This is a genomic window from Arthrobacter sp. SIMBA_036 (assembly GCF_046535135.1).
Taxonomy (GTDB): Bacteria; Actinomycetota; Actinomycetes; order Actinomycetales; family Micrococcaceae; genus Arthrobacter.
On the sequence record NZ_JAWRXG010000002.1, the window covers coordinates 346,028 to 403,698 of the forward strand.

At 62.8% G+C, this 57,671-nt stretch carries 49 protein-coding genes, 1 tRNA gene and 2 riboswitches (2 of these 52 running past the window's edge); of the genes, 17 read left to right on the forward strand and 33 right to left on the reverse strand.

Annotated elements, in window-relative coordinates; all coding sequences use genetic code 11:
• The 11 genes from SB659_RS04300 to speB form a co-directional block, all read right to left on the reverse strand.
• Positions 1 to 542: the 5' portion of a 5-methylcytosine restriction system specificity protein McrC gene (locus SB659_RS04300; RefSeq protein ID WP_410549679.1), read on the reverse strand. 670 nt of this gene lie to the left of the window's left edge; only the first 542 of its 1,212 coding nucleotides appear in the window; it begins with the start codon at positions 540 to 542; the stop codon falls past the left edge of the window.
• Between the two features lie 37 nt (positions 543 to 579).
• On the reverse strand, positions 580 to 2,811 hold the full coding sequence (locus SB659_RS04305) for an McrB family protein (RefSeq protein ID WP_410549608.1): 2,232 nt from the start codon (positions 2,809 to 2,811) through the stop codon (positions 580 to 582).
• A 107-nt stretch (positions 2,812 to 2,918) separates the two neighbouring features.
• The gene (locus SB659_RS04310) at positions 2,919 to 4,916 is read right to left on the reverse strand and encodes a DUF5107 domain-containing protein (RefSeq protein ID WP_410549609.1); all 1,998 of its coding nucleotides are present in this window, start codon (positions 4,914 to 4,916) and stop codon (positions 2,919 to 2,921) included.
• Positions 4,916 to 5,707, reverse strand: coding sequence for a copper homeostasis protein CutC (locus SB659_RS04315; protein ID WP_410549610.1), 792 nt, complete (start codon positions 5,705 to 5,707; stop codon positions 4,916 to 4,918). The genes SB659_RS04310 and SB659_RS04315 overlap by 1 nt, the downstream gene beginning before the upstream one ends.
• A 63-nt stretch (positions 5,708 to 5,770) precedes the next feature.
• Complete coding sequence (locus SB659_RS04320) at positions 5,771 to 6,187, reverse strand: acyl-CoA thioesterase (RefSeq protein WP_284977542.1); 417 nt, start codon at positions 6,185 to 6,187, stop codon at positions 5,771 to 5,773.
• 59 nt (positions 6,188 to 6,246) lie between these two features.
• A complete protein-coding gene (locus SB659_RS04325) occupies positions 6,247 to 8,325 on the reverse strand; it encodes an ABC transporter ATP-binding protein (protein WP_410549611.1) in 2,079 nt (692 codons plus the stop codon).
• A complete protein-coding gene (locus tag SB659_RS04330; protein WP_284977540.1) occupies positions 8,322 to 10,055 on the reverse strand; it encodes an ABC transporter ATP-binding protein in 1,734 nt (577 codons plus the stop codon). The genes SB659_RS04325 and SB659_RS04330 overlap by 4 nt, the downstream gene beginning before the upstream one ends.
• A gap of 207 nt (positions 10,056 to 10,262) precedes the next feature.
• A complete protein-coding gene (locus SB659_RS04335) occupies positions 10,263 to 12,329 on the reverse strand; it encodes an MFS transporter (RefSeq protein ID WP_410549612.1) in 2,067 nt (688 codons plus the stop codon).
• A 9-nt stretch (positions 12,330 to 12,338) separates the two neighbouring features.
• A complete protein-coding gene (locus tag SB659_RS04340; protein ID WP_284977538.1) occupies positions 12,339 to 12,821 on the reverse strand; it encodes a MarR family winged helix-turn-helix transcriptional regulator in 483 nt (160 codons plus the stop codon).
• Between the two features lie 135 nt (positions 12,822 to 12,956).
• Positions 12,957 to 14,669 carry a thiamine pyrophosphate-binding protein gene (locus tag SB659_RS04345; protein ID WP_410549613.1) on the reverse strand — a complete coding sequence of 571 codons (1,713 nt, stop codon included), beginning with the start codon at positions 14,667 to 14,669 and terminating at the stop codon, positions 12,957 to 12,959.
• Complete coding sequence (speB, locus tag SB659_RS04350) at positions 14,666 to 15,781, reverse strand: agmatinase (protein ID WP_410549614.1); 1,116 nt, start codon at positions 15,779 to 15,781, stop codon at positions 14,666 to 14,668. Before speB ends, SB659_RS04345 begins: the two co-directional genes overlap by 4 nt.
• A gap of 239 nt (positions 15,782 to 16,020) precedes the next feature.
• Between speB and SB659_RS04355 the strand changes: the two genes are divergently transcribed.
• Complete coding sequence (locus SB659_RS04355; protein ID WP_410549615.1) at positions 16,021 to 17,994, forward strand: APC family permease; 1,974 nt, start codon at positions 16,021 to 16,023, stop codon at positions 17,992 to 17,994.
• Positions 17,995 to 18,002: 8 nt separating this feature from the next.
• Here SB659_RS04355 and SB659_RS04360 read toward each other — a convergent pair whose 3' ends face one another.
• Positions 18,003 to 18,578, reverse strand: a complete 576-nt coding sequence (locus SB659_RS04360) for a helix-turn-helix domain-containing protein (protein WP_284974203.1) — start codon at positions 18,576 to 18,578, stop codon at positions 18,003 to 18,005.
• A gap of 256 nt (positions 18,579 to 18,834) precedes the next feature.
• Between SB659_RS04360 and SB659_RS04365 the strand changes: the two genes are divergently transcribed.
• Positions 18,835 to 20,367 (forward strand): sodium:solute symporter, encoded by a 1,533-nt coding sequence (locus SB659_RS04365; protein WP_410549616.1) that lies wholly within the window; start codon positions 18,835 to 18,837, stop codon positions 20,365 to 20,367.
• 37 nt (positions 20,368 to 20,404) lie between these two features.
• On the opposite strand, the gene SB659_RS04370 is transcribed toward SB659_RS04365, so the two are convergent.
• The gene (locus SB659_RS04370; RefSeq protein ID WP_284974201.1) at positions 20,405 to 20,596 is read right to left on the reverse strand and encodes a hypothetical protein; all 192 of its coding nucleotides are present in this window, start codon (positions 20,594 to 20,596) and stop codon (positions 20,405 to 20,407) included.
• Between the two features lie 233 nt (positions 20,597 to 20,829).
• Here SB659_RS04370 and SB659_RS04375 point away from each other — a divergent pair, with 233 nt between their 5' ends.
• A complete protein-coding gene (locus SB659_RS04375; protein ID WP_284977534.1) occupies positions 20,830 to 21,966 on the forward strand; it encodes a VIT1/CCC1 transporter family protein in 1,137 nt (378 codons plus the stop codon).
• Between the two features lie 2 nt (positions 21,967 to 21,968).
• A complete protein-coding gene (locus SB659_RS04380) occupies positions 21,969 to 22,829 on the forward strand; it encodes a matrixin family metalloprotease (protein ID WP_410549617.1) in 861 nt (286 codons plus the stop codon).
• Positions 22,830 to 22,833: 4 nt separating this feature from the next.
• Here SB659_RS04380 and SB659_RS04385 read toward each other — a convergent pair whose 3' ends face one another.
• Positions 22,834 to 23,967: an LOG family protein gene (locus SB659_RS04385; protein WP_410549618.1), complete on the reverse strand. Its 1,134-nt coding sequence runs from the start codon at positions 23,965 to 23,967 to the stop codon at positions 22,834 to 22,836.
• Between the two features lie 208 nt (positions 23,968 to 24,175).
• On the opposite strand from SB659_RS04385, the gene SB659_RS04390 reads away from it, so the two are divergent.
• Entirely contained in the window at positions 24,176 to 27,118 is a 2,943-nt protein-coding gene (locus tag SB659_RS04390; protein WP_410549619.1) for a chitobiase/beta-hexosaminidase C-terminal domain-containing protein, read from the forward strand.
• Between the two features lie 212 nt (positions 27,119 to 27,330).
• Here SB659_RS04390 and sucD read toward each other — a convergent pair whose 3' ends face one another.
• From sucD to SB659_RS04410, 4 genes are all read right to left on the reverse strand, one after another.
• Positions 27,331 to 28,233 carry a succinate--CoA ligase subunit alpha gene (sucD, locus tag SB659_RS04395; protein WP_284974196.1) on the reverse strand — a complete coding sequence of 301 codons (903 nt, stop codon included), beginning with the start codon at positions 28,231 to 28,233 and terminating at the stop codon, positions 27,331 to 27,333.
• Positions 28,234 to 28,245: 12 nt separating this feature from the next.
• Positions 28,246 to 29,415, reverse strand: a complete 1,170-nt coding sequence (sucC, locus tag SB659_RS04400; protein WP_284977529.1) for an ADP-forming succinate--CoA ligase subunit beta — start codon at positions 29,413 to 29,415, stop codon at positions 28,246 to 28,248.
• Positions 29,416 to 29,647: 232 nt separating this feature from the next.
• Positions 29,648 to 32,167: a DNA helicase PcrA gene (gene pcrA, locus SB659_RS04405; protein ID WP_410549620.1), complete on the reverse strand. Its 2,520-nt coding sequence runs from the start codon at positions 32,165 to 32,167 to the stop codon at positions 29,648 to 29,650.
• Between the two features lie 110 nt (positions 32,168 to 32,277).
• Positions 32,278 to 33,123 carry an inositol monophosphatase family protein gene (locus SB659_RS04410; RefSeq protein WP_410549621.1) on the reverse strand — a complete coding sequence of 282 codons (846 nt, stop codon included), beginning with the start codon at positions 33,121 to 33,123 and terminating at the stop codon, positions 32,278 to 32,280.
• A 33-nt stretch (positions 33,124 to 33,156) separates the two neighbouring features.
• Here SB659_RS04410 and SB659_RS04415 point away from each other — a divergent pair, with 33 nt between their 5' ends.
• Positions 33,157 to 33,840: a hypothetical protein gene (locus tag SB659_RS04415; RefSeq protein ID WP_410549622.1), complete on the forward strand. Its 684-nt coding sequence runs from the start codon at positions 33,157 to 33,159 to the stop codon at positions 33,838 to 33,840.
• Here the strand turns inward: SB659_RS04415 and SB659_RS04420 are convergent.
• Positions 33,837 to 34,634 carry a hypothetical protein gene (locus SB659_RS04420; protein ID WP_284977525.1) on the reverse strand — a complete coding sequence of 266 codons (798 nt, stop codon included), beginning with the start codon at positions 34,632 to 34,634 and terminating at the stop codon, positions 33,837 to 33,839. The genes SB659_RS04415 and SB659_RS04420 overlap by 4 nt on opposite strands.
• Before the next feature lie 107 nt (positions 34,635 to 34,741).
• On the opposite strand from SB659_RS04420, the gene SB659_RS04425 reads away from it, so the two are divergent.
• The 3 genes from SB659_RS04425 to SB659_RS04435 all read left to right on the forward strand — a co-directional run bounded on the left by SB659_RS04425 (position 34,742) and on the right by SB659_RS04435 (position 35,684).
• A tRNA-Arg gene (locus SB659_RS04425) sits at positions 34,742 to 34,814 on the forward strand.
• A 1-nt stretch (position 34,815) separates the two neighbouring features.
• Positions 34,816 to 35,268, forward strand: coding sequence for a DUF6314 family protein (locus tag SB659_RS04430; protein ID WP_410549623.1), 453 nt, complete (start codon positions 34,816 to 34,818; stop codon positions 35,266 to 35,268).
• A gap of 2 nt (positions 35,269 to 35,270) precedes the next feature.
• On the forward strand, positions 35,271 to 35,684 hold the full coding sequence (locus SB659_RS04435; protein WP_410549624.1) for an NUDIX hydrolase: 414 nt from the start codon (positions 35,271 to 35,273) through the stop codon (positions 35,682 to 35,684).
• Between the two features lie 33 nt (positions 35,685 to 35,717).
• On the opposite strand, the gene SB659_RS04440 is transcribed toward SB659_RS04435, so the two are convergent.
• Positions 35,718 to 37,631: an ABC transporter ATP-binding protein gene (locus SB659_RS04440; protein WP_410549625.1), complete on the reverse strand. Its 1,914-nt coding sequence runs from the start codon at positions 37,629 to 37,631 to the stop codon at positions 35,718 to 35,720.
• Between the two features lie 3 nt (positions 37,632 to 37,634).
• Positions 37,635 to 39,296: an ABC-F family ATP-binding cassette domain-containing protein gene (locus SB659_RS04445; RefSeq protein ID WP_410549626.1), complete on the reverse strand. Its 1,662-nt coding sequence runs from the start codon at positions 39,294 to 39,296 to the stop codon at positions 37,635 to 37,637.
• Positions 39,297 to 39,483: 187 nt separating this feature from the next.
• Between SB659_RS04445 and SB659_RS04450 the strand changes: the two genes are divergently transcribed.
• The 5 genes from SB659_RS04450 to SB659_RS04470 all read left to right on the forward strand — a co-directional run bounded on the left by SB659_RS04450 (position 39,484) and on the right by SB659_RS04470 (position 43,430).
• Positions 39,484 to 40,206, forward strand: a complete 723-nt coding sequence (locus SB659_RS04450) for a hypothetical protein (RefSeq protein ID WP_284977520.1) — start codon at positions 39,484 to 39,486, stop codon at positions 40,204 to 40,206.
• Positions 40,203 to 40,931: a hypothetical protein gene (locus tag SB659_RS04455; RefSeq protein WP_284977519.1), complete on the forward strand. Its 729-nt coding sequence runs from the start codon at positions 40,203 to 40,205 to the stop codon at positions 40,929 to 40,931. The genes SB659_RS04450 and SB659_RS04455 overlap by 4 nt, the downstream gene beginning before the upstream one ends.
• A gap of 230 nt (positions 40,932 to 41,161) precedes the next feature.
• Positions 41,162 to 41,977 (forward strand): amino acid ABC transporter substrate-binding protein, encoded by an 816-nt coding sequence (locus tag SB659_RS04460; RefSeq protein WP_284977518.1) that lies wholly within the window; start codon positions 41,162 to 41,164, stop codon positions 41,975 to 41,977.
• Positions 41,978 to 42,637: an amino acid ABC transporter permease gene (locus tag SB659_RS04465; protein WP_284977517.1), complete on the forward strand. Its 660-nt coding sequence runs from the start codon at positions 41,978 to 41,980 to the stop codon at positions 42,635 to 42,637.
• Positions 42,624 to 43,430: an amino acid ABC transporter ATP-binding protein gene (locus SB659_RS04470; RefSeq protein ID WP_284974182.1), complete on the forward strand. Its 807-nt coding sequence runs from the start codon at positions 42,624 to 42,626 to the stop codon at positions 43,428 to 43,430. Before SB659_RS04465 ends, SB659_RS04470 begins: the two co-directional genes overlap by 14 nt.
• 9 nt (positions 43,431 to 43,439) lie before the next feature.
• On the opposite strand, the gene SB659_RS04475 is transcribed toward SB659_RS04470, so the two are convergent.
• From SB659_RS04475 to SB659_RS04520, 10 genes are all read right to left on the reverse strand, one after another.
• Entirely contained in the window at positions 43,440 to 46,505 is a 3,066-nt protein-coding gene (locus tag SB659_RS04475) for an alpha-mannosidase (RefSeq protein ID WP_410549627.1), read from the reverse strand.
• Between the two features lie 181 nt (positions 46,506 to 46,686).
• Positions 46,687 to 47,553 (reverse strand): formate dehydrogenase accessory sulfurtransferase FdhD, encoded by an 867-nt coding sequence (fdhD, locus tag SB659_RS04480; RefSeq protein WP_284977515.1) that lies wholly within the window; start codon positions 47,551 to 47,553, stop codon positions 46,687 to 46,689.
• An 80-nt stretch (positions 47,554 to 47,633) separates the two neighbouring features.
• Positions 47,634 to 49,013, reverse strand: coding sequence for a molybdopterin molybdotransferase MoeA (locus SB659_RS04485; protein WP_410549628.1), 1,380 nt, complete (start codon positions 49,011 to 49,013; stop codon positions 47,634 to 47,636).
• Positions 49,010 to 49,327: a DUF6457 domain-containing protein gene (locus SB659_RS04490; RefSeq protein ID WP_284977513.1), complete on the reverse strand. Its 318-nt coding sequence runs from the start codon at positions 49,325 to 49,327 to the stop codon at positions 49,010 to 49,012. The genes SB659_RS04485 and SB659_RS04490 overlap by 4 nt, the downstream gene beginning before the upstream one ends.
• A complete protein-coding gene (locus SB659_RS04495) occupies positions 49,317 to 49,916 on the reverse strand; it encodes a molybdenum cofactor guanylyltransferase (protein ID WP_284977512.1) in 600 nt (199 codons plus the stop codon). Before SB659_RS04495 ends, SB659_RS04490 begins: the two co-directional genes overlap by 11 nt.
• A 54-nt stretch (positions 49,917 to 49,970) precedes the next feature.
• Positions 49,971 to 50,471, reverse strand: a complete 501-nt coding sequence (locus SB659_RS04500; RefSeq protein ID WP_284977511.1) for an HNH endonuclease — start codon at positions 50,469 to 50,471, stop codon at positions 49,971 to 49,973.
• A gap of 285 nt (positions 50,472 to 50,756) precedes the next feature.
• Positions 50,757 to 51,554 carry an NlpC/P60 family protein gene (locus tag SB659_RS04505; protein WP_410549629.1) on the reverse strand — a complete coding sequence of 266 codons (798 nt, stop codon included), beginning with the start codon at positions 51,552 to 51,554 and terminating at the stop codon, positions 50,757 to 50,759.
• A gap of 99 nt (positions 51,555 to 51,653) precedes the next feature.
• A complete protein-coding gene (locus SB659_RS04510) occupies positions 51,654 to 52,358 on the reverse strand; it encodes a C40 family peptidase (protein ID WP_410549680.1) in 705 nt (234 codons plus the stop codon).
• Positions 52,359 to 52,419: 61 nt separating this feature from the next.
• Positions 52,420 to 52,586, reverse strand: a riboswitch (cyclic di-AMP (ydaO/yuaA leader).
• 138 nt (positions 52,587 to 52,724) lie between these two features.
• Positions 52,725 to 53,549 carry a M23 family metallopeptidase gene (locus tag SB659_RS04515; RefSeq protein WP_284974173.1) on the reverse strand — a complete coding sequence of 275 codons (825 nt, stop codon included), beginning with the start codon at positions 53,547 to 53,549 and terminating at the stop codon, positions 52,725 to 52,727.
• A 4-nt stretch (positions 53,550 to 53,553) separates the two neighbouring features.
• Positions 53,554 to 53,795, reverse strand: a riboswitch (cyclic di-AMP (ydaO/yuaA leader).
• 141 nt (positions 53,796 to 53,936) lie between these two features.
• Positions 53,937 to 54,632 (reverse strand): metal-dependent transcriptional regulator, encoded by a 696-nt coding sequence (locus SB659_RS04520; protein WP_284977508.1) that lies wholly within the window; start codon positions 54,630 to 54,632, stop codon positions 53,937 to 53,939.
• 300 nt (positions 54,633 to 54,932) lie between these two features.
• On the opposite strand from SB659_RS04520, the gene serC reads away from it, so the two are divergent.
• Positions 54,933 to 56,063, forward strand: a complete 1,131-nt coding sequence (gene serC, locus SB659_RS04525; RefSeq protein WP_410549630.1) for a phosphoserine transaminase — start codon at positions 54,933 to 54,935, stop codon at positions 56,061 to 56,063.
• 107 nt (positions 56,064 to 56,170) lie between these two features.
• Here serC and SB659_RS04530 read toward each other — a convergent pair whose 3' ends face one another.
• Entirely contained in the window at positions 56,171 to 56,719 is a 549-nt protein-coding gene (locus tag SB659_RS04530; RefSeq protein ID WP_410549631.1) for a DUF3027 domain-containing protein, read from the reverse strand.
• An 8-nt stretch (positions 56,720 to 56,727) separates the two neighbouring features.
• Positions 56,728 to 57,111: a cold-shock protein gene (locus SB659_RS04535; protein WP_284974169.1), complete on the reverse strand. Its 384-nt coding sequence runs from the start codon at positions 57,109 to 57,111 to the stop codon at positions 56,728 to 56,730.
• A 222-nt stretch (positions 57,112 to 57,333) separates the two neighbouring features.
• Here SB659_RS04535 and SB659_RS04540 point away from each other — a divergent pair, with 222 nt between their 5' ends.
• Positions 57,334 to 57,549 carry a hypothetical protein gene (locus SB659_RS04540; protein ID WP_410549632.1) on the forward strand — a complete coding sequence of 72 codons (216 nt, stop codon included), beginning with the start codon at positions 57,334 to 57,336 and terminating at the stop codon, positions 57,547 to 57,549.
• Positions 57,550 to 57,639: 90 nt separating this feature from the next.
• On the forward strand, positions 57,640 to 57,671 hold the 5' end (the start) of the coding sequence (locus tag SB659_RS04545) for a helicase-associated domain-containing protein (RefSeq protein WP_410549633.1). Its footprint extends 2,431 nt past the window's final position; the window shows 32 of its 2,463 coding nt (coding positions 1–32); the start codon lies at positions 57,640 to 57,642; its stop codon lies off the right edge, out of view.

Below are 57,671 nucleotides of genomic sequence, written 5' to 3' on the forward strand. Positions count from 1 at the left end.
AGGACGTCAGGACGAACTCCGGGTACTTGCCCCATCCGCTCCAGGGCGGCCCGGAGGATCCGGTTCTCGGCGATGTCCTCCGTGAATTCGTCATAGGAGACTTCCAGCGGAACCATCATCCCTGGGCGACGCGAAATCTGGTCTGAAATTCGGATGCGGCCCTTGACGGTCCGTAACGACTCCTCCACCGTCAGATAACCCTGCAACACTCCCCGGCTCAAAGCCCTGTCAGCCAGCTGTGCCAGTGATTCGGCCAGCGCGCTCCATAAATCCGGGTGCTCCGCTGCCTCTACTAAGTGCTCACCGAATCCTTGCTCCCCGGCGTAACTGAGCAGGAAGAGCAGCCGGCTGAGGCCAAGCCGATCCTTGGGCCGAACCTCAAGTTGGACCGACGCGGTCCGCACGGAGCCGACCTTTCCGATCGGCTCAATGCGGTAAAGACCCATGCCGATGGGCGAAACCTTGGCCAGGCCGCTGGCGTTGATGAATGCCGCGGACTCGGGCTCGAGCTTGTCCACCACGCCGCCGGAAAGCTCGTCCATGACCACATGCCGGGGAGCTTCACCCGTGGGACGGCGGTCAGCGGGCCGCAAGTCGTCCCAGCAACTGGTCAAGGCCGAAGCGTTCTTCCAACTGCGCCCGGTTCAACTGTCCGTGATAGTGCTCCTCCAGCAGTGGCATGAGCTCGTATTTCCAGATACGTCGCAAGCCTGTGGGGTTTTGCGCGGCGTTCTTCATGAAATAGGACGGCCCGATCATGAGGTCGCGGTCCCAATCATCGATTGCATCGTTCAGCGCATCCAAGAGATCGGCGTTGAGGGTGTCCAGTCCGCGGGCCTGCAGGAACCGGCGCAGGGAACCCCGGACCGGTTCCACTTTCGGATGGAGTTCAATGAAGGCGAAGCGACGGCGGATGGCGGCGTCCATCATGGCAATGGATCGGTCCGCGGTGTTCATGGTGCCGATGATGTACAGGTTGTCCGGCAAGCTGAAGGGCTCGTTGGGGCTGTACTGCAGGTAGATGCGATCGTCCCGGTATTCAAGGAGGAAGTACAGCTCACCGAAGACTTTTGCCAGGTTTGCCCGGTTCATCTCGTCGATGATCAGGAAGTAGGGCTTGTGCGCGTTCTCCGGCTTGGCTGCCTCCTCCGCGAGGCGGCGAAGCGGGCCGGCAACGAGCTTGAAGGAGACCTGGCCGTCGTCGGTCTTGTCGGGTCGGTAACCCTCGAAGAAATCCTCATAGGCATAAGACGGATGGAACTGCACCAGCTTCACACGCTCATCGGTGCTGTCCCCCGCGAGCTCGGCCGCGAGGTGCTTGGCCAAGTACGTTTTTCCGGTACCGGGAGGACCATAAAGGACCAGCTGCCGGTTCTCTTCAAGGAGCTCCGCAATCTCCTGCAAGGGCTCCAGGTCCATGTGGAGGGACTCGGCGAACGCCTCCGTCAGGGGACGGAAACCCTGCTGGACAACCTCGACGACGGCGGTGGGCGGGACCTCTTCCTCGCCGTCGGTTTCGGCCTCGACAGGAAGCAGTTCCTGCAGGGCCTGGATGACCCGGGTAACGTCCACGATGATGCCCGGAGTGGAGAGCTGCCTCTGTGCGTGGCGAGGGAGTTCGGAGATGGCATAGCTGTCCTCGAACCAGCGGACCTTGCGGCGGATGCCGCGGTTGTCCTCCTGGTGTTCCGGCTCGCCCAACACAACGCCCACGCGGACGCGGCCGGCGTGCTGGTACAGCGTGAGGTCCCCTGGTTTCATGACGGTGAGGAAGGCGAAAACCGCGGTCTTGGTGTCCTCCCTCTCCACGTAACCCAAGTGCTTGTAATCCTCGTCAACGGCACGTTGCACCACGCCGGCGGTCACACCGGCCGACAGCGAGCGCAGGTGTTCCACGTCCAGGGTTGCCTTCTCCTCGGCTGCCCAGGCGGCGAGCAACTCGGCGTTGTCGTGGTGGGTCCGAAGAAGCCAGGACCGGCGGCCGGGATCGCCTACTTTGCGCCACTGGCTGACCAACTGCCTGTCGTACCAATCGATCCGCTGGCCGGCCTGCTCGTCAAGGTGCAGCCGGATCCTGTGGATGTCCGCGGTAATGTCCTCATCCGAGTCACCCTTGGCCCCGCCGACCAGCGAGGCAAAAGCGTCCCGGATCTCTTGGCGCTCAACGTCCGCCACCACCGGCTCAAAGTAACTGGGCCACACCAGATACTCGATGCTGCGCCGCAGGGCGGGCTGGTCCTCGGGGGTGCCGGCGGCGAGTTCGTGGAACTTCAGGGGGTCCGCGAGGGCCTTGTTGATGGTTGCGGTGCTTTGGGTGTCCAGATGGATGACGAAGCGGCAAAGCCACATCAGGTGGTCCCAGATGGTCCAGTTGAACTCCGCGGTGCGGTCCCGGATGACTCCGTGGTCCGTCAAGCCTTCGTAGAGTTCCTCGGGAAGCTCAATTGGCGGCTCCACCCAGGACGCAGCCTCGGCGACGCGTGCCCGCTTCACCCTGAGGGACTTGACCTCGTGGGCCAGCGGCAAGGACTGCAGGAACAGCAACTCCACTGCCAGGAGCTTGGCCTCGCGGGACGCGCCTTCCAGGTTTTGGCGCAGGTTGGTCATCATGGGCGCTTTGGAATCCCCGACCCCGCGTTCCAGCCGTTCGAGTAACTCCTCGGCGGCTTCGGCCGTCCACGTCAGAGTGCTGCCGTCCAACGCCGAAGGTTTTCCCTGCAGCGCAGGACCGAGCACAAACCACGCTGCATCCTCGATCTCCTTGGAGATCCCGGGGGCGCGGTCAAGGTCAGGTTTGGCGGTGGGAGTCACCCTGACAACTTACCTTGTTTGGCTTACCCAAGCATCCGGCTATCCACAGGCTCACGAGCCCGGCAGGGCAGCTTTCTTCCTTACTCCGGTTTTCTGAGGGCGTTCCCTCAGCGCATCCCGAACGTGTAGTTTTCGGGCACGGGCTCGCCCGGACATACCCGTTCCCAAAGGTGCGCGATCGCATCCTCGCCTTCGCGCAGGTCCGGAATCTCGACGCCCCCACGCAGTATGGCAGCAGCACCGGCGTCGTCACCGATCCCTGCAAGGGCCGCGGCTTTCAGGAACTTCAAACGCCCGACGGCGGCCCCCGCCCCTGCGCTCTTCTCCAAAAGTTCCAGGGCATCCTGAGGGTGTCCGTGGCGAATACACAGCGTCATTGCTTCGATCAACAGTGGCAGCGGTGAGGGGTGCGCCTCGACGCCCTTGGCGAGCTCGGCCAAACCCTCCAGCCCGTCGGGCCCCTCCAAACTGGCAGCAATCATCGCCAGGCCCAATCCCCGGTGTGCGAGTGCCGTGGTGCGGGCCCGGGCGTGCCGATCCGCCAATACCGCGCGATACCCGTCCATTGCGCCCGCCAGCTCCTGCCTCGCATGCTTCATGGTGGCCATGTGAAACTGTGCTTCCGGCCCGGCTTGGTTGCCGGCGCTGGCCAGCAATTCCTCCCAATCAGCCCCGGCAACAAAGCTTGGTTCATCAACGTCCGGCCGTTCGCCGAACTCCTTCCCCGAGAGGAGCCCGAGCCACGGGCTCTGTTCTCCGGTCACACTCTCATTCACGAACGGCGTGCCCGACTCGTCAATCCACGCCCGGCCGCTCTTCCGGCGGCGGGCCCGCTCCACCACGCCCCAGCCGCTTCCCACCGACAACATTTTCGACGGCGGCACGTCACCGTCCCGCAGTGCCGCCGGGAGCGCCTCGTCAAGGTATGCCTGCGGCATCAGGTGCTCGAGACGTTCACCCGCATGCGCCACCGCAGCATCCCAGTCCACGCCATGTGAGGTTTCCGGATCCAGGTGGCCGTTTCCGTAGGCCTCCACCCACGCCCATTCGGCGCCGGCCGGCATAGCCAGGTGTTCGAATTGTGTTTGGGCGAGCCCCGCTTGGATTTCGGCATAGGGACCAGCACCGGGGCTGAGCCATTCCTGCCAGCGCTTACCGCCAGGGCCCTGCCCCCAGACAAAAAGCTTCCTGCCGCGCAACATGCCTGTCGACATTATGGCCAAGCCGTCGCCGTCGTCATCTGCTGCGACGATCCAGCGCCGCTGCGAACCCTCAATGTCGAAGAAGTAGTCGGCGGCGTGTGGGTTGTTGACCAACCAGGTGGCATCGTAGCCTTCATGATCGGTGGGGCGGACACGGGTGATGGCAGCGGCGTAGTCGCTGCCAAAGGCTTCACCGGCAGGCGCGATCACGCGGCTCCTGTCCGTCTCCGGGATCGCAGCATTGCTCCACCAATACATGGGAACCTCGTGATCATTCGGGTTCCGTATCCGCACCGCCGCGAGCAGGACCTCCGAGTTCGTGGGAAGCCACAAGTCCACTTGGAACACCACTTCACGCAACCGCTCATACTCCCACAACCTCAGGATGTGCTTTCCGTCAGGGGTGTGGACGATTGCAGCGTGGAGCGGATCGCACGTGGTGGGTGAATGACCCCGAGTTCCGATATTCCACTCCAGGCCGCCGGCAAACCATGCGTTCCGGAGCGCCAAGTTGGCCACTTGAGGCGAGTGGTGCGTATGCAAAAGGTGCTTACCGGCCGTTTTGTCGAACAACTCCCATATTCTGCCGCCCAGTGATGGCAACACCGTCACCTTGAGCTTGCTGTTTTCAAGAACGACGGCGGTCACCTCACGGGGCGTGGCTTCCCGGGTGTAGCTATCCTGCGTCAGATAGGGATAGACGTTGGGCACCCCGCCGTATCTGGTTGAAGCCTGAAGTTCTTCCGGGACGCCGGCGCCCATCAGGTAGGACTGCTGGAGCTCCGATTCCACAGGGGGCAACGGATTCGACCGTCCCACGTCCGCCATGGTAAGCGAAATGGTGGTGACAGTGAGGTTGGAGGGCTCTACCCGTGCCGTGGCTGGAGTGGTAGGCGTCCGCATCACTGTTGCACCAGCAAGGCGTTCACAATCGCCCGCGCCGAGCGGACGGTCGGGCGGTCGGTGACCGTGTATGCCGTCGGATCCCAGCCGTGACTGCCGACGTCGATGGGCTTCCCTGTATGTGGGGAGGAATCGGCCCTGGCGGAAGAATCGGCCCGCGAGGAGACCACTTTCTTGGCTGAAAGGTGGACGGCTGCGAGGCCAGCGGCATGCATGGCCGGAATATCTTCCAGTGTCAGGCCGCCGCCGGCCATGATTTCCGCATCACCATGTGCGCGCTGAACCATTCGCTCCAAGGTGGGCAAGCCGGCACCTGCACTGGGTTCATGCCCTGACGTCAGCACCCTGGTGAACCCCAGTGCCAGCAACTCATCCAACACGGCAAGCGGGTCCATGGCTTGGTCAATGGCCCGGTGGAATGTCAGCTGCGCGTCCGGGTTTGCCTCCCGCGCTGCATCCACCAGTCGTCGTGTCGCTGTGAGGTCCACGTCCCCTTCGCCGCTCAGTGCCCCAAACACCACGCCATGGGCGCCTTGTGCCAGCAAGTGACGGGTCTCGTGGACCATCGTGTCAACATCCGAGGCGGAATACCGGAAGTCCCCGGGCCTGCACCGGATCAAGGCATGGATCTCCAACCGCCCATCGACGTGTTCGAGGCTGGCCTCCATCAACCCTTGGCTCGGGGTAATTCCGCCAAGTTCCAGGCTGCTGCAGAGCTCAACCCGGTCTGCGCCCTCTGATGCGGCAGTCCCTGCTCCGGTAGCGCTCACCACGGCGATTTCCAGTTTCATAATGAAACTCTACGGGCACATGGATTAACGGGGACGGGATTCACAGTCCATGCACCCTGCGGTTCATGCCCGGTACGCCTCCAGCTTGGCTTTTTGCTCCGGGGTGAGCCTGAGGACCCGGCCGCTGGCCTCGCTGACGAAGGCCAAATGCGTGGTGGCCTTCACGCAGTCCTCCCTGGTGACCGGATCCTTGATGACGTAGTGGAGATCGAAGCTGGCGCCCTTGATTGCCCCGACCCAGATCTCTACCACGGCCGGAATATTGCGATACTCCAAGGTCCGCACATAGCGGACTTTGTGCTCAACAACCAGGGTCATGACGCCGGGTCCGACGTCGTTAAACAGCGCCGCGGGCGGCTCGGCCCCAGGCAAGCCTGCGCCACTTGGCGGGCCGAACGCGGCAACACGGGCCTCTTCCAACATGCGCACGATCTGAACGTTGTTGATGTGCCCGTAGGCATCCATGTCACCCCAGCGCATAGGTACAAGTACCTCGATGCGCCGGGGTGCCACGGACTGCCCCGGTTCTGCGGACGTGCTCAGCTGTGCACCGCCGTCGAGTCGTCCACAGCCGTGTCTTCCTCACCGGCAAACTGAGACATGTACAAGCGGTAGTAGGCACCTTGGAGGGCCAACAGCGCGGCATGGTTGCCCTGCTCCACGATCTTGCCGTTTTCCATGACCAGGATGGTGTCGGCGTCGCGAATGGTTGAGAGACGGTGGGCGATCACGAAGCTCGTCCGGTCAGTCCGCAAAGCGGCCATGGCCTTCTGCAGCAACAACTCCGTGCGGGTGTCCACGGAGCTGGTTGCTTCATCCAAGATGAGCAAGGAGGGGTTGGAAACGAATGCGCGGGCGATGGTGATGAGCTGTTTCTCACCGGCGCTGACGTTGCTGCCTTCCTCATCGATGATGGTCTGGTAGCCATCCGGAAGGGCACGGACGAAGCGGTCAACGTAGGTGGCCCTGGCTGCCTCCATGACCTGGTCTTCGGTGGCATCCAGGTTGCCGTACCGGATGTTGTCGTAGATGGTCCCACCGAAGAGCCAAGCGTCCTGCAACACCATCCCCACCTTGGAACGCAGTTCCGCCCGGCTCAGGTCCTTGATGTCCACGCCGTCAAGGGTGATCCGGCCGGCGTTGAGCTCGTAGAACCGCATCACGAGGTTCACCAGGGTGGTCTTGCCGGCACCCGTGGGGCCGACAATTGCCACCGTATGGCCCGGCTCTGCGCTGAAGGACAGGTCCTCGATGAGGGGCTTATCCGCGACGTAGCTGAACGAGACATGCTCGAACTCCACATGTCCATCCGTCTTCGCCGGCAAATGACGGGTTCCCGTCTCCACGACCTCTTCATCCGCGTCGAGGAATTCGAAAACGCGTTCCGCCGAGGCGACCCCGGATTGCAGCATGTTTGCCATGCCGGCAATCTGGCCGAGAGGCTGGGTGAACTCGCGCGAGTACTGGATGAAGGCCGTCGCATCACCAAGGCTCATGGAACCGGAGGCGACCCGCAGCCCGCCCACCACGGCAATGCCGACGTAAGCGAGGTAGGACACGAAGTTCATGGCCGGGAAAATCACGCCGGAAACGAACTGCGCTCCGAAGGACGCCTTGTAAAGAGCCTCGTTGCGTTCGTCGAACCGCTCGAGCATGTCGGCATCCCGGCCAAAGACCTTGACGAGGTCGTGGCCGGAGAAGGATTCCTCGATCTGCCCGTTCAGGGTTCCGGTGTTCTTCCACTGCGCCGCGAAGAGCTTCTGGCTGCGTGCGCCAATGACGCCGGCCACGATCCCGGAGAGCGGTAGCGCCACCAATGCAATGAGTGCCAACTCCCAGGACACGATAAACATCATCACGATGATGCCCAGCACAGTGAGCACGGAGCTGACCAACTGCGAGAACGCTTGCTGGAGGCCCTGCTGGACGTTGTCGACGTCGTTGGTCACCCGGGAAAGGATGTCGCCACGCTGACGGGTGTCGAAGTAGTTCAGCGGCAACCGGTTGAGCTTTGCCTGGACATCGTTACGGAGCCGTTTGATGACCCGCATGACTATCCTGTTGAGCAACCACCCTTGCGCCCACATGAAGATGTTGGCCACGAAGTACATCAAAAGCACGATCGAAATCAGGAATGTCAGCTTGGAAAAGTTGATTCCATTGGTCAGTTCCATCTTGGAGACCATGTCCGCGAAGTTGTTCTGGCCCTGCTGGCGCATCAGGTCAGCGAATTGCGCCTGAGTGACGCCCGGCGGAAGCTGCTTTCCCATGACGCCACCGAAAATAACGTCCATGGCGTTGCCGAGGATCTTGGGAGCGATCACGTTGAGGACCACGGAGACCACCACGAGGCCGACCACCGTGTAAACGCCGGTGCTTTCGGGCTTGAGCAAACCCATGAGGCGTTTGGCGGACGGCCAGAAGGCCTTGGCTTTCTTGGCGGGAACGTCACCGAACATGCCGCCGTCGGCCTCCGAGGGAACGTACTCCTCCTCGACGAAGTCGTCGTCGTCAAGCGTTTCGGTTGCTGTCTCAGCCACGGCGGCCGCCTTGGCGTTCTTCGCGGCCTCTGCCTTGGCAGCCCAGCCACGTTTCTTCTGCTGGTTCTGCTCGCTCATGCCACTTCCTCCACGCTCAGCTGGGATTCAACGATTTCCTGGTACGTGGGCGATGTCTCCAGCAGTTCATCGTGGGTCCCCCGGTCCACGATGCGGCCGTTATCCAACACCAGGATTTCGTCCGCGTCGGCGATGGTGGAGACCCGCTGCGCCACGATGATGACCGTGGAGTCCTGCGTCTTGGCTTTCAAGGCCTTCCGCAGGCGGGCATCGGTAGCTACGTCCAGGGCCGAGAACGAATCATCGAACAAGTACACGTTCGGCTTGGTCACCAAAGCCCTGGCGATGGAGAGCCTCTGGCGTTGGCCACCGGAAACGTTGGTGCCTCCCTGGGCGATGCGGCGGTTCAACCCCGAGGACTTCTCCGCCACGAAGCCTTTCGCCTGTGCGGTTTCCAGTGCTTCCCACAGTTCTGCGTCCGTGGCGTCCGGCTTGCCGAATCGGAGATTGTGCTCAATGGTGCCGGAGAACAGGTACGGCCGCTGCGGCACAGCGGCCACCCGGCTGGTGATCTCGGATGCATCAAGGTCGGTGACCGGCACGCCGTCGAGCAGTACTTGGCCGGAAGCGACGTCATAGAGCCGCGGCAGCAGGGACACCAAGGTGGTTTTCCCTGCACCGGTGGAGCCGATGATGGCCAGCGTCTTGCCGGGCTCAGCGGTGAACGAGACGTTGCTCAGAACCGGCGCTTCCGCACCAGGGTATTTGAAGGTAACGTCGCGGAACTCAACGCGGCCCTTCTTCTCGGCAGGAACCACCGGCGAGACCGGGTTGTGGATGGAAGGCTCGACGTCGAGGACCTCACCAATGCGGTCCGCACAGACCGATGCGCGCGGGATCATCATGGCCATGAACGTACCCATCATGACGGCCATCAGGATCTGCAACAGGTACTGGAGGAACGCCGTCAAGGAACCGACCTGCATGGCTCCCGAATCAACACGGTGGCCGCCGAACCACAGCACGGCAGCCGTGGACAGGTGCAGGATCATGCCGATAGCCGGGAACATCAGGACGAACAGGTTGCCGATCTTGACCGAAACTGCTGTGAGGTCCTGGTTGGCATCGCCGAATCGCTTGACCTCATAAGGTTCGCGGACGAACGCGCGCACAACCCGGATGCCGATGATCTGCTCCCGGAGCACACCATTGATGGCATCAATCTTTTTCTGCATGGAGCGGAACAGCGGCATAAGGCGGACCACGAGGTATCCCACCACGGCCACCAAGACGGGCACGGACACCCAGACCAGCCAGGAAAGGCTGAGGTCTTCGCGCAGGGCCATGATGATGCCGCCAACGCACATGATGGGGGTTGAGACCATGAAGTTCAGGCCCATCAGCACCAGCATTTGTACTTGCTGGACATCATTGGTGCCGCGCGTAATGAGGGTTGGGGCACCGAAGCGGTTCACGTCCTGCGCCGAGAAGCTGCTGACCTGGCGGTAGACACCGCGGCGCAGGTCGCGGCCGATCGCCATTGCGGTCTTGGCACCGAAATAGACCGCGATGATGGCCGAAACGACTTGTCCGAGGGCCACAGCGAGCATGAGCGCCCCGGTACGCCAAATGAAATCGGTGTCCCCCCTGGACACTCCTTCATCGATGATTTTGGCGTTGAGGCTGGGGAGATAGAGCGTGGCGATGGTGGACGCCAACTGAAAAATGAGGACGGCCACTATCTGCGGCAAATACGGCTTGGAATACCGCCGTATAAGGGTGACAAGCATGCCCACGGGTCCTTAGAAAGAGTGCGTGAATGAAGTAAAAGAGAGTTTTGCAGCAAGGGCTGACACTATTAGCCTCCCCACTCTACGAAATCCCTTGCCGCGGCGAAACAACCACGGCAAAAGATCATCCCTGCGGAGTATTTAAGTCTCTGGACACAACAAAAGCGCCGGCTGGAATCCCAGCCGGCGCTTTGATGTGCATCGAAGTTAGCCTGCGTGCTTGCCGTGATCGGAGCGGGCTTCCACTCCCTGCAGGAGCAGAAGGGCCATACGCTCCTGTTGCTTACGCTCGCGCTTGAGTTCCTTGCGGATTGCCGCGAGCTCGGCTGCGGTGCGGGCCTGCTGTTCGGCCATAGCCTGCTGCTCCCGCAGGCGCGCCTGCAGCTCAACGTTCGCCCGGCTCAACTGCAGCTGCTGCTCAGCGAGGACATACTGCGTCCTGGACAGTTGCTCCTGCAACTCCCTCACGTCCCCCGCACTGCCTGGCCGTTCCTGGGTGAGGATCCGGGCAAACTCCAAGTCGAGGTCCGGCCCGTCGGCTGGAGCGGACTCGCGCGGTGCCGTCCGGGAAAGCGGGCGTTTCGACGTCGGACGTTCGACGGCGTCGGGAGCTTCCTCAGTGTCGCCCAGCTTCACTGCGTCCATCGACGCGGTATCCACGGACATCGCGGCCTCGGCGGAGGCCGTGGCGATGAGTTCCTTGTCCGGGGTGGCGTCCACGGTGCGGCGGAGCGGGCGTTCTTTGATCAGGAGCACGGACACGAAGGCAAGCACGGCGATGATCGCGGAAATCATGAAGATCTGTGCCGTCGCGTCACCATAGGCCGCACGCATGATGTCGCGGATCGGAGCCGGCATGTCCGTCAGGTCCATGCTGGAGCCGGAGGCCCCACCACCACCCTGCACCGGGATCCCGGCCTTGGCCATCCCGCTGACCGCTAGGTCCTTGACGTGGTTGGCCATGACGGCACCGAGGACTGATACGCCGATCGCGCCGCCGACAGAGCGGAAGAAGGCAACCGAAGCACTAGCCGTTCCAATGTCCTTGGCCTGGACGGTGTTCTGCACGGCAAGGACCAGGTTCTGCATCAGCATGCCAAGGCCCAGGCCGAAGACTCCGATGTAGATGGCCACCAGCCACAGAGCCGTGGTGTGATCCAACGTGCCGGCGAAGGCGAGGCCACCCACCAGCAAGACGGATCCGGCGATCAGGAACCGCTTCCACTTTCCGAATCGGCTGATCAGGATGCCGGATGCGACCGAACCGACCAGGTTCCCAGCGATCATCGGAAGCGTGAGCAGGCCTGCCTCAGTAGGCGTGGCACCGCGGGCAACCTGGTAATACTGACCCAGGAAGGTGGAGGAGCCGAACATGGCGATACCCACGGCAATCGAAGCGACGATAGCCAGTGCCGTGGTGCGCTCCGAGATGATCTTCAACGGGATGATCGGCTGGGCAACCTTGGTTTCCACAAGAACCAAGAGGCCCAACAGCACCACGCCGCCGCCGACCATGAGGGCGGATTGCCAGGAGATCCAGTCGTAGTAGTCCGGGTTGCCAGCGAAGGAAACCCAAATGAGGAGCAGGCTCACGCCTGAAGTCAGCAAGATGGAGCCGAGCCAGTCGATCTTTGCGGGCCGCCTGATGTGCTCGATCTTCAGGGTCACCTGGAGCAGGATAAGCGCGACGACGGCAAGCGGGACGCAGACGAAGAACGTCCAGCGCCATCCGAGCGGACTATCGACAATGAAACCACCGAGCAAAGGACCACCGGCTGTACCAACAGCCATGACCGCGCCCATGTATCCGGAGTACTTACCGCGATCCCTTGGCGGAATCATGGAACCGATGATGGCTTGGGCCAGAGCGGTGAGGCCACCCAGTGCCACACCTTGGATGACGCGGGCGGTCAGCAAAAGCGGAATGGTCTGGGAAAGACCCGCCATGACCGAACCGGCGACGAAAATAACGATGCTCAACTGAACCAGGAGCTTCTTGTCGAACAGGTCGGCAAGCTTGCCCCAGATGGGAGTGGTGGCAGCGTTCGCCAAGAGGGCGGCAGTGATAACCCAGGCAAAGTCCGTCTGCGTGCCCTTGAGCTCGGACATGATGGTGGGCAGCGCGTTGGACACGATGGTGCTGCTCAGGATTGCCGTAAAGAAGGCTGCCAGGAGACCGGTCAATGCCTCCATGATTTGGCGGTGCGTCATGGGCGCGGCAGTGCCCACCGCAGCGGCCGCCGCCGCGGGGGTGTGAGTTGATGGTTTAGCCATTCCGGGCTCCTAAACTGTGTAGTTCGTCGTAGTGGAACCGGCCGCCGTTGCCCGGATTGAATCTTTGAGTGAATCTGTCAGTTTCTGCAGAACCTCGGATGCGTCCCTGGCGTCTTCCTCGCTCCAGTCGCCCAAGTAATCCCGCACCCTGACACTGCGTTGTTCCTCGAAATCACGGAGTTTGGCGGCGCCCTCTTCCGTCAACGCGAGAAGCTGGGCCCTGCCGTCAGCGGGATCCGGTCGCCTGGTGACGAAGCCGAGGTCTTCCAGCTCTGCTATATGCCTGCTCAACACCGGCGGGCTGACGCCCAGGCGCGCAGCGAGTTGGGTGGCGCGGGTTTCCCCTTCGCCGATGAACCGCATCACGCCTTGGATCGCCATTCCGACGTCGCCAGCCTTGGACTGATGCGCCATCACCACGCAGCGCAGAGTCCGCTGCAGATCGAAAATTTGATGTACCAAATCGGTTGCCGTGGCAGATCCGACAGACATTGCCAATACCCCTTTTTTATTTGCCCTAAGCAACCATAGCTTAAAATGATTGCTTTGGGAAACTAAAGAAGAGGAAGCTAAAAATGGGCCAGCCCCCGCACGGAACATCCGTACGGGGGCTGGCTGGGGACGAAGCTAGTCGCCCAAATGCGTGGGACCGAACATCTTCAGGAGCGTCTCGACGACGACGACGTTGGGTCCATCGGCGTCAAAGGACGCCTTAAGCGCGTCCCCGACGTCCTCTGGTGCGACACGGCGCGCCGGGACTCCGAAGGACTCGGCAAGTTTGACGAAGTCCGGGCGGGCCAGTTCGGTGGCTGTGGCTTTCCCGAAGGCTCCCACCATGTACTCACGGAGGATGCCGTAGCCGCCGTCGTCCACAATCAGCCAGGTGACCGGGATGTTGTGCTGCCTGGCGGTGGCAAGTTCGGAGATGGAGTACATGGACGATCCATCGCCGGACACCGCCAGCACCCTGCTCGGCTTGCCTGTGGTTTCCAACCCCACCGCGCCGCCGATGGCCGCCGGAAAACCGTAACCCAGGCCGCCGGCGCCTTGGGCGGAGTGGAACTGACCCTGCCGGGAATCCCAGCAACTCCAGCCCCAATATGCGGAGATGGTCATGTCCCAGAACGTTTGCATGTCAGCCGGAACAGCCTCGCGGATATCGGCCATGAACTTCAGTTCCTTGGCAAGATCCTGTGATTCGAGGCGGGTCCGGACCTTTGCCAGCGTCTCTTTGGTGAGGTCTTCCGGCGTCGTGCCATGCCATGAACGCAACGACCGGTCCCCCGGACCTGCCTGGGACAGGGCTTCGTCCAACGCTGCAAGAGCCTGGCCGGCGTCGGCGCGGATACCCAAACCTGGCCGGTTGGACTCCAGGACGCGCGGCTCGGCGTCGATCTGGATGATGCGGCCGCGGGGTTCGAATGTGAAGTAGTTGGACGTTACTTCACCCAAGGACGATCCGATGACCACCAGCACGTCGGCCTCTTCGAGCACGTCGGTCATGTAGCGGTCCTCGATCCAGGACTGCAGGGACAGCTCATGGGTCCAAGGGAACGCCCCATTTCCACCCGGCGTGCAGATGACCGGAGCGCGTAGTTGCTCAGCGATGGAGAGCAAGGACTTCTCCGCCCGGCCGCGACGTGTGCCGCCGCCGGCAATGATGGCCGGACGTTCCGCCGTCGAGAGCCACTTGACGGCCTCGCGGATCAGCTCGACTCGCGGCGGGTTGTCGAAGGCTTCGGCGAGCGCGTCCTCAACGGGCGGAACGACGATCGGGTCCAGCAGTACATTCTGGGGAATTTCGATCCACACCGGACCCTGCGGCGAGGAGATCGCCTCGGTCCACGCGTCCTGGATGGCTGACGGGATTCCGGAGGCATGCTGGATCAACCGCTGGCTCTTGGTGACGTTCGCCGCCGAGGCCTTCTGGTCATCGAGCTGGTGGAGCATGCCCTTCCGGCGCGCACCGAGGCCATCGAGTGGGATCTGGCTTGCCACTACCACCATGGGAACGCCCGTTGCATAGGCCTCCTGCAAACCGGCCAGGGACGTCAACGCACCCGGCCCGGTGGACAGGAACAGCACACCGACTTCGCCGGTGGCGCGCGAGTAGCCGTCAGCGGCGAACGCCGAGTTGTTCTCCACCCGGGAAGAGACAAAGTGCAGGTTGCCGCGGCCCATCGCGTCGAAGAGTCCCAGCGCGTGCTGGCCCGGAATCCCGAAGACGGTCTTGGCACCGAGTGCCTCAAGGGTTTCGACGACGAGGTCCCCACCATTGCGCTGGCCGGTCCCCGACGCTCCGTCGGCCGCCGATGCCGCTGTGGGATCGACGTCGATCATCGCTGCTCGGCCCCGACCGTAGAGGCCTGCGCTGCGCCGGCCTGCGCTCCGGATGCCTGCGCTGTGGACGCTTGCGCGAATTCTTCGATGCGGGCGCCGAGAGCCTGCTGTGCGTACCCGTTGGGTGCGCCGTGCCGATCGCCTTCCACTGCGTTGTCCGCCATAAGGGTCACGAGCTCGTACGCGACGTGGCTGCCCGCCACACCGGTGATTTCTGCGTGATCGTATGCCGGGGCAACCTCCACGATGTCCGCGCCCACCAGGTTCATGCCGCGGAAGCCGCGGATGATCTCCAGCAGCTCGCGGCTGCTGATGCCGCCGGCCTCAGGGGTGCCGGTTCCCGGTGCGTGGGCGGGGTCCAGAACGTCGATGTCCACCGAAATGTACAGGGGGCGGTTGCCGATACGGTCACGGATCTTTGCGACCGTCTCGAGCACGCCCTGGTAGTAGACGTCGGCCGAGGTGACAATGCCGAAGCCGAAGCGGTGATCGTCGTCGAGGTCTTTCTTGCCATAAAGGGGGCCGCGGGTGCCCACGTGGCTGATGGCCTCCGTGTCCAGGATTCCTTCTTCGACGGCGCGACGGAACGGGGTCCCGTGCGTGTACTCAGCACCGAAATAGGTGTCCCAGGTGTCCAAGTGCGCATCGAAGTGCAGCATGGCGATGGGTTCTCCAGCGCGCTCGGCAGCGGCCCTCAGCAACGGAAGGGCAATAGTGTGATCGCCACCGAGCGTGACCAGCTTGCTTCCCTTTGCCGTAAGGTCCAAGGCGTTTTGCTGGATGGTCTCGATGGCCTCGTTGATATTGAACGGGTTTACCGCCATGTCACCGGCGTCGGCGACTTGGATGTTTTCGAAGGGGCTGACGTCCCACGCCGGGTTGTACGGGCGCAGCAACCGGCTGGCTTCGCGAACATGGTTGGCGCCGAAGCGGGCGCCCGGGCGGTAGGAAACGCCGGAGTCGAAAGGAACGCCGACTACTGTGACGTCGGCCTTGGAGACCTGGTCCAAACGCGGCAACCGGGCGTAGGTGGCAGCACCTGCGTAGCGCGGAATGCGGGATGAATCGATAGGGCCGAGGTTGCCGTTGGCCTCAATGCGGAGCTCTTCCAAAGTGCGCCACTCCTTAGTGGATCGGTGAATGGGATCAGTTCTCTGTGACACCCATCATACACTCAAAGTTTCGTAGGATGCATCAGTTGTTTACAAACACAGCGCCAAACACAGTCCCGTGAAACACATGAGATCCCGCTCACACACGACGTAAAGATTCCATAAAAAACGGCCGTTCTGCGTCGGCGGCAGCCATACGCTCCTAGCGGAAGCAGCACACTGCTGCACGAAAGGACCATGTGACTACGCTGACGAGGCCTCCGGCCGATCCGGCCAACGGGCCAAAGCTTCCCTTCAACCTCAAATCGTGGTTGCTGGAAGGAATGCCGGAAACCTCGGGCAAGCGGCAAGGTCCCCACGGCCGCCCTGCAGAGTCGCACAAACCCCAAGCGTGGTGGAAAGTCATGTGCCTCACCGGCCTGGACTACTTCTCCACCCTCGGGTACCAGCCTGCCATCGCGGCATTGGCTGCCGGCCTCCTGTCCCCGTTGGCCACGCTTCTCCTGGTCATTGCCACATTGGCGGGCGCCTTGCCCGTATACCGGCGGGTGGCCAAGGAGAGTCCCCGGGGAGAAGGCTCCATTGCGATGTTGGAGCGCCTGCTCCCCCGCTGGAGTGGCAAGCTGTTCGTCCTGGCGCTGCTCGGCTTCGCCGCCACGGACTTCATGATCACCATCACGCTTTCTGCAGCCGACGCCACCGCACACCTCATCGAGAATCCATTCGCTCCGGACTTCCTCCAAGGCCAGCAGGTGGTCATCACCCTCGCTTTGATTGCCGGGCTGGGTATCGTCTTCCTGCGCGGATTCAAGGAAGCCATCAACGTCGCCGTCGTCTTGGTTGGCCTTTTCCTCACCCTGAACCTCGTGGTGGTGGGCGTATCCATCGGCCATGTCTTTAGCGACTCCCGTGTCATTCCGGACTGGTGGACGGGCCTCACCACCTCACACGGTGATCCGATCATGATGCTTGCTTTGGCGCTGCTCGTGTTCCCACGACTTGCCCTGGGCCTTTCCGGCTTCGAGACCGGCGTTGCCGTGATGCCCCAAATCAAGGGACACGGCGCCGACACAGAGGCCAATCCTGCAGGCCGGATCAAGGGTGCCCACAAACTCTTGACCACGGCAGCCATCATCATGAGTACGTTCCTGATCACGTCCAGTTTCACCACCGTGATGCTGATCCCCGCTGCGGAGTTCGACGCCGGCGGAAAGGCGGACGGCCGCGCGCTGGCCTACCTTGCGCACAAGTATTTGGGCGACGGATTCGGGACCGTGTACGACGTCAGCACCATTGCCATCTTGTGGTTTGCCGGTGCCTCCGCCATGGCCGGACTGCTGAACCTCGTGCCGAGGTACCTGCCGCGGTATGGAATGGCTCCCGCATGGGCCCGGGCATTGCGCCCCTTGGTCCTCGTCTTCACCGTCATCGCTTTCGTGGTCACGCTGATCTTCAAAGCCGACGTCAACGCACAGGGTGGGGCCTACGCCACCGGAGTGTTGGTGCTGATCACTTCTGCCTCCATTGCCGTGACGCTGTCCGCCCGGCGCAAGAAGCAGCGGGGACAAGTCATAGGCTTTGGGATCGTTTCCGTGGCATTCGTCTACACCACCGTGGTCAACTCCATCGAGCGCCCGGACGGCTTGAAGATTGCCGCATTGTTCATCCTGGGGATCATGGTGGTGAGCTTCGTTTCCCGTATCCGGCGGGCTTTTGAACTGCGTGCCACGTACATCAAGATGGACCAGAAAGCGTTGGAATTCACGGCAGAGAACGCTGATGGTCCCGTGCGCATCATCGCCCACGAACCGAAACGCCTCAGTGCCAACAGATACAGGGAAAAACTCCAGCACGCCCAACAGGCCAACCACCTGCCCGTGGACAGCGAAGTATTGTTCATCGAGGTCATCGTGGACGACAGTTCCGACTTTGAGCAGGAGCTCCAGGTGGTGGGCAAAGAGCGGTTCGGCTTCAAAATCCTCGAGGTCCACAGCAACAACGTTCCCAACACCGTGGCCGCGGTCCTGCTGCACATCCGGGACGTCACCGGATTCATGCCTCACATCTATTTCCGCTGGACTGAGGGGAATCCCATCTCCAACTTGAGTAGGTTCCTGTTCTTCGGAGAAGGCGAGATCGCGCCAGTCACCCGCGAAGTGTTGCGGGAAGCGGAACCGGACATCACCCGGCGCCCCTGGGTCCACGTGGGCTAAGGGACGCGCTACCGGCTCGCCGCAGGCACAAGAACCCAGAGCACCTCGACAGGGTGGTCCGTCGGGTTGATCCAAGTGTGTGGTTCCCGCCCGGGGAAGGAAAGAGTGTCCCCTTCCTCGAGGTCGTACTCCTCGTTGGTCAGGACGAGTTTGATCCGGCCTTTGACCACATGCAGCACGTCGACATCGCAATCCACCGCGTACAACTCGCTCTCACCACGCCCACGCGGTTCGATGGTGGCTTGGAGTATTTGCAGGCGGCGTTCCGAGCGGGCGGTCAAGAGCCGTTCCACGATACCCTGGCCCCCGAGCGAAATCCGGGGGCCGTCGTTTCGCCTGGTCAGGTGGGTCTCAGGGGCAATGAAGAGATCGCCTACAGAGACGGACAGGACTTGGCACAGTGTCACGAGGGACGCGACAGACGGCGACGTCAGGTCGCGCTCCACGCGGCTCAGGAAACCCTTGGTGAGGCCGGTGGCGTCTGCCACTTGTTCGATGGTGAGGCGCTGGGCCTGGCGGGCAGCACGGATTCTGGAACCTATGGCAACAGGTACGTTGCTCGGTTCAACGGGAAGAGCCTTCATTCACGAACCTTTCAGGCCTGCACTCCGGCCCATTCATTGGAGCAATAGTAGCCGGATCGGTCCGCGGGAGTCGCCTGCCGGACAGCTGGAGGCCCTTGCTTGACTGTTGCGCCCGTCACAACATATCCTCACAGGCAACAAGTGTTGACTGCTAGGCATTCAGCCACTCCCCCCTCGCCCGCACGGAGACCCACCCTCGCAGGATTTTTGCAGGAGCGGCGTTGTTCCCCACCGTGCATTAGCTTCAAGGACCATCATGGAATCTTCGGCTCTAAACATCGCAATTGTGGTGGTGTACCTGCTGGCCATGCTCGCGTTTGGTTGGTGGGGCAAGTCCCGCACCAAGAACAACAGCGACTTCCTCGTGGCAGGCCGCCGCCTGGGACCCTTCCTGTATACGGGCACCATGGCAGCCGTTGTCCTCGGCGGGGCATCCACTGTTGGCGGCGTGGGCCTCGGGTACAAGTTTGGCATCTCCGGCATGTGGCTGGTGGTGGCGATCGGCGCCGGCGTACTGCTCCTGAGCTTGCTGTTCGCCGGAACCATCCAACGGTTGAAGATCTACACGGTGTCCCAGATGCTGAGCCTTCGCTACGGAAGCAAGGCAACGCAGACCTCCGGCATCGTCATGCTCGCGTACACCTTGATGCTCTGCGCAACTTCCACCGGGGCCTACGCCACCATCTTCGTTGTCCTGTTCGGCTGGGAGCGCTGGCTGGCCATCGCCATCGGCGGGGCCATCGTCCTCGTATATTCGACCATCGGTGGCATGTGGTCCATCACTTTGGCCGACCAGGTCCAGTTCATCATCAAAACGGTGGGCATCTTCTTCCTGATGCTCCCCTTCGTCCTGAACGCCGCGGGCGGCTTCGACGGGATCCGCGCACGGGTCAACGCCAGCTTCTTCCAGATCGACGGCATCGGTGTCCAGACGATCATCACGTACTTCGTGGTCTATACCCTCGGCCTGCTGATCGGACAGGACATCTGGCAGCGCGTCTTCACCGCCAAAACCCCCACGGTGGCACGCTGGGGAGGCGCCACCGCCGGCGTCTACTGCATCCTCTATGGTGTGGCAGGTGCCCTGATCGGCTTGGCTGCCCGGGTGGCTCTGCCCAATATCGACGTCGCCACCCTCGGTAAAGACGTGGTGTACGCAGAGGTGGCCACCCACATCCTGCCCATCGGAATCGGCGGCCTTGTCATGGCAGCTGCTGTCGCGGCAATGATGTCCACCGCATCGGGTGCCCTGATCGCTGCCGCAACGGTGGCTCGCGCCGACGTCGTGCCGTTCGTTGCCAGCTGGTTCGGTAAGACGATCTCCACCGACGACACCGAAAATCCCGAGCACGATGTCAAGGCCAACCGTTATTGGGTTCTGGGCTTGGGTGTTGTTGCCGTACTGATCTCGATGGCGGCACAGGACGTTGTGGTAGCCCTGACCATTGCCTACGACATCCTGGTGGGTGGACTTCTGGTGGCAATCCTCGGCGGCTTGGTCTGGAAACGCGGAACAGGCATAGCCGCAGCGTGGTCGATGGCCATTGGCTCGATCCTCACCTTGGGCCTGCTGATCCTGTTCGCCACCGGAGCGATCCCAAGCGAGGACGGCGTTTACGCCAACGAACCGATCTACTACGGCCTCGCTGCCTCTTTCATCGCCTATGTGGTCATCTCACTGCTCACGCCGCCCACGGATCCCGCGGTCCGGGCTGCATGGGATGCCCGCGTTGCAGGGGCGGTTTCAGAGGAATTGCCCCCGGCGCTGCACCCGGTCGCCACCAAGTAACCTGGGCCGGAGGGGACGGCGTCTGCGGGCAATCCGGCTAGATGTCGTCCTCTTCGCCCCGGAATTCCTCGGTTTCATCAATCGGGACCACTCGTTCATCGTCCTCGGGGGCGTCGACGTCTTCCACCCAAGGCTGGTCCACCTCTTGGTCTTCGCTGTAGTCGTAGGCCGGGTCCGACTCGATGCGTGTCCGCTCAGGGTAGTTCGCAGTTGGATCAATAGAGTTCATGATGCGACCTCCATCCCGTGGGCTGGCAAGAGCCCTCATCCGAAACGCGGGGAGTTCCCGCCGGTGTCCTTCCATCTGAGCACCGTCGCAATCGGCGGTCAAGGAAGGTGCGAAATTGAGGTGCGCCGAACATTCCGTTTAAGGAATACCGGCCAAAATTCGACGCCGATAAGAGGTACAGTGGTGCGTGCAAAGGGGCCGATTTCTACCCCACCCAGCACAGGAGACACACCGTGCAAGCGCACCAAGAATCCCCCGGTTCGTCGAGCCCCGCTCCGGACGCCGCCCCCAAGCCTCCCACCGCAGCCGATCTGCGGCGTTGGCGGCAATACCTGGCCGATGAACGAGCAGAAGCTGCCGTGTACAGGCAACTGGCACAGCGGCGAGAGGGCGAAGAACGCCAGATTCTGCTGGCCCTCGCCGAGGCTGAGGGCCGCCACGAGGCACACTGGCTCAAACTCCTGGGCGAGCACGCCGGGATGCCCAAGGCCGCGTCCAACCACAGCCGGCTCCTCGGATTCCTGGCCCGCCACTTCGGCTCGGTGTTCGTCCTTGCCTTGGCGCAGCGCGCAGAAGGCCGCTCCCCCTACGGAACCGAACCGGCTGCAACCCCCGCCATGGTGGCCGATGAACAAATCCATGAGGAAGTTGTTCGCGGCTTGGCCACACGGGGACGGAACCGGCTCTCCGGAACCTTCCGCGCGGCCGTTTTTGGCGCCAACGACGGCCTGGTAAGCAACCTCTCCCTGGTCATGGGCATGGCCGCAACAGGCGTGTCCAGCTCAGTGGTCCTCATGAGTGGGGTGGCCGGGCTCCTTGCCGGTGCACTCTCCATGGGCGCCGGGGAGTATGTGTCCGTGCGGTCGCAGCGCGAACTTCTCAACGCCACCTTGCCAACCCAGGCAACGCTGACAGCGGCCCCTTCCCTGGACATCGAGCACAACGAACTCGTCCTGGTCTACCTGGCCCGCGGAATGACACGGGAAGCAGCCGAGCACCGCGTAGCCGAGCGCATGGGCTTGTTCACCTGCGACTGCGACCCCAGCCTGTCCTTGCAGCCGGAAAAGCCGCCCACCGACGATCACGAGACCGTGGGCTCTGCGTGGGGCGCCGCCATGTCCAGTTTCTGCTTCTTCGCCTCCGGCGCTATCGTGCCCATCATCCCCTTCCTGTTTGGCATGACCGGCTTGGGCGCGTTGGCAGTAGCCGGTGTTTTGGTGGGCATCGCACTCTTGGGCACGGGCGCCGTCGTCGGATTGCTCTCCGGAACATCGCCGCTGAGCCGCGGCCTCCGGCAGCTGGCTATCGGCTTCGGTGCGGCGGCTGCCACTTACGGGCTGGGGCTGCTATTCGGCGCCTTGATCGTCTGAGTTTGAATCGGCCGAAGCACCGAGGCGTTAGGGCGGCCACGCGAAGTCTCCTGGTGGTAGCGTCGGCGGTTCTCGCCGTCGTCATCGGCCTGTTCCTTCACGGCAACGCACGATTCAAAGAACTGCTCCCGCCGTTCAGCGCCCTGGCTTCCCCGCAAGCTGGAATCGTCCAACCGTCGCCTCCGCGGGCAGAGAACGCGCCTCCGCCAGGCCGTGAAGAGGCAGACGCGCCGCTGGGCTCGCCTCCCGCGCCAGCTGTCGCCAGTGATTCATATAAGTTCCTGGCCACTAACGACGACGGCACTCCCGTGGGGTACTCGCCCTGCCGGCCGCTGCACTATGTGGTGAACAGCGCCACCGCCCCGCCAGGGAGCGACGCACTCCTGAGCACTGCCATCGCGAAGATTTCGACCGCCACCGGCATCAGGTTCGTCAACGATGGCAGCACGGACGAGCTTCCAGTGCTCCACCGCGAACCGTATCAGCGGGCCAAATACGGCGACCGCTGGGCTCCCCTACTTATCTCCTGGACAACTCCGGACGTGGCTCCGGCCTTGGCCGGGAACGTCATCGGGACCGGCGGGAGTACCATGTATTCGCTCAACAAAGGGCCTAAAAGCTACATCACCGGCAGCCTGGAGTTGGACACTCCCCAGATCACCGAACTGCTTGCCGAACAGGGCGGCAAGGACTACGTATTGGCCGTCATGCAACACGAACTGGGGCACGTGATGGGGCTGGACCATGTGGATGATCCGGTCCAGCTCATGTACCCGGAAATCGGCGCCCCGGATGGCCTCGCCGCCGGGGACCTCAACGGCCTCTACCGCCTCTCATCGGCGCCCTGCCGGAAGGACATCTGAGCGGCTACCGCGTCAGGACCGCCAGCGCGTCCTCGATGGTATCCACCAGGAAGATCCGGTCCGCCATGGGACGGCCCTCCGCGAGACTCTGCACCATGGGCCACGCCGGGAAATCCCTGACCCAATAATCGCGGCCAACCAGCACCATGGGGGTGACCGTTTCCGGTGTGCCGTAGTAGTTTTCGCAGGCATCTTGGAAGATTTCCTGGACTGTGCCGGCCGCACCGGGAAGGTAGACGACACCTCCGTTGCAGAGTTCCAGGAGGATGGCTTCCCGGACTGAATTGGCAAAGTACTTGGCGATGTGGGTGGCGAAGAGGTTAGGCGGCTCGTGGCCGTAGAACCATGTCGGAATCCCCAGCGTCGCCGTGCCCTGGGGATAACGCTCGACGACGGCGGCCGCCTGACGCGCCCAAGCCGTCACCGAGGGCCGGAACCCTGGCACGGCGCCGAGCGCCTGAAGGGCAGCCGCGGAATCGGCGTCGGGCATTCCGCTAAGGTAGGCACCTAAGTTGGCGGCTTCCATCGCGCCCGGACCGCCTCCTGTAGCGACAGTGAAGCCTGATTGGGCCAGCAGGCGGCCTAAGCGGGCGGCGTCGGCGAACTCCCTGGTGCCACGCTGGGCAGCATGCCCGCCCATGACACCCACGAGCTTCGTTCCCGCGAGAACTCCGTGCTCCAGCAACTCATCCAAGGCATCGCCGATCGCGTGGTCATGGAGGGCGGCGGCAAGCGTTGAGTCAAGGCTTCCGCGACGGCCCGGAAGGATGCTCCACTGATATACCCGGGCGTCCAGTGTGGACTCGTATTCCTCGGTAGCTATGTCCTCGTAGAGTTCCTGCGCACTGTAGAGGCTGGCGCGGTAAGGGTTGAAGGGGACACCGCGAAGCTGGGGAAAGATGAGCGCACCGCGGCTTCTCAAGCTCTCCTCCACACCATTGTCGAACGTGCACCCCAAGAAAACAGCCCCGCGAGGGTCGAGGGCCTTGAGCTCACGGGAACGGCCGCGAAGATCCAGGGATTGTGCGTGCCAGCCGTGAAGGGAGCGGGCACCTGCCTTCACCAATTCGTCGAAGCGGGCCACGCTTTCGACGTCGAGTGTCCGGGGGCTCGGACTCAAAGCTCCGGTTCGATTCATGGGTTTAGCCTAAGGGACCGACCACCGTGAATATTGGCCGAGCCGGGCACTTTTCAGATCCACGCGGAGGGAGTAACGTGACACGCACCGCATCCTTAGTACTTCCGGGGAACGCGGTTGAAGTAGCCAATGCCATTGAATCGGCGCCGAAAGGGACGCCGTAAGCTTGCCGGCTGGGGGGCCCAACATCTGCTCAAGGAGCATGATTGTGGTCCGTTCAAATTCCCCTCGCCGTCCCCTTGGCGGCACCCACTCTTCCTCCCTCGCTCGCCGTATCTCCTCCGGGTCCCAGCGCGCCTCCATACCCAGGCGCGCTTTGGGATTCCTCTCAGGCCTTTCGCTCGGCCTGACCACCCTGGTTTTCGGCTTCGCGCCACCAGTTGTTGCTGCCAGCCCGTCATGTTCGGGCGCCGGCGGCGCAATGCAAATTGTGGCGCATACCGACGACGACCTGATCTTCCTCAGCCCGGACTTCATGCGCGATATCCAGGCCAAGCGTTGCCTCGAAACCGTGTACACCACCGCTGGTGAGGCAGGCGAGGGGCCCACCTACTGGCACAGCCTCGAAGCAGGAATCCGGGCCAGCTACGCCAAGATGGCCGGCGTCGCCGACTCTTGGACAATAGGCGACGCCGGTCTGCCGAACCGCGCGCTGACCAAGGAGACCCTCAACGCTGCTCCCAATATCTCCGTGATCTTCATGCGGTTGCCCGATGGTTTCCCCAACGGAGACGGCAGCGCCGCGTATAACGATCAAAGCATTTTGAAGCTCTGGGACGGCAGGCTCTCAGCCATCCGCCCGGTGGACAACTCGGCGACGTTCACCAAAACGCAGTTCCAGAACACGCTGAACCGCCTGGTCGCCGATTTCCAACCCACCACGTTCCGCACCCAGGATTGGACCGGCACGTACAAGCAGCCGTATGACCACAGCGACCACTGGGCCACCGCCAAGTTCGCCCAACTCGCTTCGCGCAGCTTCACCGGACCGCATACGGCAACGGCCTACGACGCTTACGTCATTGACGAGTACCCACAAAACGTCACGGGCGCTGAGCTCACCGCCAAGGTGGATACCTTCGTGAAGTTTGCGGGCTATGACATGTACATCTGTGATTCGCCCGGCGAGGGTTGCCCGGATTCGCCTTACGACGAATGGCTCAAGCGGCAGTACATCACAGCCATCGAGTGGACCGGCAACGCCGACAAGTCAACCGGGGCCACTGTCACCGCCTCCTCCCAAAAGGGGGCGGACCAAAGTCCCGAGAAGGCACGCGACGGGTACGACTGGGGAGCTCCCATGGACGCTACCCGGGAATGGGTGACGGCGGGAGAAAAAGCGGGGGCTTGGATCCAGTACAACTACGCTCCGACCCGTACCATCGGCTCAGTCACCTTGTTCGATCGCCCTGACCTCAGCAACCAAGTTACCGGCGGAAGCCTGCAGTTCTCGGATGGCAGCACCGTGCAGGTACCGGCTTTGCCCAACAACGGATCAGGGCTCACCATCACGTTCCCGGCACGGACCGTTAGCTCCGTCCGGTTCAACATCACCTCCGTCAGTTCCACCACAACCGACGTCGGACTGGCAGAGTTCGAGACCTACCTCGGAGCAGACACCACTGCTCCCGTAGTGACCGCCACTCCAGCCGGAGGAACATACAATCCAGGTCAACAGGTTGCCTTGAGCACCAACGAGACCGCGACGATCTACTACACCACCGACGGATCAACTCCCACGACGGCCAGCAGCAAGTACACCACTCCCATCACCCTCAATGGTGCGATGACCCTGAAGTACTTTGCCGTGGATTCCTCAAACAACTCGTCCGCAGTAGCAACGCAGACGTACTCCACCGGCCCAGACACCACCAAACCCGTGGTCACGGCAAATCCCTTGAGCGGGGCATACACGCCCGGCACCAAGATCACGTTGACCGCGAACGAGCCGGCGGAGATCCGTTACACCACCGACGGCAGCGATCCGCTGACGGCGGGAGTGGTGTACAGCTCGCCGATAACCTTCAACGGTCCTGACCCCATGACCTTGAAGTATTTCGCCCGTGATACAGCGGGCAACGTGTCCGACGTCGTCACCCAGACGTATACGGTGCCGCCGGATACAACCGCTCCTGTGGTGACGGCCAATCCCACCAGTCGGGCCCTGGCCAGCGGTGCAACGATCACCCTGACGGCAAATGAGCCCGCCACCATCTACTACACGCAAGATGGCAGCACCCCCACGGCCACCACCTCTGCCACGGACTTCAAGTACACAGGACCCATCACCATGGGCAACTCGGCCATGGTCCTGAAGTACATTGGCGTGGACACCGCAGGCAACACGTCCGCGGTCGGAACGCAGACGTACAGCGTTCCGGTAGCCGGGCCGCCGTCGGCCCACGATTTCAACGGGGACGGCAAAGCCGATGTCCTGGCGACGGACGCTTCAGGAAATCTGTACCTCTATCCGGGTGACGGCACCGGCGGCTTGCTGACGCGGCAGCTAGCGGTACCTGCCTCGAATTGGTCCACCGTGACTGATGTGATCACTCCGGGAGACTTCAATGGAGACAGCAAGCCCGACGTGCTGGCACGGGCCGGCGATGTCCTCTGGCTGTACCCGGGTGACGGCGCAGGCGGTTTCGGTACCAGGATCCAGGTCAGTACCGGCTGGAGCCTCCTGACGCAGCTGTTCTCCCCGGGGGACTTCAGCGGAGACGGCATCCCGGACGTGATGGCGATGCGCGCCAACGGTGATCTGCGGCTGTATCAAGGCACCGGCACCGGCGGGCTCCGGACGCCAACGACAGTCGGCACCGGCTGGGACGTGATGGATACGATCTTCAGCACGGGCGACTTCAATGGCGATGGGAAGGCGGACGTGCTGGCACGCGGCGCCAGCTCGGGTTCCCTCTGGCTGTACCTCGGAAACGGAGCGAGCGGATGGACCACGTGGAGCAAGATCACCACAAGCTGGAGCGACCGGACGGCCCTAGCCGGCCCCCGGGACCTCAACGGCGACGGTAAAAACGACGTCATCGGCCGCATCGGCGACACGCTCTGGCTCTATCCGGGCACAGGAAGTGGAGGATTCGGCACCCCCACGAGCCTTGGCACTGGCTGGCAGTCGATGAAGATCATCGGCTAACCGGCCCCATGAACCTGGCGCGGGCCGGAGTTTTCCCCCAGACTCTTCGGTCCGCGTCAGCTATGCCCGGCTCGTTGTGGGGCCCGCTCTGCCCCCTGCGACGAGGAAATGACATGCAGAGCGGGCCCCACAACGAATGGTTAACGCGCGACGACGGCCCGGTACCTTCCGTGGGAAGGCGCCGGGCCGTCGTCGTACTGGCGTTCTGGGAACTAGAGCGTAGCGAAAACTTCGCGCAGCAGCGTGGCGGTTTCGGACGGCGTCTTGCCGACCTTCACGCCTGCAGCTTCGAGAGCTTCCTTCTTCGCCTGGGCCGTACCGGCGGAACCGGACACGATGGCGCCTGCGTGGCCCATGGTCTTGCCCTCGGGAGCGGTGAAGCCTGCCACGTAGCCGACAACCGGCTTGGTGACGTTGGCCTTGATGTAGTCAGCGGCGCGCTCTTCAGCGTCACCACCGATTTCACCGATCATGACGATGGCCTTGGTCTCGGGATCAGCTTCGAATGCAGCCAAGGCGTCGATGTGCGTGGTGCCGATGATGGGGTCGCCGCCGATGCCGATCGCGGTGGAGAAGCCGAGGTCGCGGAGTTCGTACATCATCTGGTAGGTCAAAGTACCGGACTTGGACACGAGGCCGATGGGGCCCTTGCCCGTGATGTTGGCCGGGGTGATGCCAACCAAGGCCTCACCCGGAGTGATGATGCCGGGGCAGTTCGGGCCGATGATACGGGTGACCTGCTTGCCGTCGGCGTCCACCTTGGACTGGGCAAGCGCCCAGAACTCGGCGGAATCCTGGACCGGTACGCCTTCAGTTATGACAACGACCAGGCCAATGCCTGCTTCGATTGCTTCGACGACGGCGTCCTTGGTGAATGCAGGGGGGACGAAGACGATGGACACGTCCGCGCCCGTCTCAGCCATGGCTTCCTTGACGGTGCCAAAGACGGTGATTTCATTCTCGCCATGCATGACCGTGGTGCCGGCCTTGCGGGCGTTGACGCCGCCAACAATGTTGGTGCCGGCCTTGAGCATCAGGGCGGTGTGCTTGGTGCCTTCGCCGCCGGTGATGCCCTGAACGATGACCTTGGAGTCTTTGTTGAGGTAGATAGACATTCTCGGGTCCCTTTACTTAGCTGCGTTGGCGAGCTCGGCGGCCTTGTCGGCGCCCTCGTCCATGGTGGCGGCCAGGGTTACCAGCGGGTGGTTGGCCTCGGTCAGGATGCGGCGGCCTTCCTCAACGTTGTTGCCGTCGAGGCGAACTACCAGCGGCTTGTTCGCGGAGGAACCAAGCTCAGCAAGCGCACCCACGATGCCCTTTGCGACGGCGTCACACGCGGTAATGCCACCGAATACGTTCACGAAAACGCTCTTGACCTGGTCATCGCCGAGGATGACGTCCAGTCCGTTGGCCATGACCTCAGCGGACGCTCCACCGCCGATGTCAAGGAAGTTGGCGGGCTTGACGTTGCCGTGGTTTTCGCCAGCGTAAGCAACGACGTCGAGGGTTGACATCACAAGACCGGCGCCATTGCCGATGATGCCGACTTCGCCGTCGAGCTTGACGTAGTTGAGGTCCTGCGCCTTGGCCTTGGCCTCAAGCGGGTCAGCTGCGTCCTTGTCCTCCAACGTGGCGTGGTGCACGTGGCGGAAGTCTGCGTTCTCGTCCAAGGAAACCTTGCCGTCGAGAGCAACGATGTCGCCTGCACCGGTGCGAACCAGCGGGTTGACCTCAACCAGCGTTGCGTCTTCCTTCTTGAAGACATCCCAGAGCTTCAGGATGACGTCGGCAACTTTGCCCCGCAATTCCTCGGGGAAGCCTGCTGTTGCGACGATCTCGTCGGCCTTGGCCTGGTCGATGCCGACAGCGGGGTCGATGGCAACCTTGGCCAGAGCCTCGGGACGCTCAACAGCCAACTGCTCGATTTCCATACCGCCCTCAACCGAGCACATGGCCAGGTAGTTGCGGTTGGCGCGGTCCAACAGGACCGAAAAGTAGAATTCCTCGGCGATGTCCGCGCCTTGGGCGATCATCACCTTGTTGACGGTGTGGCCCTTGATGTCCATGCCCAGGATGTTGGTGGCGTACTCAAGCGCCTCTTCGGCAGTCTTGGCAACCTTGACGCCGCCAGCCTTACCACGGCCACCGACCTTAACCTGTGCCTTTACGACAGTTACGCCGCCGATTTTCTCAGCAGCTGCCTTTGCTTCTTCAGGGGTGTGCGCCACGATGCCAGCGAGCACGGGTACACCGTGCGCCTCGAACATATCGCGCGCCTGATATTCAAACAGGTCCACGGTTTAGTGTCCTTCTACGTCGAAGTAGTTTTCTGTTCAGCCGGGAACCGCGATGACCGCGTTAGCCAGCTGCGGAAAGTACGCGGTAAACAACCGGGATGAAAGCCAGTCACATTGCGTAAGGTCCTCTCGGAACTTTAGCCCTTTGAGGAGTCCCGCCAGCTACACACTACCTGTTAAGTGAGTAACCTTACACTTCTATCACGTGTAGAAATACCGCAGAATCACGCTCTTATACGTCCAATTTCGTCAGCGGCGCGTACCGCAACAGCAGGCGCTTCTCGCCGACGTCGAACTTCACCTTGGCAACCGTCTTGTCCCCTGCGCCTTCGATACCCAGCACCACGCCGTTGCCGAAGCTCGTGTGGTTCACCTTGTCCCCGACCACCACCGAAATGACTTCCTTTTGGGGCTGGACCCTGCTGCGGACGACGGCGGCAGGGACGTCGGCGTCGAACCCTGCGGTGGGGCTGGCGGCAGCGCCGCGGGACGTTCCGGCGCCCCAGAACGAGCCACCGTACCTGTTTGAGCCGATGGGCGCACTGCCCCAACCACCCGCTTGGCGGCTCATGCCTTCGCGCTTCCACTCCACGAGCTCGGAGGGGATTTCTTCGAGGAACTGGCTGGCAGGGTTGTACTGGCTTTGACCCCACATGCTGCGGACCTCTGAGCGCGTGACGTAGAGGCGTTTCCGGGCACGCGTGAGGCCCACGTACGCCAGCCGGCGTTCTTCCGCGAGCTCCTTAGGGTCTGTTGCCGAGCGTTGGTGGGGGAAAATTCCATGCTCCATGCCCGTGAGGAAGACGACGGGAAACTCCAAGCCCTTGGCCGTGTGGAGGGTCATCAGCGTGACCACTCCCATCCGCTTGGCCTCAGCAACTGCGGCATCAATGTCCCCGCCCGGAGCATCGGGGATCTGGTCAGCGTCTGCCACCAGCGAAACCTGCTCCAAGAACTCACCGAGCGAGCCTTCCGGGTTATCACGCTCATACTCCCTGACCACAGCCACAAGTTCGGCGAGGTTCTCAACCCGCGACTCATTTTGGGGGTCGTTGCTGGCCCGAAGCCCGGCAAGGTAGCCGGTCTGCTCAAGGACGGCTTCAAGTGCGGCTGACGCGCCCGAACCGGACGCGACTTCGGCAAGGTCGTCCAGCAGTTTAACGAAGCCCAGTACGGCGTTAACGGAGCGGGTTGCCATGCCAGGCGCTTGGTCTGCGCGGCGGGCGGCCGTCATGAATGATGTCCGTTCCCGCTCAGCCAAGGCTGCCACGGCTCCTTCAGCGCGATCGCCGATCCCCCGTTTGGGTTCGTTCAACACGCGCCGGAGGTTGACGTCGTCGTCCGGGTTCACCAACACGCGCAAGTACGCCAGGGCATCCTTAATTTCCTTGCGCTCGTAGAACCGGGTGCCGCCAACAACCTTGTACGGCAAGCCCACCCGGACCAAGACGTCCTCGATGGACCGCGACTGGGCGTTGGTCCGGTAGAAGATCGCGACGTCGCCAGGACGCAGGCCTTCCTCGTCCTGCAGGCGGTCAATTTCCTTGGCGATGAACTGGGCTTCGTCGTGCTCGTTCTCCCCCACGTAGCCCACTATTTTTTCGCCGTCGCCTTCCGCGGTCCACAAGCGTTTTTCCTGGCGGTTGGGATTGCGGGAGATGACCGAGTTGGCAGCGCTGAGGATGTTCTGCGTTGACCGGTAGTTCTGTTCGAGCTTGATGGTGCGCGCGTTGGGATAGTCTGCCTCGAACTCCACGATGTTGCGGATGTCGGCGCCACGGAACGCATAAATCGATTGATCGGAATCGCCCACCACCGTGAGTTCGCTCGGCTCGACGTCGGTGTCCGCTCCCGTGCCCACGATTTCCCTGACCAGCGCGTACTGGGCGTGGTTGGTGTCCTGGTACTCGTCCACCAGGACATGGCGGAACCGGCGCCTGTAAGACTCTGCGAGCGCAGGGAAAGCCCGGAACATGTAGACGGTCTCTGCGATGAGGTCATCGAAGTCCATCGCGTTGGCCTGGCGCAATCGCTGCGTGTAACCCTTGAAGACCTCGGCCACGGCCGTGTCGAAGGGGTCGTTGTAGTTCGCAGAAGACGCGTACGAATCGGCGTCGATCAGTTCGTTCTTGAGCGCTGAGATTTTGTGCTGGATGGCCTTGGGGGCGAACTTCTTGGGATCAAGATCCAGGTTCTTTGAGACCAGGGTGATCAGGCGCAGGGAATCGGCCGAGTCATAGATGGAGAAATTCGAGTTCAGGCCAACGCTCGCGGCCTCCCTCCGCAGAATCCGGACGCAGGAGGAGTGGAAGGTGGAGATCCACATGGACTTGGCCCGGCCACCCACCAAAGCCTCGATGCGTTCCCGCATTTCCGCCGCTGCCTTGTTGGTGAAGGTGATGGCCAGGATTTCGCCGTGATGGGCGCGCTTGGTGGCTATGAGGTAGGCGATGCGGTTACTCAGCACGCGGGTCTTGCCCGAACCCGCGCCGGCCACGATGAGCAACGGGCTTCCTGCGTGCTTGACGGCCTCTTCCTGCTGTGGGTTCAACCCCTGAAGGAGGGCATCCGCCGTCGGGAGTCCCGAGGACGCCTGGTTGCCCCAACCGCCTGCTGCCGGACCCTCTGGAGCGGGCGCAGGCGTTGCCATGGAGCCTCCACCAGTGCGGGATAGCTCCGGGGCAGCCTTGACTGCGGTTTTGGTGCCTGCTTTGAAGGGTCCGTTTGCGTAAGGGTCAAACAACATATCCATGGTGCCTACCAGTCTAGGCGGTGCCCCTGACACTCAGGACGGGCGCTCACCCCAAGCACTCACCGCTGGCCCGGATCATCCAGAAGCCAGCCACCCGCGGCGAGCCTTCGCTAGGCAAACTGCGGGACGGAGGTGAGCGCCGCGCTCAACTCGCGAACCGCCGTCGGGCCTCCAGCGACGAACCAGTTCATTCCATTGACCTGCACGACGGCGGTCTCCCCACCTGCGGCACGGACGATTGCCTTGCCCGGCAACCAATCCCATTCCGGGCAGCTGTGCTGGAACCAGCAACCGAGTTCGCCGTCGGCCACGCGGCCCAAGTCGCATGAGCCGGAACCGAACATGCGCAGCGACGCCGCGGAAACGGCGGCAGCATGCCACGGCATGGCCGTGCGGGGATCGGCCAGCCACGTGGGATGGATGTAGGTGGCGGCGCAGATCTCGGCAACCGATGCTGCGCTTGGGCCCGAAATGGGCTCGCCATTCAACGTAGCAGCGCGTTCCTGGCCGCCTAGCCACAACTTATCCAACTCCGGTTGGTAAATGGCACCAAGCACCACGGACGGGTCAACGGTCCGCTGCCCGGCATCTGTCCCGTCGTCGTGCTTCAGCGCGATTGCGGAGCACCAGTAGGTGGATCCGTGCAGGAAGTTGTACGTGCCATCCACAGGATCGATCACCCACGTACGGCCGCTGGTTCCGGAAACAGATGCCCCCTCCTCGCCCAGGATGCCGTCCTCGGGGCGGCAGCGCCGCAACTGTTCCATGACGTACGCCTCGGCGGCGTGGTCAGCTGCCGTGACGACGTCGGACACCGAGGTCTTCCGTTCACCTTCCAGTCCGCCCATGCGCATGAGGAGGGCGAGTTGGCCTGCCTCCCGAACCAAGGCGCTTGCCAGTTGGTAGTCATCGAGCGTGGGGTCCAGTTCAGTTGCGGTGTGCCTGCCGGTGGTCATGGTTACAGCTTATGTGGCGGGATAATGATTACCATGGCCAAAACACAAGCGCAGCGCATCAAGAAGCACGGAGCCAAGGCAGTGGTTGTGGATCACACCCCGCCTCCCGTGATCAAACCGGCCGCCGGCACCAGCTCGTCTGCCGGGCGCTCGCCGGAGCAGGCGCCGAACAACTCAAAGCTGATCGTGATCGCCGGCGTTGTGGCCAGCCTGTTCCTTTTTTGGTACCTGCACTTGCTCACGCTGAACCAGATGACTCAGCTCTCGGGCGGGATGGCCATGCCCGACTCGCTGATCGGTGGTTTCTCGACCGATTACATCACCCACCTGCATGCGGCCATGGATGATGCCGCCCGGGGGCAGCTCAGCTACCTCCACAAGACCGCTGGAACACTGTTTCCGCTGATCTTCGGCTTCAGTTGGCTTCTGCTGATAGGGACGAATGTGTCCCGCAGGTCCTTGCGACGGGCCATGTGGGCCGCTCCCCTGCTGTTCGTGGTGGCCCACTTGTGGTCCAACATCGCCATCGATTCGATGGTGGGCGCGGCCACGCCCGACGCCGGTTTGGTCGCCTTGGCCTCGGCCGTCACCGTTGCTTCCTGGGTACTTTTCCTGCTGAGCATCCTTTGTGGCGCGGCAGCGGTATACCTCGGCCGAAAGCGGTCAAAGCAGGCTCGGGCGGAACAGGCCCGGGCGGAACAGCGGGATCAGCGCTAGCGAGCAGCTTCTTTCCGTGCCCTGTGAACGCGACGGGCGATCACCAACCCGGCTACGGCCAAGCCGATCGTCACGGGATACCCCATCAGCCGTTCCAGCAGGCCGGGTTCGGGCACATCCATCCGCGTAAGCCCTCCCGTCACCAGCGCCACAAGGGAAACGAGGCCGCAGGCCAAAAGGAACCAACTGACCGGGGTCTGACGGAACCACAGGATTCCCAACAAGAGGAGCGTTACGGCTCCCCCGCCAAAAAACATCAACGCCCCGGCGAAGTGCCAGGGTGAATGCAGGTCCTCTGGAACCAACCCCACCACTACGGTTCCCACTCCCGCGACTCCCGTGAGAATCCGGATGGCCACGGCCATGATCCACGGCGGGGCAACCAGCCTGGCCCGGGCCGCATCGGAGGCGTTGTTGGAGCTTTCGACCAGCCGGAACCGTTGCGGTTCCACGCCGGGGCGGGCTGCCACCGACAGCAAGCCGGTTGTGAGGAAGATGGCGCCGAAAATCAATGCCAGGCCTTGGACCACAAAGGAGGCGTTCATCAGCTCGTGCAACGGCGAACACACGGCACGATCGTCATAAATGCCACAATATTTGGCCCCGAGATCGCTGATGAGTCCCGTGGCCCTGCTGTACGGCTCGGGTCCTGCCCAAGCCTCGATGACTGCAGCCTCGGCAAGGAAGTACTGGAGCACACTCAGTTGCGCCCAGGCACCGATGTCTGCCCTGATCCGCCGGACGGAATGAAGGATGGAGCCGGCTCCTGCCGTTACAGCCGCATGACCTTTCATGGAAGCCAGCCTAGCGGTGTTCAAGCACCGGCCTGCCAGCTTGTATGCTTGTAGTCGTGTCCAGGACCTGGAGCTCCAGCAGCGGGATTTGAGCCGTGGACACACAGGCCCTCGTAGCTCAGTGGATAGAGCACGGCTCTCCTAAAGCCGGTGTCGTTGGTTCGATTCCAATCGAGGGCACTTGAACCAGCAGCAGCCTCCTGAGGATTTGCGGTCCTACTTGGCCGGAAACTGGAGTGTGAAAAGGGATCTCCTGGACCGCTCCACCGGGACCCGGGGCACCTATACCGGCGTCGTGCGTTATCTCGAGAACCTCGACGGCGGCCTTGACTACCGTGAAGACGGCACCATGCACTGGCCCACCCACTCGGGCCCCGCCTTCCGCGAGTACGTTCTCACACCCGGGCCGGATGCCGCCTCGATGGACGTCTTCTTCCCTGACGGCAGGCCATTCCACGTGATGAGCTTCTCCGAGCAAGGCCATCAGGACGAGCACTGGTGCGATCCGGACGATTACCGCGTCAACTACAGCTACCTCGGGCCTGACTCGTTCAGCTTCAGCTGGGACGTGCGCGGCCCCGCCAAAGATCTGTTGCTCACATCCCACCTGAGCAGAATCGACTCCTGGAGGTAAATGTGCGCCATACCGACACCGACCTGATCATCGTCAGCGCCGTCTGCGTCTTCAACAGGGAAGGCCACCTGCTGACTGTGCGAAAGCGCGGCACGGACAAGTTCATGCACCCCGGCGGCAAGCCGGAACAGGGCGAGACCGCTGCCGAGGCTGCCTCGCGGGAACTCGCCGAGGAGGTCGGCATCGACGTGCCCGCCGCGGATCTTGAACCGTTGGGCGTGTGGCTCGCGGCTGCCGCCAATGAAGCTGCCACGAACATCGAGGCCACGGTTTTCACTGCGCCTGGAACGTGGGAGGCACACCCGTCCGCGGAGATCGCGGAGATTCGGTGGCTGGATCTGGCCGCTCCCCTGCCCGATGACCTGGCCCCCTTGCTGACCGACCACATCATCCCGCTGCTGACCCCGCCCAAGTAGCTCGCAGACGGGGCCCAGCAGCTGGCAGATGGCTTAGAGCTCGGGCAGCGCTTCCTGGACAGCCGCGGTGGCCTCAGCGAACTGGGTTTGGTACAGCTCCGTATATCGGCCGTCGGCGGCCAGCAGTTCTGTGTGGGTACCGCGCTCCACAATCGTTCCGTCCTCAACCACCAGAATGACGTCCGCGGCACGGATGGTGGAGAGGCGGTGAGCAATCACGACGGCGGTGCGCCCCTCGAGCGCCTCCCCCAAGGCTGCTTGGACTGCTGCTTCGTTGGTGGAGTCAAGCGCGGCAGTCGCCTCATCAAGAATCACGACGCGCGGCTGCTTGATGAGCAGGCGGGCAATGGTGAGACGTTGGCGTTCGCCGCCGGAAAGCCGGTAACCCCGCTCCCCCACCACGGTCTCCAACCCGTCAGGCAATGACCGGACCATGGGCTCCAACCGGGCCCGCCGGATGACACTCCACATTTCTTCCTCGGTGGCCCCGGGCCGTGCGAGACGGAGGTTGGAGGCAATGGTTTCGTGAAACAGGTGCCCGTCCTGGGTCACCATGCCCAAGGTGTCCCGCAGCGAATCAAAGCGGAGATCGCGCACGTCAACGCCGGCGCCTGGCCCGTGTCCGCCCAAACGCACGGCTCCGGAGTCGACGTCGTACAGCCGCGAGAGCAGCTGGGCCACGGTGGATTTACCGGCACCGGAGGAACCCACCAGGGCCACCGTTTGTCCCGGTTCCACCCTGAAACTGATCCCGTGGAGGACTTCCTCGCCGCCCCTGGTATCCAGGGTGGCGACATCCTCAAGGGAAGCAAGGGAGACCTTGTCCGCGGAAGGGTAGGAGAACCGGACGTCGTCGAATTCCACGGCAACCGGCCCTGCCGGAACAGCCACGGCATCCGTCTTTTCCGTGATGAGCGGCTGCAGGTCCAGAATCTCGAACACCCTTTCAAAGCTGACCAAAGCGCTCATGATTTCAACCCGGGCGTTCGACAGCGCGGTCAGCGGAGCGTAGAGGCGCGTCAAGAGCAAGGCCAGAACCACCACGTCGCCGGGCGCCAACTGCCCGCCGAGCGCCAGCCACCCACCGAGGCCGTACACCAAAGCCAAAGCAAGCGCCGAGACCAGGGTCAGGGCGGTGACGAACGTGAACTGGAGCATTGCCATGCGGATGCCGATGTCCCGCACACGGCCTGCCCGGGCCGCGAACTCACGGGACTCCTCGTCCGGCCGGCCGAAAAGCTTCACCAAGGTGGCGCCCGGGGCTGAGAAGCGCTCCGTCATCTGGGTGCCCATGGCCGCGTTGTGCGCTGCAGCCTCGCGCCGCAGATCGGCCAATTTGGAACCCATGCGCCGGGCCGGAACGAGGAAGATCGGCAGCAGGATCATGGCGAGCACCGTCACCAGCCACGAAGTATTGAGCATGACGGCCAAAGTCAAGGCCAGGGCCACCACGTTGCTCACCACGCCGGAGAGCGTTCCGGCGAAAGCGGACTGCGCGCCGATGACGTCATTGTTCAGCCGGCTGACCAGCGCGCCGGTCCGGGTTCGCGTGAAGAAGGCAATAGGCATCCGCTGCACGTGATCGAACACCCGGGTACGGAGGTCTACGATCACTCCCTCACCGATTGTGGAGGACAACCACCGGGTCAGGAGCCCCACACCGGCCTCGCCCACAGCCACGATGGCGATCAGGATGGCAAGCCACACCACTTTGTCCACTCCGGACTTGGCGATCAGCGCACCGACCACCTGGCCTGCGAGCACAGGTGTGGCAACAGCCAGGAAGGCTGCCACGATCGAGGCGAGGACGAAAGCGATCAGCTTTGCCTTGTGCGGGGCAGCGAAACCCAGCACCCGCTTCAAGGTGGCCCGGGAAAATGGCTGCGAGCCACTTTTCGCCGTGGTGATGTTGTACAGCGAGCTCCAAGCCACGCGGTCCATGCTCATTGGTTACTTCTCCTGGCTTGAGGTGTGATGCAGTTCCTGGACCTGGCCGTTTTCCAAGTGCCAGCGTGAGTCGAGCCGCACGTTCTCCAGGAGCCGGCGATCATGGGTCACCAGCAAAAGCGCGCCTTCGTAGCCCTCCAGCGCCTCCTCGAGTTGCTCGATTGCCGGAAGATCCAGGTGGTTGGTCGGTTCGTCGAGCACTAGAAGGTTCACCCCCCGGGCCTGCAGCAGGGCAAGCGCGGCACGCGTCCGTTCTCCCGGGGACAACGAATCCACCGTGCGTGAAGTGTGGTCCGCCTTGAGGCCGAACTTGGCCAGCAGCGTGCGAACGTCTGCACTGTTCCAGTCTGCCAGCACAGCTTCCACCGCGTCACCGAGCTGCCGTTCGCCGTCGAGCAGCCCGCGGGCCTGGTCGATCTCGCCAATGGTCACCGAGGCACCCATGGAAGCGTCGCCGTCGTCGGGTACTTGCGTACCCAGCAACAGGCGCAGCAGCGTGGATTTGCCGGCGCCGTTGGGGCCCGTAATACCGATTCGCTCACCGCCGTTCAGCTGGAGGTTGACCGGTCCCAGCGTGAAGTCGCCTTGGCGTGCGACGACGTTACGCAAGGTGGCCACGACGGCACTGGAACGCGGTGCCTGGCCAATGCTGAACTGCAGTTGCCATTCCTTTCGCGGCTCCTCCACCTCGGTAAGCCGGGCAATGCGGGACTCCATCTGGCGAACCTTCTGAGCCTGCTTCTCGGAGGACTCGGTACTGGCCGCGCGCCGGATCTTGTCGTTATCCGGGCTCTTCTTCATGGCGTTACGTACACCTTGGGAGCTCCATTCCCGCTGCGTGCGCGCCCGGGACACCAGATCCGCTTTGGTGTTGGCGAACTCTTCGAAGCGCTCACGGGCATGGCGTTTAGCCACGGCCCGCTCCTCCAGGAAAGCCTCATAGCCGCCGTCGTACACAGCAACGGAGTTCTGGGCAAGATCGAGTTCCACTACAGTCGTGACACAGCGGGCCAGAAACTCGCGGTCGTGTGATACCAGGACCACCCCGCCCCGCAAACCTTGGACAAAGGCCTCAAGCCGGGCAAGGCCGTCCAGATCAAGGTCGTTGGTCGGCTCGTCAAGAAGCACGACGTCGAATCGGCTCAGCAGCAGCGCGGCCAACGCAACGCGGGCAGCCTGGCCACCGGAGAGTCCGGTCATCAGGGCGTCCGCGCCGAGTTCCAGGCCCAGGTCGGCAAGGACGGCGGGAATCCGATCGTCAATGTCGGCAGCTCCGGACGCCATCCAGCGATCGAACGCCAAAGAATAGGCATCATCGGATCCTGGGGCACCCGAGCCGAGCGCTTCTGCCGAGGACTCCATCTCGGCGGTGGCCTGCGCGCAGCCAGTACGCCTGGCGATGTAGGCGCCGATGGTCTCGCCCTCTACGCGCTCATGTTCCTGCGGCAACCAGCCGACGAAGGCATCCGACGGCGCCGAGCTGACAGCCCCTTCTTGGGGCTGGTCCACGCCCGCGAGGATGCGCAGCAGCGTCGACTTGCCGGCCCCGTTCGCGCCAACGACCCCCACAACGTCGCCGGGAGCCACGGTCAGGGACAGCTTGGAAAAGAGGGTACGGTGGCCATGACCACCTGCGAGATCCTTGGCCACCAAGGTTGCAGTCATTGTCAGTCCTCAAAACGCGAGATTCAGGCCGCGATATGCGCAGGCATGGAAAAACCCGTTGGTCCGGACTTGGGGGGTGTACGGACCAACGGGTTCAAGCATCAAGCATAATTCAATGTGGCGTCGTCGTAAAATCGTCGTGGCCCCAACATCATCCCGGCCCAAACTTCATCCCGGAAAGACCCACATGCCGTTACAGTCCAAGTCGTTCCAACGCTGGCTCCATGGTGTTGCGCCACATGCCAGCACGGCGGACGTCTGCAGGATTGCCGGGATCAAACGGACAACGCTGGCCCAGCAGTTGGTCCGCGGCAAGGTGGCGGAGTCCACTTTGGTGAGCATCAGCCGCGGCTTTGACATCAACCCGGTGCAGGCACTGGCCACCTTCGATCTCTACGCCGTCCTTCGAGGTGACCCCGTCCCTCCCACGGCCTGCGAACTGGTGAGCCAGGTAGCAACAGTCGACCTGCTCCGGGCAGTGGTTGAACGCAGCCAACCAGGTTCCATCCCGGCCATGGTCCTGTCAGCCACACCGCACCCCACCGCGGTGCGGAACTGGGTGGACGCGATCGACGACGGCGAGTTGCGGCACCGGGTCAGCCAGGCAACCGGGATCGCGCCACAGAATTTTTCGGCACATTTGACCGCGAACAGGCTTCCCCCGGAACTGGCCATCGCTACTTCGCGAGCTGCCGGCGTCGGACCCGCTGGCGGGCTGGTGGCCGGTGGATTGATCACCGAAGCGGAGGCGGGGTGGCCGCCAAACGCCCGGCAAGAAGCCCTGGACGCCATGACGCAGGGCGAGCTGGTGACGCTGGCCGGAGAGCGGCTCCAAGCCCTCGGCAAAACGTTGCGCCGCCAAGAACAAGACCACGAACGCACTGAACGGATTTGGGAGAACCTCGGATGACGGCTGTCCTGCCCTGGGCCACGCTCGTGGTCTGCCTGGCTATCACCATCGCACGGCTACCAAGCTTGCTGCGGGGTGAGAATCGGGTTCTGTTCTACATCTTCGCCTTGATGACACTGGATATCCTCCTCAGCATCGAAGGCCCCTACCTTGCGCTGGACGCTGTGCTCGGCGGCGTCAATGTCACCAACCTCATCCTCCGTTTCCTCCTGTACGGAACGTTCCTGTTGATGGGTGTCAAGATCGCCATGGGGTTCGCTTCCGCCTCGGCCGAACGCGCCATCCGTGGCCCGTGGGGGCTGACCGTCCTCGGCCTCACGGTGGGGCTGACCACGTTCTTCTTCGTCATCACGGACACGCGAGGATCCACAGTGGGCATGAACGGGCTGACGTGGGGACCTTCCATGGAGGCCTACGCGGCGCTAGGTCGCTTCTATCCTGGATTCGTCGCCGCGTGCCTGCTGCCGGCGATCTGGCGCACTGTCACGGGACGACCACCGGCCTTACTGCGCGGCGCAGCCGCGCTCCTCTTCGTGGGCCTGGCCCTCCTGCTGGTATCGCAGCTGTTCCCGCTGATCCCTGCTGTCCACCTATGGCTGCGCTCCCTCATCAACTACTCCGCGGTGCTCGCTACCGCGCTGGGCTTGGCGGGAATATGGCTTTCCAAGGCCTACGCGCGTCGCAAAACGAAGAATTTCGACTTAGGGCTTTCACAAAAGCATTAGATCGTGGCACAATCATGAATGTGTGAACGAGGCAGCGGCCCAACACCGGAGACAGGGAACGGGTCTCCGGCGGAAGTGGCGCTCATGTGAACGCAATTGGGGGGATGAGTGGTGGCGGACTGTTGGGGACCGCCCCCACTCAGCCTTTTTAAGCGGCAATCAGGCAGCATCTCTTCGTTTCCCATGGCAGGGTGACGGGACGGGCCCATCACGATGACTAAGATGGCTCCATGACCACCCTTCACACACGCCGCTCTGTCCTCGCAGCCACTTTGGCCTCCGCCGCCCTGGCACTCTCTGCGTGCGGTGGAGGTTCCACACCAGCTCAATCGGGTGGAGATACCTCCTTGTCCGACGTGAAGTCCAAGGGCGAACTCGTTATCGCCACTGAGGGAACGTACCGCCCCTTCACTTTCCATGCCGAAGGCGCAGGCGACCTGACCGGCTTCGACGTCGAAATCGCCAAGGCCGTGGCCGGGAAGCTGGGCGTCAAAGCGACCTTCCAGGAAACCCAGTTCGACGGTATCTTTGCCGGCCTTGATGCCAAGCGCTTCGATGCCATCGCGAACCAGATCTCCATCAACGATGACCGCAAAGCCAAGTACAACCTCTCCACGCCGTACACCGTCTCCACCGGCGTCGTCGTCACCAAGTCCGATAACTCCAGCATCAAGAGCTTTGCTGACCTGAAGGGCAAAACCACTGCCCAGTCGCTGACCAGCAATTTCTACAAGATGGCTGTGCAAGCCGGAGCAAACGTCCAGGCCGTTGAAGGCTGGGCCCAGTCCGTGACGCTGGTCCAGCAGGGACGGGTGGACGCCACCGTCAACGACAAGCTCACCTACCTCGACTACGCCAAGACCAACCCGAACGCGGGACTGAAAGTCGCTGCCGAGGCACCGGACAAGAGCCAAAGCGCCATGGCTTTCCGCAAGGGCGCGAACGAACTCACCAACGCGGTGAACAAGGCTCTGGACGATCTCCGGACTGACGGGACGCTCGCTAAGATTTCAGAGAAGTACTTCGGCTCGGACGTCACCAAGTAGATGGACTGGGACCTCGTTTGGAGTTCCTTCGGCCCGCTGATCACCGGCGCAGTGACGGGGACTATTCCCCTGACCCTCGCGTCCTTTGCTTTCGGCCTGGTACTGGCACTGGTGGTCGCCCTCCTGAGGCTTAGCCCCAACTGGCTGCTTGCAGGGATCGGACGTTTCTACGTCTCCGTGATTCGCGGAACACCACTTCTGGTGCAGCTGTTCGTGATCTTCTACGGCCTGCCCAGTATGGGGATCAAACTGGATCCGTGGCCCAGCGCCATCATCGCGTTCTCCCTGAACGTGGGCGGCTACGCTGCCGAAATCATCCGCGCCGCGATCCTGTCCGTGCCCAAGGGGCAGTGGGAAGCCGGCCACACCATCGGCATGTCCCGCCCGCAGACCCTATTGCGCATCATCCTTCCCCAAGCCGCCAGAGTGTCTGTCCCACCCTTGTCCAATACGTTTATCTCGTTGGTCAAGGACACGTCGCTGGCGTCCTTGATCCTGGTCACCGAACTGTTCCGGAACGCCCAGCAGATTGCTGCGTTCAGCCAGGAGTTCATGGCCCTGTACCTGCAGGCTGCCTTGGTCTACTGGGTCATCTGCTTGGTCCTGTCCACGGCGCAGTCCGCCGTGGAGAGGAGATTGGACCGCTATGTCGCCCACTAACCATTCCTCCTCCCCTTCCGTGTTGAAGGCCAGGAACCTGGCCAAGGCTTTTGGCAGCAACACGGTGCTGAAGGATATCGACATCGATATCCACCGGGGGCAGGTCGTGGCCCTCATCGGACCGTCGGGTTCGGGTAAGACAACGGTGCTGCGGTGCCTGAACGGCTTGGAAACTCCCGACGGCGGAACGGTCACCTTCGGAGGAACCGGCGTCGATGGCGATTCTTCCGCGGGACTATCCATCGATTTCGCTGCGAAGGTAGGCAAGAAGGACGTCGCGGAGCTTCGCGACCGCAGCGCCATGGTGTTCCAGCACTACAACTTGTTCCCGCACATGACCGTGCTGAAGAACATCATCGAGGGTCCGGTCCAGGTCCAGAAGCGGCCACGATCCGAGGCCATCGCCGAGGCAGAACGGCTGTTGGAGCGCGTGGGGCTCGCCGATAAGCGTGACGCTTATCCCTTTGAACTCTCAGGCGGGCAGCAACAGCGGGTGGGCATTGTGCGGGCTCTCGCCTTGAAGCCGCAGCTGCTTCTGTTCGACGAGCCGACGTCGGCTTTGGATCCCGAACTCGTAGGCGACGTCCTGGGTGTCATCAAGGAACTCGCCGAAGAGGGATGGACCATGGTGATCGTGACCCACGAGCTCGCGTTCGCCCGGAATGTCGCCGATGAGGTTATCTTCATGGACGGCGGCGTTGTGGTGGAGCGCGGTCCGGCAGCCGAGGTGCTGCGCGCACCCCGGCAGGAACGAACCAAGCTCTTCGTCAAACGGCTCCAGCACGACGTCTGAGATGGACAGCTAGCGGCTGAAGCGCAAAGTCACCAGCTGGAACGGACGCAGCACCAAGTGGACGGCAGAATCCTCTGCCGCTTCAACCGCTGCCACTCCGCCGGTTGTCATTCCGTCTGCTGGCATTCCGTCTGGCGAGGCGGTCCGTTCCAACAAATCCGTCGCCGTCACCGCTGTCGCAGCGAATCCGGGCCTGACCGTGCCCGTGGAACGCTGTCCCAAGGATTCGTACAAGCGGACAATGACATCGCCCGATCCGTCCTCGGCGAGCTTCACGGCTTCGACCACTATCCCCGGGTTGGACACCGACACCAGAGGCTCTACCGGCCGGCCACCCGTGACGAACCTGGGCTTGAGGTTGGTCCGGTAGCCTTCCTCCACTGCATCCGCGATGCTGGCTCCTGGCCGGATGGTCAGTTCAAGAGTATGCTCGCCGCGGTCCGCGTCCGGGTCCGGGAAGGTGGCAGAACGCAGCAGCGAGGTGCGCACCGTCGTCGTGGTTCCACCATCCGGGCGGACGGCCCTGGTGACGTCGTGTCCGTAGCTGGATGAGTTACTGACGGCCACGCCGTAACCCGGTTCGGCCACATGGATCCAACGGTGCGCGCAGATCTCGAACTTTGCCGCGTCCCAGGAGGTGTTGGTATGCGTCGGCCGGAACACGTGCCCGAACTGCGTTTCGGACGCTGAACGGTCCGCCCTGACGTCCAGCGGGAAGGCGATCTTCAGCAGTTTTTCGCGTTCTTGCCAGTCCACGGTGGTAGCAATCCCCAGCGACGGGGAACCGGCGTCGAGGGTTATGCGCTGCGTGATAGCCGACGTGCCCACGTGGCGCCTGACCACAACGACCACCCCGCCCTCCGTCCGTTCGACGACGACGGCGTCCGCGTGCGTGAGCGGTGTGACGTTGCGGCGGTAGAACTCTTCAATGTCCCAGGCGTCCCATTCGTTGGGTGTGTCCCGGAACAGCTCCAGGAGGTTGCCGGCCTGGCCGGGGGCGATCGCGTTGCGGCCGCTGGCGTGGTCCACCAAGGAGGTGAGCAGGCCGTTGGCGTCTACCACCGCGCGGATAATTCCGTTGTCCAGGATGATGCTGTCCGCTTCGGTCACCTGAACGGTTAAGTCGGGGGCGCGGGTTTCGGCGGCACCCAGCGCCGCTACGCCGTCACGCTGATGGGGCGTGGCATTAAGAAGGAATTCCCTCTCGCCGTGCCCCACTAAGGCTTGTGCTGCCTCGATAATGATGGCTTCGAGGTCGCGGGCAATGGCATCGTAGTTCCGTTCAGCATCCTGGTGCACCCAAGCGATGGAACTACCTGGCAGGATGTCATGGAATTGCTGAAGCAATACCAGCCGCCACAGCCGCTTGAGTTCTTCCCTGGGATACGCGTAGGCGGCACCGAGGCGGACTGCGGCGGTAGAGCACCACAGCTCCGCCTCCCGCAGCAGGTGCTCACTGCGGCGGTTACCACGTTTGGTCTTGGCCTGGCTCGTGTAGGTTCCACGGTGCATCTCGAGGTACATCTCCCCCACCCACACCGGTGGGTTGGCGTATTCGGCCTCGGCAGCGATGAAGAAGTCCTTTGCTGTCCCCATCCGAACCTTGGGCGAGCCTTCCAGGTCTTCCGTGCGATGCGCGGCGGCCACCATCTCCCGGGTGGGCCCGCCGCCGCCGTCGCCATAACCGAACGGAACCAGGGACATGGTGCCGCGGCCATGCTCACGATATTTCCGCTCCGCGTGGGCCAGTTCCCGCCCGTGCAACTCAGCGTTGTAGGTATCGATCGGCGGGAAGTGCGTGAAGAGCCGGGTACCGTCGATGCCTTCCCACAGAAAGGTGTGGTGCGGCATGCGGTTGACCTTGTTCCAAGAGATCTTCTGGGTGAGGAACCAACGCGAACCGGCCTCTTTGACGATTTGCGGGAGGGCCCCTGAATATCCGAAGGAATCGGGCAGCCAGGCTTCCTGGCATTCGACGTCGAACTCCTTCAGGAAGAAGCTCTTGCCCTCGATGAACTGGCGGGCCATGGCTTCCCCGCCAGGCATGTTGGTATCCGACTCCACCCACATTCCGCCCACAGGGACGAACTGCCCGGATTTCACCTTTTCCCGGATACGGACAAAGAGCTCCGGGAAATATTCCTTGATCCAGGCCAACTGCTGGGCGGAGGAACAGGAAAATACAAAATCCGGGTTCTCCTCCATCAATGCCACCACGTTAGAGAACGTACGGGCGCACTTGCGGATGGTTTCACGGACAGGCCACAGCCACGCCGAATCGATGTGCGCGTGTCCGGTGGCCAGAAGTTGGTGGGCCGAAGCGTAAGCCGGTCGGCTGAGAACCTCGGCTAATGCTTCCCGCCCCGCCGCAGCCGTCCCCGCGACGTCGTCCGGGTCCATGACATCAAGCATGTGTTCAAGCGCCCGCAAGATCTCGTGTCGGCGCGGTAGCTCAACGGGAAGCTCGTGCATCAAACCGTTCAGCGTCCAGACGTCCTGGTTCAGTTCCCAGACTGTCTCATTCAGTTCCGCGATGGCGATCCGGCCCAACCGGTATTGGGGCTCCTGGCCGGAGGTTGCCTTGCTGCCCAGTGGTGTGGGAGCGAACGACCACCCCTGTGCGACATCGGGATTTGCCGCGGCCTCCACGTAGAAGTCCACGGACATTCCGCCGCCCAGCAGTTTCAACGGAACATGGTAATTGCGGGGCGAGATGGCCTTGATGATGCTGCCGTCAGCGGACCAGGCCGTGCCTTCGCATTGGAAACCGGGTACGTCGCTGGTGAAGCCCAGATCCACCACGATCTCCACGGCCGTGGCGTCGCTGCTGCCCCATCCCTGAGGAACTTCGCCCTGCAAGCGCAACCATTTGGTACTCCACGCCCTGCCCCACAGCGCTCCGTGCTCCTGCGGACTGAACACCTGCCTGATAGCCTCCGCGGCCGGAACCGGTTCATCGGGCGCCTCCCAGCTACTGAGTCGCAGTGGCACGGACCTGCCGTAGATGGCCGGAAGAAGGCGATCCCTGACAAACCTGTCCAGGCGCTGTTCAGTGATCCGGCGGTCATCGTGCAATGAATTCCCCTTTGGGCATCAGCTTTCGGTCGAGGCTGGCAGCATGTCCCCGCGAGTTGACGCAGGCGGCGTTTCCAACCCGTCCGCGGTTCCAATCGATGGATAAAATCTACGTGGTTACGGCCCCATAACCAAGCAAAGCCAAACGAGCTGGGCCCCCGGTTGGCTTACCCGGCCCGCGTCATTTCGGACCTTCAGCCAAAATCCTTTCCCGGCCGGTGTAGACGTTCAGGCTTGCTCCCCGACTGAATCCGGCCACGGTGATTCCGGACTCTTCGGCAAGCTCCACGGCAAGGCTCGACGGCGCGCTAACGGCGGCCAGTACCGGGACACCGGCCATGGCCGCCTTCTGCACGAGTTCGAATGAGGCCCGGCCGGATACCTGAAGTACCATCCCCCGCAATGGCAACAGGCCCGCACGGAGCGCCCAGCCTACAACCTTGTCCACCGCGTTATGCCGCCCCACATCCTCCCGGAGGCACAGAAGTTCCGCCCCGCCGTCGTCGTGGATCTTGAAAAGGCCGGCGGCGTGGACCCCGCCGGTCTTCGCGAAGACAGCCTGAGCCTCCCGGAGCCTGTCCGGGAGCGAGGCGAGCGTACGCACCGGAACCACCAGCTCATCGTCGGCAGGGCTGTGGTGCGAGGACTTCCGGACCGCCTCGATCGAATCCGTGCCGCAAATCCCGCACGAACTGGAGGTGTATACATTCCGTCCGATGGCCGGCAACGCCACGTCAGGCCTCAGTTGCGCGTCCACCACGTTGAACGTCTGCACCCCGTTCTCGTCTTCTCCTGCGCAGAAACGCTCCGAGATCAACTGCGAAGGTTCCCAGATGATGCCCTCGGAAACGAGGAATCCGGCCACGAGGTCGAAATCGTCCCCCGGCGTCCGCATAGTCACGGAGAAGGACATGTCCCCAAGACGGATCTCCAGGGGTTCTTCCACCGCAAGGACGTCCTCCTTGTAACGGACGGGGTGTTCCAGGGCCTGCGGGGAGCCGTCCAGGACAAATTTGTGCACCTTGCGGCGCTGGGTCACGCGTCCCATGTCACGCTCCGTTCTTCCCTGTTCATGAGTCCATCATGGCAAGCCGCACCACCGCTGGCCACCTCAGTCCAACAAACGCCCTAAGCGTCCAAAGCGCTCCAGTCCACAGGCCCTGCCGGCGCCTTGCCCCTTGCCCGCACCGGCGGCTTGCGGGGTTTCTCCTCGGCAGGCTTGGGCGAAGGAAGCGGTTTACCCCAGGGCAATGCGAAAGCCGGGACCATATCTCCTAGCTGCACGCCGTGCGGCGGGACCACCATGACGCCGTCGGCGCCCGCCAGACCACGCATCATTCCGGCGGCTGAATGACCCGCAGGAGATGCCAACCCGTACAGCAGCTTGAACGGCATGAGACGGGTCCGTCCCGGATCGGGGTCGATCATCGTGCCGCAGGGAACGTCTTGCGCGGTGTCCATGCGACCATGGCCCAAGGCTGCCAGCAGCGGACCGCCGATGGTAAGAAGCGCCATCATGGCAGCCAGCGGGTTGCCCGGCAGGCCGAGTATGAACCGTCCGTCCGGGAGCTCTGCAAGCACCGCGGGATGGCCGGGCCGCATGGCGATGCCGTCGATCAACAACCGGCCGCCCAGCTCGGACACGGCTCGCCGGAGATGGTCCGTCGCCGAGCCGCCCGTCCCGCCCGTGGTGATAACGACGTCGGCAGGAACTTCCGTTTCAACGGCTGCTTCTGTGGGGATGAGTTCTGTGGGGATGATCTCTGCTCCGGCCAAGTTTGGCTCGGGCTCCTGAAGCGCAGCAAGCCACTGGCCGTAATCGTCTCCCACCCTTGTCTGTTCGCCCGCGATACCGCCCAACATTTCGACGACGGCTCCCAGTTGGGGTCCGAAGGTGTCCCGGACCTGCCCCGGCAGTGGGACGCCCGAGGTCACCACTTCCGATCCCGTCAGCAGGAATCTGACCAAGGGCTTGCCGCGCACGTTGAGTTCGTCCAGCCCGGCAAGGGCGGCAAACGCTATATGGGCTGGATTTATCACAGTCCCGGCTTTGATCAACACTTCCCCTGCAGCGGCTTCCTCCCCGGCCTTGCGGATGTGCTGCCCATTGCGGGGCTCACCCGGTTTTGCGGCCCCGCCCAAGACAAGGACGGGCAGCCCGTCATCATCGGTGGTAATGACGCCGCTTTCGCTGCGGAGAACCGCCTTGGCACCGGGCGGGATGAGTCCTCCGGTGACGATGGGGCTGGCTTGGTGCGGCGCCAGCCTGTGGCCCCGCTCGCTCAAGATCCACGGCCCGCTGCCGTTCACTGCCCAGCCATCCATGGCTGACGATGCATAGTGGGGCATGTCCTGGACTGCCAGGACGTCGTTGGCCAGGACGCGCCCGAGGGCTCGCCGGAGCGGAACCGGGCTCGGCGGGATCGGGGTGGCGACCTCAAAGGCACGCTGCCGGGCCTCAGCCCACGTATGTGCCGCGTGGTGGCCCGGGTGGGGGGCCTCCGTCATTCCGCTTCGGTCCCCGGCTCCGTGTAGTCCATGGCAGCTTTCCGGGCCACATCCAAGGCAGCAGCCATGGAGTCGGCGTCGTTTGCCTGGCCAATGCCCCGGGCCATGCCCGCTGCGTAACCGGCGATGAACGTGGTCAGGGGTGCCGCCGGCCGCACCACCGAATGCGCGGCTACCCCTGCTACGGAGAGGACCCCATTGACGTCTACTTCCACACCCTCTAGCTCAAAGGCCTGCAACAGTACGCGGCACCATTCCTCGAGCGTCTCTTCCTGGCTCTTCATGTCCGCCTCCAACTCATCGTCAATGCCCAAGATCCTCAATGCCCAAAGCCGCTGCGTCCGCCCAAGTGTCTACGTCATCGGTGGAACCGGCAGGGACGGCAACAGTCAGCAGGTTCAGCCTAGCAAGGAGCCCGAAAACAGAGGAGTTGGTCAACCTACCCGAATCGCGTGCCGCTTCAACTTCCCGTTGCAGGGCGGCCTTGCTGTACATCCCGAGGAGCGGCTGCTTCCGGCCATCGGCGGCCACCGCCATGGCGCCATCCATGCCCGGCTCGGATTGGAGCCGCTGCACCAAAGGGGCCACGCCACGAACAGCGTGTGGCATGTCGCATGCCAGTACCAACGTCCAAGGCGCGGAAGCACCGTTAGCGCCAAGACGATCCAACCCGGCCGCGATGGCGGCGGCCGGCCCGGCAAAAACGGGTTCTTCCCGCGCCCTGAGGATCCCCTCAGGGACCTCCATGCTGCCCGGTCCCACAACCACCACTTCCCCAGCACCTTCGGCAGCGCGCAGGGCATGGGTCAGGAGGGTGTCGCCGTCGTACCGTAGTTCGTTCTTCGGCGCACCACCCAGCCGCGTGGCCTTGCCGCCAGCGAGAATTACGGCATCGAATTCCATCCGCCCACACTACCGGTCATGGGCGGGACTCACCCTAAGCCGCAATCGCGTACGTCAGGCAGCGGATTCAGGCAACAGGAAGGGATCCCAGTCCGGGGCAGGTTTCTCAAGTTCCTTGATCTGCCACATTGTTCCTTGGGGCACGCCGGGTTTGAAGCGGAGTTTCCAGCCCATTTCCGCCAACGTATGATCGCTCTTGGCGTTATTGCACTTCAGGCACGCCGCAACCAAATTTTCCCAAGAATCCGCGCCGCCCCTGGATTTGGGGTGGACGTGGTCAATAGTGTGTGCTGTTTTGCCGCAATAGGCGCAGCGGTGTCCGTCGCGGCGAAGAACACCGCGCCGGCTCACGGCGGTGACCCGGTTGTACTTGGGACGGATGTAGCGGTTGAGGAGGATCACGGAAGGTCTTCCGAGAATCTCTTGCGGCCCGACGACGGGATCGTCGCCTTCGGCCACCACGCTTGCTTTCCCAGTGAGCACAAGGACCAGCGCCCGGCGGAACGTTACTACCGCCAGCGGTTCATATCCAGCATTCAGAACGAGTGTGCGCATGCACGTACCTCTTCACGGCCGCACCCGTCAGGGGCACGAGGGCCGGCTGCCCTCTGCATGTACGGGCTGTGGATCGACACCATAAGGGTAAGCACTTCTATGCCATATCAACGAATTTATCTGTCGTTTCACGTGCGATGTCGGCAAAAATTTGTGCGGTGTTCAGAATTAGGCGCCCCATGTGCGGCGTTCCAGAGCATCCTCTGCAGGTTAAAGAAGAACACATCGGTTAAAGCAGAACACCCTGCCGGCATGGAGCCAGCAGGGTGTTCGGAAGAGGTGAACTTAGCCGTTGACGCGGATGAAGACCGGGCCGGAGCCTACGTTTACGCTGAACAGCTTGGTGGTGTAGCCGTCCCAGCCACCGTGGACCGCCATGCCGTTGCCTACGTACACGGCAATGTGGGCCTCGCCGGCCAAACCGCCGTTGGCGTAGTAGGCGAGGTCACCGGGCTGTGCTTCTGCTGCACTGACCGTGCGGCCGAGGGAGAGGTAACCAGCAGGCCAGTCGTGGAAGTGGATGCCCACGGCAGCCAGCGAGTTGGTGACCAGCATGGTGCAGTCCTGGTTCACGCCCAACTGCGCGTAGGCGGCTGCAGCAATTGCAGCACCGAGGCCGCTGGAGGCAACCGGAGCCTTGGTAGCGCTGGAGGTGGAGTTCACAGCCAGGGTTGCGTTACCGCCGGTGGTGGCAGTGGTCGCGGGGGCACTGGCCTGAGCAGCTGCCGTCGGCGCAGCTTCCGCCTTGGCAGGAGCCTGCTCAACCACGGGGGCCGGAGCTTCTACCGTGGTGATCACGGGGCTCTCGTAAGAGATGGCAACAGTGGAATCAGCTGCGATCGTTGCCTGTGCTACCGGCTGGACGTCGAGGGTGGACGTGGAGGTCGACTCACGCTGAACGTTCGTATCAGCCGCGTTGGCAGCTACACCGCTGGTCAGGACAAGGCCTGAAGCGGCGGCAATTACTGCGGCTTGGCGGCCGACGCCACCTGCGTTCTCACTGACTGCTTTTGCGATGACGGCAAGCGAGCTCGTCTTGGGAGCTTCCGCGCGGTGCCGTGCAACCTTGTTTGCACTGATCATGATGTTTTTCTCTTTCGTATCCGCGCTATGGGGTTACGCGCGGGTAGTGACCGACCAGCACTTGGGGGAATGCTGCTCAGTCGTGAACTGGGTGTTTTTCTAGCGGAGAGTGAAGAAGGAGGATGTACCCGTGGCAGCTGCTGCATGCAGCAACGTGCCCTGGCTCGGGTTCAAGGCGCTGATCATCATGCCGTTGCCAACGTAGATGCCAACGTGGGCTCCGCCATTCTGCATGACGAGATCGCCAGGAGCAGGAGTGTTGGTGGGCTTCATGACAGTCCAGGCGTTCGTGCGTGGGATGCTGATGCCGGCCTGGGCGTAGACCCACTGAGTGAAGCCGGAGCAGTCCCAACCGTTGGGCGTGGTGCCGCCCCAAACGTAGGGGTGGCCGATGCCGGTGTAGGCGATTGCTGCCAGGCCCGAAGCTGCGGCGCTGGAAACGCCATCCTTGGCTACGGCCGACTGTGCGGTAACAGTTTCCGACGTGCCTGCGTTGTTCGTGGCGCCTGTAGCGGCCTGGGTTGAGGCATCGGGAGTCTCGGCAACTGCCTGGACAACCTTCGGAGCCTCCTGCGTGGCCACAACGGGGCTCTCGAAGGCAACGGTGGCGGTGGGCTCCGCGGTTACCACTGCTGTGGCTACCATCTGCTGGGTACCGGAGGCTTCCGAAGCGGAAACGCCGGTGTCGGCAGCCTGCGCGGGCAAACCAACGCTGAGAATGAGACCGGAGGCTGCTGCCAACACGACGGCCTGGCGGCCTACTGTACCTGCGTTGGAAGAAACAGCCGTAGAAAGAGTGTTCAAGGGGTTCTTACGAACCGCTTGGGCGCGGTGGCGCGCAGGGGTAGTGCGTGATGACACGTAGGTAGCCTCTCCCAATGCCTGCGAGGTGAGCTGTCGGATTCGGATGGGAGTCATCCGGCCGCGCTGCTTCAGAGAAGCTTTGCGACTTAACCCCAAGGCCTTCTTGCGAAGACCAGAAGTGGTTCCCCCGCCCCTGCCAGACGATTTTGCGAACGGAACTCGAGCGGTGGCAGAGCTAGGCAATCCACTCAAGTGCACCGGCCCCCTAAAAAGCCGATGCGTTATGTACGGTACAACAGTTGAACGCGAATGTCACATTCAGGTCACGAGCGGCCTCATGGAATCGAGAGATGGCCATCACGTTGGTCAGAGCCAGCCCATGGGGTCAACGACTTCGCCATTGACCTGGACTTCAAAGTGGAGGTGGCAGCCTGTGGAGGCTCCCGTGGTGCCGCTGAGGGCCACGACGTCGCCGCGGCTGACCGTCTGGCCCACCTTGACGTTGAAGGACGACAGGTGGTTGTAGGTAGTTTCCAAGCCGTTTCCGTGATCTATGACCACACGGTTGCCGCCACCGTACTCGTGCCATCCTGCGAAAGTTACTTTGCCGGCCGCGGCAGCATGGACCGCGGTGCCGCACTGCGCCACGAAGTCTTGGCCGCGGTGGAAGTCACCGGTGCCGCCCGTCAGCGGACTGACGCGGTAACCGAACGGCGATGCGGTGACAAGCGTGTCCAAGGGGGCACCCAAAGTGCCTTGGGACGATGAACGCTGGATGCTGGCCACAGACTGGGCGCTCAGTAGCTGCTTCAGCTTGCCATCGGGATCCGCTGCCGTGGAAACGGCAGCACGGCTGAAGTCGATTTTGGCCGATGCCGCTGCGGATACCTCCGGCTGGGTACCGGCTACAGACAGCGCAGACTCGGTTTGGCCAGAGTCCGAGGTAGCCATCATCGGGCTGGTGCCTGGCAGGCCGACTGTCAGCGCCAAGCCGGTAGCAGCAAGGGCGATGCCGGCTTTCTGACCTACTCCGCTGGCTGCGGCGAAGTCGGCCACTTGACGCAGCGGACCTTTCCGTCGCCGCTGGCGGCTGGCCTCGCGGGGCCGGATTTCCGTAGCAACGCGGGCAGGCCCCACCTCAGCAGCAGGGCCGGATGCGCGACGGCGGCCCCTGACGTTCTGCGATGTCAAACTCTATTCCTCTCTGAAAAGCCTGCGAAGTTAGCTGTCGGATTCGAGTCAGAGAGTTCAAAGACCCGGCCCGCGCTCAGCGCTCACGGCACACAGGTATCCCCAAGAGGACCTGTATCAGTGGGCACTTCTGCTGCGGACTTCACCCCAAGGCTGCTTCTTTAGACAGCCGCTAGTGGTTCCCCCGCCTCTGCCAGTAAGGGGTGGAACACCTGATCCGCTGGCAGAGTTCGGCTCCGGATCAGGTAACGCTTTGGTATCGGCGCCAATAATCAACTATAGGGGATTAAGTCCCCCAGTAATAAATTCGTTATCAACAGGGAAATAGTGATGGCAAGTCCTGCCACAGCAGGAGAATTGCAGCGGCGCTTAATGTTGCCCGGCGTATTAGCCGAGGGAAACAAAGACGTGGCCGGCGACCTCGGGAGGAAGTTCCAAGGCGCCTTCAATGCCGGGGACCCGAACGGAGATGTACTCGCCCACTCGCTCCAGTGACACTAATGCTCCTGGCCGGATTCCACCTTCATCCAACTGGGTCAACAGCTCCGGCTCCACTTGGATAGGTTCGGCGAGGCGGCTGATGAGCACCCGCGAATCGGAGCCGTAACCGTCCATGGCCTGCAGAAGGTTGACATCCGGGCGGTCCGCAGGGACGGCGGCCAAACCACCGATTGCTTCGAGCCCTGGGATCGGATTGCCGTAGGGAGATTCGGTGGGGTGCTCGAGAAGCTCGTAAAGCCTGCGTTCGACGCGTTCGCTCATAACGTGTTCCCAACGGCAGGCTTCGTCATGGACGTAGGCCCAATCCAATCCGATCACATCTGCCAAGAGCCGCTCGGCCAGCCGATGCTTACGCATAACTTCGGTGGCCCGCTTACGGCCCGCTTGGGTCAGTTCCAGGTGGCGGTCATTGGAAACTATGACCAGGCCGTCCCTTTCCATTCGTCCGATGGTCTGTGACACGGTGGGGCCGGAGTGTCGGAGACGCTCGGCAATGCGTGCGCGAAGGGCAACAATGTTCTCTTCTTCAAGCTCCAAAATGGTCCGAAGATACATCTCAGTGGTATCGATCAGATCCGTCATCCCGCTCAGCTCTCCTCGAACGCAGTCTCTTGCGTAGCTCCACCGTACCGCGCCCAACTCGGTGGGCGGGGCTTGATTCGCCCGCCCTTAACGCAAGACCAGCCTAGCTTATTAGGAATTACTCTTGATAATTCCGTCAACGGGGAACGGTTGCATATGCTCTGCGTGCGTTCCACGTGGCGGACTATGACAACTCCAGGTTCCTGCCAAGGAGGGTGTTCGGGCAGAATTGGGGAGTCGAAGGGGCAGTAGATGCCACCTGCCACGACCCCCCTCTAACCGATACCCCATGGAGCCAACGTGAGCGACACCAGCATCACCATTCCCGCCAACCTGCTGCCCAAGGACGGACGGTTCGGCGCAGGACCCTCCAAGGTCCGTCCGGAACAGGTCGAGGCATTGTCTGCCGCAGCCACCACCATTCTGGGCACCTCGCACCGCCAGGCCCCTGTCAAGAACCTGGTGGGCTCGGTCCGCGAAGGCCTCAGCGAGTTCTTCCGTGCCCCGGAGGGCTACGAGGTCGTCTTGGGAGTAGGCGGTTCGACGGCGTTCTGGGACATCGCAGCCTTCGGCTTGGTGGAGAGGAAAGCCCAGCACCTTTCCTTCGGCGAGTTCGGATCCAAGTTCGCCGCGGCCACTGACAAGGCACCTTTCCTGGACGCGTCATCCATTATCAAATCGGAGCCTGGCACCCGTCCCGTCGCCGCAGCCGAGGCAGGCGTGGATGTTTACGCATGGCCGCAGAATGAGACGTCCACCGGCGTCGCCGCTCCTGTCAAGCGCGTTGAAGGTGCCGACGACGGGGCGCTGGTCCTGGTCGATGCAACGTCAGCGGCCGGCGGCTTGGACGTTGACGTTGCCGAGTCGGATGTCTACTACTTCGCGCCCCAAAAGAACTTCGCGTCCGACGGCGGCCTCTGGCTGGGCCTGTTCTCCCCCGCCGCTTTGGAACGCGCGGCCCGCGTCAAGGCGAGCGGCCGCTGGATTCCGGACTTCCTGGATCTGCAGACCGCCATCGACAACTCCAAGCTGAACCAGACATACAACACCCCGTCCCTGTCCACCTTGGTAACGCTGGATGCACAGGTGAAGTGGTTGAACAGCAACGGCGGCCTGGACTTCGCCAGCAAACGCACGGCTGATTCAGCCGGCCGCATTTACTCGTGGGCAGAGGCGTCCGAATATGCCACGCCGTTTGTGGCCAACGCCGAGGACCGCTCCAACGTGATCGCCACCATCGACTTTGACGATTCCATTGACGCTGCCGCCATCGCCAAGGTGCTGCGCGCCAATGGTGTGGTAGACACCGAACCGTACCGCAAGCTTGGCCGGAACCAGCTCCGGATCGCCACCTTCGTGGCCATCGAGCCGGATGATGTCACCGCGCTCCTGGCCAGCATCGACTACGTGGTGGGAGAGCTGAAGAAGTAGCCTCAGGCACGGCTGCCGCGCAGGCATGGGTCGGCGTCGTTCGGGTAGGTCCGGACGGCGCCGATTGCCTCTAACGCCCGGGCGAGGTCCGTCGTCGTCGTGAAGACCTAGCCGGCTCCGTTGTTATCGGAGCTGTCGGACTCGTCCGAGGCAGCACCGGACTCCTCGGCAGTGTCGGAGGCCTCGTCGTCATCCGAGGCGTCGTCATCGGGCGCCGAAGCGTCGTCCTCGTCCGCTTGGACGGACTCCTCGGAGACCTCTTCCACGCTTTCTTCCACCAAGGGCCTCTCATCTTCCGGCCGAACACGCTTGGCCCACGGAACCCATTCGGGCGCCAGGATGGAGTCCTCAGACGGAAGAAGTCCGAGTTCGTTGACGGTCACCACCTTGGACCGCGAATTGCGGGTGACCACCGCGTACCATTGCCAGCCGCCGTAACCGGCAAGCTTGGACTCGAACAAATGGGTTACCACCCGGTCACCTTCTGACTTGGCGCCGATGTGCGCGCCAATTTCACCCGGCTTGGCTATGGTTTCCACGGCCTGGCGGGCGGTATCCACGGCCGCTGCGAGGAATGCGTCCGGCTTTCCCGTGCGCCATGAGGGCAAGCCCGTGCGCCTTCCGGCCTTCACATCCTGTGCGGATTCGGGTGTCATGCGGGGTCCTAGGCTTCCAGCTCGTCGGCGACCTTGCGGAGCGCCATACCGATGGCCTTGGCTTTATTGCCCTCCGGGTACTTCCCCGCAGAAAGCGTGCCGGACAAGTTATCAAGAACCGTCACCAGATCCTGCACCAAGGGCGCGAGGTCCTTGGCTCCCATCCGCTTGGCCTTGGCAACGGACGGCGTCTTTTCAAGGACGCGCAGTCCCAATGCTTGGGCACCCCGACGGCCATCTGCGACGCCGAATTCGACCCGCGTTCCAGCCTTCAGTTCGGTGACGCCGGCAGGCAGCGATGTTTTGGGAAGGAATACTTCCTGCCCGTCTTCGGCCGCGAGGAACCCGAAGCCCTTTTCTTTGTCATACCATTTGACCTTGCCGGTAGGCACGTAATCAACCTTCTTCGTTCTTGCTCTGGGAGACACGCCGGGCCTACACCGCATCCGCAGGATTCTGCGGGATCGAGGGTGGCAGCCCGGTCCGTGTTGGTCTGTTCCTCCAAGGTTATCCTGCCGGACACGCTATTCCCGCTTTGCACGCCCGCGGCGGCTGTGGAGGGCTGCCTCCTCGTGCTAAGGCCCGCGTGCGAATGCTGCTGCTAGCGTTGGGATATGACTTCTCCGGGCCCTCGCCGCCCCCTCATGGTTTTGGCCGCGCTGGTAGCAGCGGTGTCCCTCGCCACCGTCGGGGTTGTCATGGCTGTGGCGTTCGACGGCGGTGTGGCACCGGCGTGGGTCACGTCAACGGCGCTGTACGGACTGCCGCTGGCCTTCGTGCTCGCTGCCCTGGTGATGGTGGGTGCCATCCGGGAACGCCGCCGCCAGTAGAGCGGCATGAACCTGCAATACCGGCGATAACAACCCCCAAGAAAGTCCGCGAACAACCAGCGGCGCTCCAGTGGCGGTAACGTTGGATTGATGTCCCTTATTCGCGCGCTCAGCAAGGAACT

Excerpts from the sequence above, each read along its gene's own strand:
- SB659_RS04470 (WP_284974182.1), top strand. The coding sequence starts at position 42,624 with ATGTCGCCCACTAACCATTCCTCCTCCCCTTCCGTGTTGAAGGCCAGG.
- SB659_RS04530 (WP_410549631.1), bottom strand. The coding sequence starts at position 56,719 with ATGACACCCGAATCCGCACAGGATGTGAAGGCCGGAAGGCGCACGGGC.
- SB659_RS04345 (WP_410549613.1), bottom strand. The coding sequence starts at position 14,669 with ATGATCGACGTCGATCCCACAGCGGCATCGGCGGCCGACGGAGCGTCG.
- SB659_RS04455 (WP_284977519.1), top strand. The coding sequence starts at position 40,203 with ATGACGGCTGTCCTGCCCTGGGCCACGCTCGTGGTCTGCCTGGCTATC.
- SB659_RS04385 (WP_410549618.1), bottom strand. The coding sequence starts at position 23,967 with ATGAATCGAACCGGAGCTTTGAGTCCGAGCCCCCGGACACTCGACGTC.
- SB659_RS04360 (WP_284974203.1), bottom strand. The coding sequence starts at position 18,578 with ATGAAGGCTCTTCCCGTTGAACCGAGCAACGTACCTGTTGCCATAGGT.
- SB659_RS04415 (WP_410549622.1), top strand. The coding sequence starts at position 33,157 with ATGGCCAAAACACAAGCGCAGCGCATCAAGAAGCACGGAGCCAAGGCA.
- sucD (WP_284974196.1), bottom strand. The coding sequence starts at position 28,233 with ATGTCTATCTACCTCAACAAAGACTCCAAGGTCATCGTTCAGGGCATC.
- SB659_RS04370 (WP_284974201.1), bottom strand. The coding sequence starts at position 20,596 with ATGAACTCTATTGATCCAACTGCGAACTACCCTGAGCGGACACGCATC.
- pcrA (WP_410549620.1), bottom strand. The coding sequence starts at position 32,167 with ATGGATATGTTGTTTGACCCTTACGCAAACGGACCCTTCAAAGCAGGC.
- SB659_RS04485 (WP_410549628.1), bottom strand. The coding sequence starts at position 49,013 with ATGACGGAGGCCCCCCACCCGGGCCACCACGCGGCACATACGTGGGCT.
- SB659_RS04505 (WP_410549629.1), bottom strand. The coding sequence starts at position 51,554 with ATGATCAGTGCAAACAAGGTTGCACGGCACCGCGCGGAAGCTCCCAAG.
- SB659_RS04540 (WP_410549632.1), top strand. The coding sequence starts at position 57,334 with ATGACTTCTCCGGGCCCTCGCCGCCCCCTCATGGTTTTGGCCGCGCTG.
- SB659_RS04445 (WP_410549626.1), bottom strand. The coding sequence starts at position 39,296 with ATGACTGCAACCTTGGTGGCCAAGGATCTCGCAGGTGGTCATGGCCAC.
- SB659_RS04365 (WP_410549616.1), top strand. The coding sequence starts at position 18,835 with ATGGAATCTTCGGCTCTAAACATCGCAATTGTGGTGGTGTACCTGCTG.
- SB659_RS04315 (WP_410549610.1), bottom strand. The coding sequence starts at position 5,707 with ATGAAACTGGAAATCGCCGTGGTGAGCGCTACCGGAGCAGGGACTGCC.
- SB659_RS04500 (WP_284977511.1), bottom strand. The coding sequence starts at position 50,471 with ATGCGCACACTCGTTCTGAATGCTGGATATGAACCGCTGGCGGTAGTA.
- SB659_RS04340 (WP_284977538.1), bottom strand. The coding sequence starts at position 12,821 with ATGTCTGTCGGATCTGCCACGGCAACCGATTTGGTACATCAAATTTTC.
- SB659_RS04495 (WP_284977512.1), bottom strand. The coding sequence starts at position 49,916 with ATGGAATTCGATGCCGTAATTCTCGCTGGCGGCAAGGCCACGCGGCTG.
- SB659_RS04520 (WP_284977508.1), bottom strand. The coding sequence starts at position 54,632 with ATGACGGATCTGATCGATACCACTGAGATGTATCTTCGGACCATTTTG.
- SB659_RS04335 (WP_410549612.1), bottom strand. The coding sequence starts at position 12,329 with ATGGCTAAACCATCAACTCACACCCCCGCGGCGGCGGCCGCTGCGGTG.
- SB659_RS04440 (WP_410549625.1), bottom strand. The coding sequence starts at position 37,631 with ATGAGCATGGACCGCGTGGCTTGGAGCTCGCTGTACAACATCACCACG.
- SB659_RS04460 (WP_284977518.1), top strand. The coding sequence starts at position 41,162 with ATGACCACCCTTCACACACGCCGCTCTGTCCTCGCAGCCACTTTGGCC.
- SB659_RS04330 (WP_284977540.1), bottom strand. The coding sequence starts at position 10,055 with ATGCTTGTCACCCTTATACGGCGGTATTCCAAGCCGTATTTGCCGCAG.
- SB659_RS04410 (WP_410549621.1), bottom strand. The coding sequence starts at position 33,123 with ATGACCACCGGCAGGCACACCGCAACTGAACTGGACCCCACGCTCGAT.
- SB659_RS04325 (WP_410549611.1), bottom strand. The coding sequence starts at position 8,325 with ATGAGCGAGCAGAACCAGCAGAAGAAACGTGGCTGGGCTGCCAAGGCA.
- SB659_RS04465 (WP_284977517.1), top strand. The coding sequence starts at position 41,978 with ATGGACTGGGACCTCGTTTGGAGTTCCTTCGGCCCGCTGATCACCGGC.
- SB659_RS04420 (WP_284977525.1), bottom strand. The coding sequence starts at position 34,634 with ATGAAAGGTCATGCGGCTGTAACGGCAGGAGCCGGCTCCATCCTTCAT.
- fdhD (WP_284977515.1), bottom strand. The coding sequence starts at position 47,553 with ATGGGACGCGTGACCCAGCGCCGCAAGGTGCACAAATTTGTCCTGGAC.
- SB659_RS04450 (WP_284977520.1), top strand. The coding sequence starts at position 39,484 with ATGCCGTTACAGTCCAAGTCGTTCCAACGCTGGCTCCATGGTGTTGCG.
- SB659_RS04310 (WP_410549609.1), bottom strand. The coding sequence starts at position 4,916 with ATGCGGACGCCTACCACTCCAGCCACGGCACGGGTAGAGCCCTCCAAC.
- SB659_RS04320 (WP_284977542.1), bottom strand. The coding sequence starts at position 6,187 with ATGCGCTGGGGTGACATGGATGCCTACGGGCACATCAACAACGTTCAG.